Source organism: Bradyrhizobium sp. Mp19 (assembly GCF_029952935.1).
Taxonomy (GTDB): Bacteria; Pseudomonadota; Alphaproteobacteria; order Rhizobiales; family Xanthobacteraceae; genus Bradyrhizobium; species Bradyrhizobium elkanii.
Window position 1 is genome coordinate 513,561 of the sequence record NZ_JASAUT010000001.1, and the last position, 56,421, is coordinate 569,981.

Sequence of the window (56,421 nt, forward strand, 5' to 3'; positions counted from 1 at the left end):
CTGCTTTCCGATGCCAAGACAGCTGCGCTAGACGACGGCTCTCCAAACGGAGAGCTGGAAATCGGGACCCTCGAAACGACGGCGGCGTTGCGACTGCCAACGGTTCTCGCGAACTTTGCTCGTACCTATCCCTTGGTTAGATTGGTCGTCACCACAGGCACCACCTGCAGTCTCGTCTCGGACGTTCTCGATTGCCGTCTAGATTCCGCCTTTGTCGCAGGCCCGATTGGCCATCCCGACCTCTTGCATACCCCGGTGTTTCGGGAAGAGCTCGTGCTGGTCGCTCCTAGATCGCTCCGTTCCTTGGAAGATCTTGGCTTCCTGCAGAATTTGCAGACAATCGTGTTTCGAATTGGATGCTCCTATCGGCTGCGATTGGACACATTCCTGGCGAGTCGCGGTCTCCTTGTGACCCAACCGCTGGAGTTCGGCTCCGTCGACGCCATATTGGGATGCATTGCCGCTGGAGTGGGTATTTCCTTGTTGCCGAAAGGAGTGGTTGCTTCCGCCTGGCGTGATGGGCGCGTGTCGATACATGAACTGGCCCCCGAAGACGCGATCGTAGAGACGGAGTTGATCCGCAGAAGGGACACCTATGTGTCAAGCGCCATGTCAGCTTTTTTGAACTGTCTGACCTCCGAGAGATTCCCGACACTTCAGGCCGCGGAATAGTTGGTCCGTATGTCGACCTGGATGAGGCAACTTTGTTTTTGCCTCGTTGGTACGAGGACTCTGGTCGTGCCTACCAGAAAGGGACAAGTGCCGTCGAACTGACGGCAACGTCGCAGATGGCCAATGGAGGTCTATGACAAACCTGAAATGATCGTCGTTGCACCGGAATTTCTGATCTTGGCCGCACGACGCGCAAGACCGAAGAGTGCTTCCTGTAAGGCCGCTCTCGCAGAAGGAGGGACGCCGATGACGGCGTCCCCCCAGTCCTACTCATCAGCTCATGGTCGGCATGACGAATTCGGCGCCAGCGCGGATTCCAGTCGGCCACCGCGTCGTGATCGTCTTCAGCTTGGTGTAGAATCGCACGCCCTCAGGACCATGCATATGATGGTCGCCGAAAAGGGACGCTTTCCAGCCGCCGAAGGAATGGAAGGCCATCGGAACTGGAATCGGGACGTTGATTCCGACCATTCCAACCTGAATCTGGTGCGCAAATTCTCTCGCTGCGTCACCGTCTCTGGTGAAGATCGCGGTGCCGTTGGCGAGTTCATGGCTGTTGATCAGGCCCGCAGCATCGTCATAGGATGCCGCGCGACTGACAGCGAGCACCGGACCGAAGATCTCTTCGCGATAGATCTTCATGTCCTTCGTCACATTGTCGAATAGCGTGCCGCCGACAAAGTAACCCTTCTCGTATCCCTGACGCCTGAAGTCGCGGCCGTCCACCACCAGCTTGGCACCCTCGGCGACGCCTGCATCGATATAGCTGCGCACCTTTTCAAGGTGCTGCTTGGTCACCAGCGGGCCCATTTCCGCCTCCGGATCGGTGCCCGGACCGATGTTCAGCGCGCGCACCTTCGGAGCCAGCTTCTCGATCAGCCTCTCGGCCGTTGTCTTGCCGACCGGCACGGCAACCGATATGGCCATGCAGCGCTCGCCAGCGGAGCCATAGGCTGCGCCCATCAGCGCGTCTACGGCTTGATCCATATCGGCATCCGGCATGACGATCATGTGGTTCTTCGCGCCGCCGAGTGCCTGGCAGCGCTTGCCGTGCGAAGTGGCGGTCTCGTAGATGTAGCGAGCGATCGGCGTCGAACCGACGAAGCTCACAGCAACCACGTCGGGGTTCGTGATGAGCGCGTCCACGACCTCCTTGTCACCTTGAACGACGTTGAAAACCCCATCCGGAAGGCCCGCTTCCTTCAGCCATTCGGCCATGATGAGCGAGGCGGATGGATCTCGCTCCGACGGCTTGAGCACAAAGGTGTTGCCGCAGGCAAGCGCGACCGGGAACATCCACATCGGAACCATGGCCGGAAAATTGAATGGTGTAATGCCGGTGACCACCCCAAGGGGCTGCCGGACCGAGTGGCTGTCCACTCGCGTGCCTACGTCTTCCGTCATCTCACCCTTGAGAAGCTGCGGCGCGCCGGTCGCGAACTCAACGACTTCCATGCCGCGCTGAATTTCGCCCCTGGCATCCGAGAGCACCTTTCCGTGCTCCGCGGTAATGACCTCGGCGAGTTGGTCTATTCTATCTTCGAGGATGCGGAGGAAACGGTTAAGGATGCGCGCGCGCCGGAGCGGTGTGGTGTTTGCCCAACCTGGAAAAGCCTTGCGGGCCGCTGACACGGCCGCATTGACGTCTTCGGCTGACGCCAGGCCAAGCGTTCCCGTCTGCTCACCCGTCGCAGGATTGAACACCGGCGAGGTTCGCTTGCTTCGGGATGGCGCCAACTTGCCGTCGATAAAATTTACGATAGTCGCGGACATGGATCTTCTCCCTACGGTGCTTGATCGGCTCAATGTGTTTCTTCTAAAATTGCGCATCAATCACAGAATGTGCGGCTTCGTTGTGCAGAAAGTGTAGTCGATGGATTGGGAGCGGATTCGGATTTTTCTCGAAGTGGCGCGAGCAGGGCAGATCCTGAAGGCGTCGAAGCACCTGAAACTGAATCACGCAACCGTCGCCCGTCAGCTCACTGCATTGGAGAAGAGTCTCAATGCCAGGCTGCTCGAGCGGCACACGTCCGGTTGTACGCTGACGCCAGCAGGGGAGGCTTTGGTCGGAGCCGCGGAACGCGCGGAAAGTGAATTTCTCAAGGTCGGCTCAACGATCGGGGCGGGCACGGAAGCGATAACCGGTACCGTCCGAGTGGGTGCCCCGGATGGCCTCGGCAATTACTTTCTCGCAGAGCAGTTGGGCGCGCTGGCGGCCCGACATCACGGGTTAGTCATCCAATTGGTGCCGCTTCCACGCACTTTCTCGTTGTCTCGCCGGGAGGCCGACATCGCCATCACCCTCGATCGACCAAAACAAGGTCGCCTCATCCTGTCGAAACTGACGGACTACACACTGAGCGTCTACGCTGCTCAGAGCTATGTCTCGCGCGAAGGTCCGATCGTCACTCAAGCCGACCTGGCTGGCCGCTTATTTGTTACCCATGTCGAGGACTTCGCTTACAGCCGTGCCCTGGACTACGCATCGTCGCTCGGACGTCTTATGTCGCGCCGCTACGAATGCGGAAGTGTTGTTGCGCAAATGGAGGCCGTTCGTAACGGTCACGGCGTGGGCATCCTGCACGACTACGCCGCCGTTCGCTTTCCCGAATTGACTCGCCTGCTTCCCGCCATTCGCTTTGTTCGAAGTTATTGGATCACATCGCATCCCGACACGCATGAGACGCAGCGCGTTCGGGAAGTTCACCGCTTTATCGCCGGCGCAGTTAAGGTGGCGAAAGCATCTTTCCAAGTCGGCTGACAATCACCGTCGTTGGCGCGCGCCTTCGCGAAATGGCCTTTTTCACGCCCTCGCGCTTGAGCTGCCCGGGCCGCGGAACGAAGTCCAAGCGCCATCAATGAAAATGATAGGTATATCTCCATAAATCGCTTTAAGCGGCGGCCAACTACCTTAATGCTGCGGCGGATTTAGAACCTCTGAGAGGTGGCCGGGGCGGAAACCGCAGGCATTCTGGCGTCAAGCCAAGTCATTGAAGCGTCGTTTCCGTGTTGCAGCCATTGGGATTTCAAGGATCAACCCCGCGCGGCCGAGGCAATACCGCGCCCGAGCACGCAATCATCAGGATGAAGATCAAATGACCAACCAAACTCCCGAAACGACAATCGGCGTCGATCATGTTGGGCTCACGGTGCGCGAGTTCGAAACGACGCGGCGCTTCTTCTGCGATTGTCTCGGGTGGAAAGTCGTCGGTGGAAATCCGAGCTATCCAGCTGTCTTCGTATCGGACGGTCACGCAAGGGTTACGCTTTGGCAAGTGCAGCAGCCCGACACTTGTGTGTCGTTCGACCGCAAGCGGAACCTTGGTCTGCATCATCTCGCGCTTAAGGTCGGCTCTCTGACTGGGCTTCAGAGTCTCTACGAACGCGTTGCGGCCTGCCCGGCAGTCATTGTCGAATTTGCGCCCGAGTTGCTAGGAAATGGTCCGAAGACGCATTTCATGATTCAGGAGCCTGGCGGCGTGCGTCTGGAGTTCGCTTGCGATCCAGCCAATCGCTAGGCCAAACTTGCGCCTTCGCTTGTGAAAGCCGGGCAGGTGCGCCGGTGTCACGAAGGTCGATAGGGCTAGCCCGGAAGTCGGCCGGCGCAGAGCCCGCCTACGCCCCCGCTGGATCGATCGGCCAGCAAGCCTGCGGCCCGATATCTGAAAGGCAGATAGGCACGATCACTTCTAATCGTTTTCCTGCGGCTATCAGGGTTCGACCAACGCGATGGAGTTTGCGCTATCCGTATCCGATGCCTGGCAGGGACGGGGGATAGGACAGGCCCTGGTGCGATGGTTAGAGGGTCGAGCCAGGGAGCGCGGCGCAGTCTGCCTCTACGGCGACACGTTCCGATCAAATGGCGCGGCGCTCGCTCTAGCGCGCAAGCTGGAGTTTCTCACGCTGAACCATCACGCCGACTGGCAACTTGTGAGATGCGAAAAGATGATCGGGAAGGCAGAGCCTTACGACCTTGGCGCGATCATTGTCGACTGTGACGATAAATAGTGATTTGTCCGATCGCAATCACAGATCACATTGATGCCCAGGAACACAGATTGACACCGCACTGCGCGGTATCAGCATAAAATCATGGCATGACGCGCAGAAACTGATGGGGAGCGATCATTACGCTAGATGGCCCTCTCACTTCATTTCGTTTGTTGCGAGGGGGGCGACGGACACAATCTTTCAACAATGATCATGGTTCTGTTGGGAGAATTGAAATGCTAAAGGTGGATGCGTGCAGTCCTTCACAAATGGCCGTCGACGGCAATGGCCTCCGGTTTTGGCTGTGTGGTGCCGTTATCATTATCTATTTCGCTTGCTTCATCTCGCTGCTGTCCGCTTCACGATCCGCCGCGGCATCCGTCCAGGCTACGGGCATCTCTACCCCTTCGATCCTCTTGATCATCGGCTGCATGCTGGCGTCCATCGCGACAACTGCAATCTTTGTGTTCGTCCGCCGGGCCAATTGATATGTCTAAGGTTATATCGCCTTTCTCTTGCGTCTCGATTGGCCTGATAGCGATATTGACGGGCGCCAACGAAGCGCAAGCCGCCGGCTCAGCCGTGGTGGGCTCACAGGCAACAACATTCGCGTTTTTTGGAATCTTCCTGGCGATCACCCTGGCCGTGTGTGCTTGGGCTGCTCGTCAAACGAGTTCGACCGATGAATACCTCGCCGCATCGAATTCAGTGACTGCGACGCAAAACGGTTTTGCCATCGCCGGCGACTATATGTCCGCCGGCGCGTTCTTGGGGCTGACGGGCGCGATCTACGCTTCAGGCCTCGACGGGTTCTTCTTGGCCGCGACATATCTCGCAAGCTGGCCGGTCGTGCTGTTTCTTGTTGCTGAACCGCTACGCAGACTAGGGCGCTATTCGCTGGCCGATGTCTTGGCGCACAAGCTGAACGAACGGCCGATTCGGGTTCTCTCTGCGGCCTGCTCTCTGACAATCATCTGCTTCTATCTGGTGGCGCAACTGGTCGGAGCGGGAGAGCTCCTGGGGTTGTTGGTAGGCATATCCTATCGCGCCGCCGTCCTCGGCGGTGGCGCTCTGATGATCGTACTCGCGATCTTTGGCGGCATGCGAGGAGCGACCTGGGTGCAGATCATCAAAGCCGTCTTGATGCTGATCAGCGGTGCCGTCATCGCCACACTGTGCCTGTCGAGATTTGGACTTGATCTGGGCGAGCTGCTGCACCGAGCGTCGGGCGCGCACCCATCTGGTCAGCAGATTCTCAATATCCGCGGATTCGCTCGCGACGGGATTGCGACGACCTCTCTTGCAATCGGTGTTCTGTTCGGCACGGCAGGGTTGCCCCATATCCTGATGCGCTTCCTTACGGTGCGTGACGAGCGGGCGGCAAGACTCTCGGTCTTCTACGCGACATGCCTGATCGGGTTGTTCTTCATCATGCTTCTCCCAATCGGCTTCGGCAGCATTTCGCTTCTGCGCGACGCCTCTAGGCACCTGGCGCCCGACGGCAGCGTGTTGGGGGGAACGAACATGGTGGCGATCCATCTTGCAGAAATCGTCGGTGGCTCAGCGTTGATGGGCTTTGTTACAGCAGTTGCCTTCGCCACAATCCTTGCCGTTGTATGCGGGCTGCTCATTGCCGGCGCTTCCGCTGCCACCAACGATCTCATTGCAGGGCTGAGAGGACGGCCGCTCGACGAACGGTCGAAGTTGATCACCGTGCGTTTCACCGCGGCGATACTGGGCGTCATCGCCGTTGTTCTGGCAATCGCGTTCGAAGGACAGAACGTCGCCTATCTCATCGCAATGGCGACGTCGATAGCCGCCAGCGCGAACTTCCCGCTCTTGATCCTGGCAATATATTGGCCAAGGCTCTCGACCGCGGGAGCTCTTGCGGGAGGTGCGTTTGGCCTGCTCTCCTCGGTGACGCTGACCGTCATGGGGCCGACTGTTTGGACGAAGGTGTTGGGCCTCGGTTTGGCTCCGTTTCCCTACGACTCCCCGGCAATTCTGACCGTGCCAGCGGCCTTCCTCGTCTGTTTCGTCGTCTCAATCCTCAAGCGACCGGTGATGGATTTGGCTTCCGTCGACCTGGTGAACTGAGCACCAATAAAGCCAACACGGGGAAACACCATGCTTACCAAGAATGCGACCGCAACTCCGACCGTTGACGCGATCGCCGCGTTCGCTTCACGCGCATCCAAGAAGTCGTTGAAGGCCGATACGCGAAAGGTCTTCAAACGCAACATCCTGGATAGCCTCGGCTGCGCTATCTCGGCGCTTCCGGGAGCCCCCTTCACGGCACTTCGTGACCAGTTCGCCGAATATCGTTCCGGCGGCAGCTGCACCCTGATAGGCGGCGGGAGGACGGCGCCGGACCAAGCGGCACTCTACAACTCCGGTCTCGTTCGCTATGTCGATCTGCTCGACAGCTACATGTCGCCGGGTGGTCTCTGCCACCCTAGCGATAACTTCGGCGCGATCCTTGCCGCTGCGGAGCATGTGAAGGCCTCAGGCGAGGATTTCATGCTGGCGCTTGCCGTGGCTTACGAGATCCAGTGCCGCATCACGGCGGTCGTTCCCGTGATGGCAAAGGGTTTCAACCATGCCATCCAGCTAGCCATGTCGTCGGCTGCCGGAGCTGGAAAGCTGTTCGGTCTTACCGACCATCAGATCGCCAATGCCATCTCGATCGCAACGGTGGATAACATCTCGCTCACTTGTGTTCACGTCGAACCCGTGTCGCAGTGGAAGGGCTTCTCTCCTGGCATGACCGGAATGCGAGCCGTCTATGCCGCATCGTTGGCGAAGCGCGGCTTTACGGGACCATCCGGACTGTTCGAAGGGCCGAATGGCCTGCTTCGCATGTTCGACCAGAACATCGACATCGATTGGTCCGACGACTCGCTCGATGTCGTAAAGCTGACGGTCATGAAGAAGTTCTGTTCGCTTATTCATGGGCAGCCGGTCCTCGAGGCTGTTCTCAAGCTCAAGCGCGACAACGGATTGGGCGCCAAGGACGTCAAGCACGTTCGCTGCGACATCTTCCAGACCGGGTATGACATTGCCGGAGGCGGCGCGTTCGGTCCAAAGGATGATCCGCAAACGAAGGAGCAGGCGGATTACAATCTGAAGTACCTGATCGCCGCGGCCTTTCTCGACGACAAGGTCGGACCTGATCAGCTCGAGGCCGAGCGGGTCCGAGCCGCCGACGCGCATGAGTTGTTGCGGCGCGTAGAAGTGAGGCCCGACGACGTATTCACGTCGCGCTATCCGCACGAACTCAACGCGCGCCTTACGGTCGAGACGGTCGACGGACGAACTCTGGTACGCGAGCAACTCGGATATGAGGGAGGTCTTGCGAAGCCGCTGTCCTGGGGGCGGACCGTGGAGAAGTTCCATTGGCTCAGCGAACCCTTCGCCGATTCCGAGCTGCGCAACAATATCATCGAAGCCGTCGCGAACATCGATCAAAATTCCATCGAGTACTTGATGGGATTGCTGGGGCGAGCAAGCCCAAAGGCTGTCTTCAGAGCCAGCCATCCGGGCATCCAGTAACGAGCAATTACCAAGGGAGAGAAATAATGTCGATGATCTCGTGCGACATGCGCTTCGGTCGAAGCGATGAGCAGAAGAGAGCGCTATCCGCCGTGTTGCTTCGAGTGGTCAGCGAGGCCACCGGGGAGCGCCCCGACGATATCTTCTTTGTGATTCGCGAGGGGCGCGGAATCAATTTCGTCGAACACGGACAACACCTGCCCGAATTCGTCGAGGGCGCAGCCAACGACAAAGAGCTGATCGCGAAGCTCAAGTAAACGACGGAGGATAGAGAAGTGCCATTCATCCAGTGCCACATTCCGAGCGGCCTGACGAAAGCCAGGAAAACACAGCTGATCCGGGATATCGTCAAGGTGACCAACCAGTCCATCGGTTCAGACCCCAAGATCATCAACGTGCTTCTGACCGAGCACGCCCCCGAAAACATGAGCATATCCGGGCGTATTCACGGTGAGGAAGCCGGCAAGGCGGAGCCTGTCGGCACTTAGGGCGTCAGGCCGCATCAGTTTGATTGCTCATATCTCGACCGAACCAGTCAACGAGCGACATCGCGGTGTACCCGTGTCGCTCGTTGTCGTATTCTTCCGGGGATCGCTCCTGGTTCAGGGAGCTAGCCGTGAGCAAGCAATCGCGTAGTAGACGATAGGTGGTACACGGCGGTGGTCACAATATCCGGCCGAGCTTTTCGAGAATCCTTGTTTTCGGCGGGTTTCGGCGCAATCGCGGCGCAGGGGAAGAGCGTCCCACTCTCTCCGCCCCACTGCTTCTACTCTGCATTCAACCGTTCGAAGTGCAGCAAGGGTAAGCGTCCCTTCATTTCCAACTCTTCTTAGCGTTATGACTTGTGGCTTTGCTGCAGGTTGGCAGTGCAGGGAACGGGCTAGTAGCGGGCTTTCCTAGCGCGGTCGTCTAACATAGAAAACGGCGGCACCGCCGCTCGACCGGTTCTGCACCGAAAACTATTCGCAGTGAGCCTCAACCAATCGTCCATGAGATGGACGTTCCCACGCACGTGCTGTCAGGCCTTGCCGCGCGGGAGTTCGACATTACGCCGGTACACCCGAGGCCATGCATCGATGCTGGCGAGACCCGAAGTCCCGCGGAGCATAAATCCTAACAAACTCTCGTTTTCGGCCAAGGCGGCCTTTATGCGGGCGAGGGGGCGGCTTCTCCAAAATTGCTCTGGATTTGCCGCGACGTGCTGGTAAATCATGTGATTTATATGCATAGTATTGGCCCGCTTGCATCGCTGGGAACGTAACGTGACGTCCGAAAACAACGCCTTGAAGATTGGACCGCGCCTCCGGTGTGCCCGGTTGTCCAAGGGGCTGCGCATGAGAGACCTGGCGCAGGTCGTCGGATGTGACGAGAGCATGATTTCCAAGATCGAGGCCGGCAAGGTCATGCCGTCGCTGCCCATGCTCGACAAGATGGTCCACGCGCTCGACCGAGACATGGCCTCGTTTTTTGGCCTAAAGATCGATGACTACAAGCTGGTGCAGAAGCCCGAGGACCGGCTCAAGGTGCCGGTAGACGCACTGCGCGGCGGCACCGGTGTGACCTATGAGCGATTGGTGCCGATCGCCGCGGGCAATTTGCTCGAGGGCAACATTCATGTGGTCGCCCCGGGCGGCGGGAAGGTCGACCTCATCACCCATCAGGGCGAAGCCGTCGGCTACCTCGTGTCAGGAACCATCGAACTCACCGTCGACGACACCACATATCTGATGACGGCCGGCGACTCCTTCTTCTTCAAGGCTTATCTGACCAACAATTATCGCAATGTCGGGCAGGACGAAGCGCGGATCGTCTGGGTCAACACGCCGCAGGTCCACTGAGGTGATCGCGCCAGTGCATGAATTGGATGCATGTGGCGAAAACTGAAGCAGCGATGGCTCAACGTCGCTTCTTTTTTAGCGCGAGCGCGACGGCGTTGCATCCCAAAAAATCTCCAATTCGAGAACTTGCCAGCTCGATCACCGGAATGACCGAGCTGGCATAGCGCTTGCTTAACCTTTTGCATGACTGTGATGCATGTCGATTGCCCCCGGCTGCATCTGACATCGATGGGGCCCGATCACGTTGATGCGCTCCGGCAGCGATGCCGTCGCTTCGGTGAGTAACGGCAGGCGAACCGCTGATGGCTTTCGTTTGGAAACGTTTGCTGGGCACCATCCCGAGCCTGATCGGAGTTGTCGTTCTCACGTTCTTCATCTCGCACGCGCTGCCCGGCGACCCCGCGGCGTTCTTCGCTGGGCCCGCCGCGAACGCCGCATCGATCGAAAACATCCGCGCCACGCTTGGACTCGACCGTCCGTTGCCAGTGCAGTTCCTGCACTATGTGATTGACCTCGCGCACGGCAATCTCGGCCGTTCGCTCACTACCGGCCAACCGGTGCTGACCGATCTGGTCGAACGATTGCCAGCGTCGCTTGAGTTGTCATCCTTTGCGCTGCTGTTTGCGATCGGCATCGCCATCCCAATGGGCGTGTGGGCCGCGACCCGGATCAACGGCGGGGTCGATCACGCCTGCCGCGGGCTGGTCACCGTGAGTGCTGCGTTCCCGACCTTCTTCGTTGGCCTGCTGTTCGTCTACATCTTCTATTTCTTGCTCGGCTGGGCGCCGCAGCCGCTCGGCCGCCTCAACGAAATCGCCTTCTCGCCGCCGCCACGCGTCACCGGCGCCTACACCATCGACGCCCTCATTGCGGGTGACTGGCCGGTGCTGCGCGCGGCCTTGTCCCAGCTGATTCTGCCCGCGATATCACTAGGCCTGTTCGCGCTGGCGCCGATCGCGCGCATCACGCGCGCTGCGATGCTGGAGGCGCTGGGCAGCGACTTCATCCGCACCGCGCGCGCCAGCGGACTGCCGGTCCGTAAGATCCTGATGACCTACGCATTCCGCAACGTGCTGCTGCCCGTGAGCAGCGTGCTTGGCATGGTGTTCTCGTTCCTGCTGGGCTCGAACGTCCTGATCGAACAGGTGTTCGGCTGGCAGGGCGTCGGTGCCTATGCGGTGTCGGCCGTGATCGCCTCCGATTACGCCGCGGTGCAGGGCTTCGTCCTGATGATGGCGGTGCTCTACGTTCTGCTCAATCTCGCTGTCGACATCTTCGCGACGCTGGTCGACCCCCGCGTCCGCTACGAGGGCTGAGCGATGAGTCTCGTTACGCTCGCCCGCAACACCGGTTATGCCTTCGGCGAAAATCGCCTGACAGTGGTCGCCGTGATCATTCTGGCGCTGCTCGCGCTGTTCGCGATCTTTGGCCCCTATATCGCGCCCTATGATCCGCTGCTGACCTCCGCCACCACCAAGCTGGCGCGACCCAGCGCGCTGCATCCGTTCGGCACCGATGCGCTCGGCCGAGACATCCTCAGCCGCGTCATCGTGGCGACACGCCTCGACCTCGGCATGGCGGTTTCGGCGGTAGCGCTGTCGTTCGTAGTGGGCCTCGCGCTGGGCTCTATGGCCGGCTATTTCGGCGGCTGGACCGACCGCATCATTGGCCGCGCCATGGACACCATTATGGCGTTCCCCCTGTTCGTGCTGGCGATGGGCATCGTGGTGGCGCTCGGCAACAGCGTCGCCAACATCATCATCGCCACGATGATCATCAACCTGCCGTTCTACTGCCGCTTCGCGCGCGCCGAGGTCAACGTGCGGCGCGAGCTCGGCTATGTCGAGGCGGCGCGCATGGGCGGCAACGGACCGCTGCGCGTCCTCGTCAACCACATCGTGCCGAACATTCTGCCGCCGATGATGGTGCAGGCCTCGCTCAACATGGGCTGGGCGATCCTCAACGCCGCCGGCCTGTCCTTCATCGGGCTCGGGGTGCGGCCGCCGACGCCGGAGTGGGGCATCATGGTGTCGGAAGGCGCCAGCTACATCATCTCCGGCGAGTGGTGGGCCTTCATGTTTCCCGGCGCCGCGCTCGTGCTTGCGGTGTTCTCGTTCAATATGCTTGGCGACGGACTGCGTGACCTGCTCGATCCGAGGAAGCGCGTCTGATGGCACAGCTCGAGATCGACGACCTCTGCCTGGAATTCCGCACCCGTCACGGAGTGGTGCGGGCACTCGACAGCGTGAGCCTGTCCGTGACGCGCGGCGAGATCGTCGGCGTGGTCGGTGAGAGCGGATCCGGAAAGTCGGTTACCGCCTACACCGTCATGGGCCTCAACGATGAAGCCGCGCGAATCACCAAGGGCAGCATCACGATGGGCGGAATCGATCTTCTGGCTGCGCGGCCAGAGGCCATGCGCGAGATTCGCGGGCGCGAGATGGCGATGATTTTTCAGAGCCCCCGTACGGCGCTCAATCCGATCCGCAAGATCGGCAAGCAGATTGAGGATGTGCTGCAAGAACATGCCGGCTTGCCGAGCCGCGATCTCAGGAAGGCGGCCATAGCGGCCCTGGCGCGTGTCCGCATTCCCGATCCGGAACGTCGGGCAGAGGCCTATCCGTTCGAGCTCTCGGGCGGGATGTGCCAGCGCGTGATGATCGCGATGGCGCTGGCCTGCACGCCATCCGTGCTGATCGCTGATGAGCCCACGACGGGGCTCGATGTGACGACGCAAGCCGTGATCATGGATCTCATCAGGGAGATGAGCCGGTCGACGCGGATGTCGACGCTGCTGATTACGCACGATCTCGGCCTTGCCGGCGAATATTGCGACCGGATCGCGGTCATGCATGCCGGGCACATCGTCGAGATCGGGACGACTGAGGCGCTCCTGCAGCATCCGGCACATCCCTATACACGCCAGTTGCTGGCCGCCACGCCCGTTCCGGAGTCGCGTCTCGACGACCTCAACGCCATTCCCGGTCATCTGCCCGATCTGCGCGGCGCGTTGCCGCCGTGCCGCTTCAGCGGTCGCTGTGAGCGGCGGCAGCCGATCTGTGACGAGGCGGAGTTGTCATGGACCGAATTGTCTCCCGCGCACCTCGTGCGCTGCCGGTTTCCGCTGTCATGACGCCGCTGCTCGAAGTCAAATCACTGTCCAAGTTTTACCCGATCAAGCGGGGAGGGCGCGGCGCGCGGCTGCGTGCGGTCGACGATGTGGATCTAACAATCGGTGCCGGCGAAAGCGTCGGCCTGGTCGGCGAGTCCGGCTGCGGCAAATCCACCATGGTTCGCCTGCTTGGCCGGCTGATCGATCCGACGGTCGGCCGGGTCCTGATCGGTGGTGAGGATCTCACCGCCGTGACGCAAGCGCAGTTTGCGGCCTCGCCGAGGCGGCGGCGGATTCAAGTCGTGTTCCAGGACGCGACAGAAAGCCTCAATCCCTCATTCCGCGCTTTTCAGGCGATCGCTGATCCGTTGAAGCGGCTACTCGGCATGACCAACGGCACTGAGCTGGACGAGCGCGTGCGCGCCACGGCCGCGCTGGTCGGATTGCCGGAAGAGCTGCTGCAGCGTTACCCGCATCAGTTGTCGGGCGGCCAGCGCGCGCGCGTCGGCATCGCGCGTGCCGTCGCAGTCGAACCCTCGCTGTTAATCCTCGATGAGCCGACCTCTGCGCTCGACGTGTCGGTCCAGGCCGTGATCCTGCGGTTGCTCGCCGACCTGCGCGCGCGGCTGTCGATGAGCTATTTGTTCGTGTCGCACGATCTCAACGTGGTGCGGCTTCTCTGCTCGCGCGTGGTCGTGATGTATCTCGGCAAGATCGTCGAAATCGCGCCGGCCGAGACGCTCTTCACTGCGCCGCGTCACCCCTACACGCAGGCACTGGTTGCCGCGATCCCGGATCCGGCGAGGCGCGGCGAAGCGCGGGTCAGGCTCGACGGAAGTCCAAGCAGCCCAATCGACCCGGATCCCAACGTCTGTCGCTTCTACGGCCGCTGTCCGAAGGGGGCCGATATTTGCAGCAGGGCCATGCCGACACTTCGCGCGGTTGGCCCGGACCATTTCGCCGCCTGCCATTTTGCTCCTTCACCGGCTGGAGAAACCGATGAGCGCTGACAACGAGATCTGCCGTATGGACGCCATGACCGTCGCGGCGAAAGTCAGGGACAAGACGCTTTCCGCCGCTGAGGTCACTGAAGCCGTTCTGCGCCGGATGGAGGAGGTCGAACCGCACATCCATGCCTTCTGCACGCCGACGCCCGATGTAGCGCGCGCCGCCGCAGCTGCAGTCGATGCCAAGATCGCAGCCGGCAAGGATCCGGGCCTGCTGGCGGGCGTGCCGATCGGAATCAAGGATCTCGTCGCCACCAAGGACATCCTGACCGTGATGGGCTCGCCCCTCTATCGGGACTTCGTGCCTGATGAGGACGACATCGTGGTCGAGCGGCTGAAGGACGCTGGCGCCGTGATCATCGGCAAGACCAACGTGCCTGAGTTCGGTTACAGCGGCGTCGGTCACAACCCGGTTTTCCCGGCGACGCGCAATCCCTGGAATCTCGACATGACATCCGGCGGATCGAGCGCCGGCTCGGGTGCTTCGGTTGCGGCGGGCGTCGCGCCGTTTGCGATCGGTTCGGATGGCGGCGGATCGATCCGGATTCCGTCGGCGCTTTGCGGGCTGTACGGGATCAAGGCCTCGATGGGCCGGGTGCCGCTCTACCCGGGTTGCCGCGATGAGCGCTATCCCGGTGTGTCGAGCTGGGAATCGCTCGAACACGTCGGCCCGATGAGCCGGACCGTGGCCGACTCGGCGCTGATGCTCAAGGTGATCACCGGACCCGACCCGCGCGATCGCTATTCGATTCCGGCCGCCGACTTCGACTATGTCGCCGCCACCAAGGAAAGCATCAAGGGCCTTCGCATCGCCTATAGCGAAGACTGGGGCTATGCGCCGGTCGACCCGGAGGTGCGCCGCGTCGTCTCCGAGGCGGTGCGCGTGTTCGAGACCGACCTCGGCTGCACAGTCGAGCGCGCCAGTCCCGGATGGGACGATCCGTTCCCGCAATTCTGGACCATCGTTGCCGGCGACACTGATCTCACCGGCATGCGCCGCATGATGAAAGGGCGCGAAAAAGAAATGTCGCCGCACCTCGTCGCCCTGCTGGAGCGGCAGTGGACGGCGGAAGAATTCACCGACGCCAAGATGATGCGGCAGATGGTCTGCAACCGCATGTGGCGGTTCATGGCCAACTACGACCTCCTGATCACGCCGACGCTCGCAGTGCCGGCGTTCCCGCTCTACATGCAGGGCCCCGAGATCATCGAAGAGAAGATGGTCACGACCGGCGACTGGCTCTGCTTCACGTTCATCTGCAACCTGACCGGTCAGCCGGCAGCGACCATTCCCGCTGGCTTCACCAAAACCGGCTTGCCGGTTGGCATGCAGATCATCGGCCGCCATCTGGCGGACCGCACCGTGCTCGCAGCGTCTGGAGCGTTCGAACAAGCGCGTCCGTGGGCTCACCAATGGCCGAAGCTGCTGGGTGACCTCGGTCTCTGATGCTGCCGTCACGTTCCCACTCACATATCCAGGAGGATGCACGACATGAAGCTCGATCGTAGACTTCTCACAGCGGCGCTGCTCACAGCGTCCGCTGCATTGCCCGGCGCTCCCGCGCTCGCGGCTGAAATCGCCAAGGACACAATGGTCATCGTGTCCGAGATGGGCCCGAACGGCCTCGACACGATGGTGCCGACGGCCAACGATCACAGCCGCATGGTGGTATGGCAGGCCTACGACCGGCTCGTCAGCCATGGCGAGAAGAAGCTGGCGGATGGCACTGTGTCCTACGATGCCAAGGTCATGACCCCCGAGCTGGCCGAAAGCTGGGAAGCCGCCGAGGACGGCAAGACCTACATCTTCCATCTGCGCAAGGATGCCACGTTCCACGACGGCAGCCCAGTCACGGCCAAGGACGTCAAATGGTCGTTCGACCGCGCTATCGCCGCCGGCGGCTTTCCGGCGGTGCAAATGGCGGCGGGATCGCTGGTCAAGCCTGAACAGTTCACGGTGATCGACGATCACACCTTCAAAGCGACCTTCGACCAGTTCAACAAACTGACGATGCCCGACCTCGTCGTTCCCGTGCCCGTCATCATCAATTCAGAGCTCGCCAAGAAGCATGCAACGCCACAGGACCCTTGGGCATTCGAGTGGGTATCACGCAATGATTGCGGCGGTGGTGCTTACAAGGTCGAGTCTTGGTCACCCGGTCAGCAGACCGTCTTCACCCGGTTCGACGCCTGGAAGTCCGGCCCGTTACCCCAGCTCAAGCGCGTGATCTATCGGCAGATCGCTTCGGCCGGTACGCGCCGTGCGTTGCTGGAAAAGGGCGACGTCGACATGTCGGTCGGCTTGCCCCCGAAGGACTATGCGGAGCTGGCAGAGCAGGGGAAGGTCGCGATCATCGGCGTGCCCGTGCAGAACGACCTCGTGTTCGTCGACATGAACGTCAAGATCGCGCCGTTTGACAATCCCAAGGTGCGCGAGGCGATCTCCTACGCCATCCCCTACAAGGAGATCGTGAGTTCCGCGCTCTATAACCGCGCCAAGCCGATGTTCGGCGGCGACCCGGATAAACCCTATCCGGATGCAACGTGGCCGGTTCCGATCAAGCATGGCCAGGATCTGGCCAAGGCCAAGCAGTTGCTGACCGAGGCCGGCTTCCCTAACGGCTTCAAGACCACGCTGTCGATCGATCTGTCGGAATCGACCGTGCGTGAGCCGACTGCCATCCTGATCCAGGAGGCGCTGAAGACGATTGGCGTCGAACTCACGATCGAGAAGGTGCCTGGCTCGAACTGGTTCGCCCAGATGGCGAGCAAGACGATGCCGATGGTCATCGCAGAATTCTACGGCTGGCTCGACTACCCCGACTACTTTTTCTTCTGGACTTTCCATGGCGGCAACAACTCGGTGTTCAACACCGCCAACTACGTCAATCCGAGCCTCGACAAGGTGATCGACGAAGCGCGCTTCACCCGGGATCCCGAGATCTACAAGACCAGCCTGACCAAGATGGTGGACATCGTCATGACCGATCTGCCGCGCATTCCGCTCTACACCCGCTTTGCGGACTATGCGGTGCAGAAGAACGTCAAGGGCTTTGAATACTGGTTCCACACGCATCCCGACTTCCGCAAGCTCTACAAGGAATGAGGCGACGGCAAGCGCGCTCGATGGGGCGCGCTTGCCTTTCATTCGGAGAAACACCGTGCAAGACATGCTCGGCGCCTTTGTTCCAGGTCCCATCCTCCAGCGCGCTCCGCACCGATCAGGCCCGTTGTCGGGTCTGACCTTTGCAGTCAAGGATCTGTTCGACGTCGCGGGCACCGTGACCGGCTGCGGCAATCCGGACTGGGCCGCCACGCATGAGGTGGCTAAGGCTGACGCCTGCGCGGTCGACTGTCTGCTGGGCGCGGGCGCCGCGTTGACTGGCAAGACCATCACCGATGAAATCTCGCTCGGATTGCTCGGCATCAACAGATTCTATGGCACGCCACTTAACCCGCGTGCGCCGGACCGCGTCCCAGGCGGCTCGTCGAGCGGCTCCGCCTCAGCTGTTGCCGGCGGTCTAGTGGATATTGCGTTAGGGACTGATTCCGGCGGCTCGGTGCGCGTGCCGTCCAGTTTCTGCGGGCTCTACGGGCTGCGGCCGACGCACGGTCGGATCTCCGTTACTGGCATGATGATCCAGGCGCCGTCATTCGACACCGTCGGCTATTTCACCCGCGACGCGATGACATTCGCGCGGGTCGGCGCGGTGCTGCTCGCAGAGCAAGCGCCCGACGCCTTGCCAACGGAAATTGTGATTGCGTCCGACTGCTTTGCCATCGCCGACGCGCAAGTGCAGGGCGCCCTGCAGTCGATCGTTGATCGGTTACGTCTTGCGACTGCGACCACTTTGTCACCCTTGACCCGAGGAGAGCTTCGCGATTGGGCGCGGCATCAGCGTATCCTGCAGAGATGCGAATTTCAGGCGACTTTTCGCGATTGGGTCGACCGGGTGAATCCGCGGTTCTCCTCGGAAGTCGCTGGCGCTTTTGCCGACGACGGCCGCACGCCACCGGCCGATCTCGCGGCCGCCAAGGCTTTTCGCGCGAGCGCGTCGAAGCGGCTCGACGATCTGCTCGATGGCCGGCGCATGCTGTGCCTGCCGACCTCCCCCATTCTGCCGATCAGTCGCGATGCACGCCTGTCGGAGATCCGTGCAGCAGTGCAGGGGATCGTGGATCTGACAGGTATCGCCGGCTTGACCGGCTTGCCCCAGGTCAACCTGCCCGTCGCAACGTCAGGCTCTATTCCGGTCGGGCTGTCTCTTATCGGCTGGCGTGGCGGTGATGCACCGCTTATTGCTGCGGCACGCACCCTGGCCCGGGAATTCTCGGTAGGACTGTTCGAGGAGCCCCGATGACTGACGTCAGGGACACAAGGACGCTCACGCTCGATGGTGCGCTCAAGGTGCTCCACGCGGCCATCACGGAGGCTAACCGTATCGGGCAACCGATGTGTATCGCGGTGGTCGATACCGGCGGCAATCTCTTGGCGTTCGGACGCATGGACGGCTCGAAAGGACTGAGCGTTACGTCATCCATCAACAAAGCGCGAACGTCGGCGCTGTCCGGCGTGCCGACCGGCGGCGCTCACGCAGATGTGGAGATTCAGGTCACCTTGGCGCACGAAAGTCGTTGGACCAATCTGATCGGTGGTTTGCCCATCCGCGTCGATGGATTCATTCTTGGCGCAGTGGCGGGCTCCGGGTCGGGCATGCAGGATCTCGCCGTGGCTCGAGCCGGTGCCGCTGCGTTCCCGCGCGCAGACATGTGCCCCGATTTCAAGCCGATGGGAGCGGAGGATACCGGGATCATCAGGGGATGACGCCTCAGCCGAGGATCTGAATCATTCGTGTAGTTTACAGGCGCAGCACGACTTTCGTCCGCTCTCGGCGCGGCTGAAGACAGCTAAGGGCCCACAAGCGGAACCAAATCCGCTCCGTTAATCGCTCATTGTACGACTTCGTCGGCGCTAGCCATGAACGTTGGCGGCCCCTCGAGCCCGATCGCTTCGGCGGTCTTGAGATTGATCGCTAGTTGGAACTTGGCCGGCAACTCGATCGGCTAGTCACCGGGATGTTCACCTCGAGGACCCGGTCTACATGTCGCGCCGCTTGACGAAGCAGCTCAACATGGTCGTTGCCGTAACCAATGAGCTCGCCAGATTAAACAAATTAGCGGTTGAAGTAGACGGCTGGCACCATGTAACGCGCCGGGGTGCTCGCGGTGTAGTCGCATCGCAATTGCAGTGGAAAGCTACGGTTCAGATGGCGCGGAGGGGACCGTTGCGAACACCGTAGCAATTTGTTCGAGGCGAAAGAAAGGCCGAGTTACTTCAACGGGGTTGGCCAGACACCCGTTCCGCCGAAAAAGGGGCCCTCCAATCGAGAGCCAAGATCTTTAGTCAGGGTTCGCGGTCCTCAGCCGAAAACTTGAAGGTAGCCCACCCCAACTGGTCGCATTCCGGTCGCGGCATGGCCGCGACGGCAGCTGCGGGCATCGAACGGCCGGAGCGGCGCGCTCCCGATCTCTGACGGTATTTGAACATACGCCCAACCAAGGCCGTAATGGCAGTCTTGACCACGCTGGCAGAGTTGATCAGTCGGTTGACTCCGATAGATGCCGAATTCGCCAAGAGCGCGAATGGCTCAAATTTTTTTGTGAATTCAAGACCACAAAATTGCGGCGGGTATACCGTCGGCATTTGTCCGTCAGACTTGGAGAATTGTGCTGGCAAATCAACGACGATACGCTGTCCCAATGATTGAGTGGGTAGCATTTCTGAAAGGTACTTTTGGCCTCGAAATGTACCCTATGGTCCACAAAGCGAGGCAAATCATTGAAATCGCAGCAAATGGGACCGCCCTCCGAGCGCGCAAAACTGAGTTACGTCGTCGCCATGGGCTTCACACTGGCCGAGCATCCGGCTCGAGAATTGGCGAGGAGATCCCGCGAAGTCATTTACTGACACAACGCCCGAGATACGGGCTATGGCTCGTTGCTAAACGAACTAGTCCGGGATCGAAGGCACGTGGCACTAACGTCATACCCAGCTGGCGCTATCGGCCATCGGCCGACTTCTTCCATAACGTCTCATTCGGCGAATTCAAGCGATGGGACATTGCTATGGTCACCATTGTCAATTTGGGATTGGAGGACGTTTGATTAATGCTCGACCAAATGCGCCGATCATTGCTGCGGCCTCATGATCCCCACGATCACCGAGAATGCGATGAAGCGTCCTGGCACTTTCTTGGAATACGGGCAAAAGCGATGGGTCACGTTCGCACAAGACACCTGCGATACACAGCGCAAGGGCCTCCATACCCATCTTCGCTTGAGCTAACGGATCTGCTGCCATCTTTTCCTGCCTCCATCGACAGTTTAATCGTACACGCCCCGATCCCCGAGGCTCAGTTTGTGTGACGACGCTCGCTCCTGGAGGCGATCAAGCCCTTTAATTCCTCGACAAGACGCCGCCTGATGAAGTTGCGTTCTGCGTCAGTCAGTTGAGTGTCCAACAGCCGTCGGTACCGCCGTACATTTGCTTCGCGAGTCCACCGAGCATCCGCGTGGGATACTCTCAACGGCCGATGCCGCTTCGTCGCAGCATGTCGTTCGGAATCGCAAACGGCGCGCACCGGCTTGCTCACTCGAGGCAGCTGCATCGCCATTCCACCGCGCGGCGGCGGATCCTCCTCGTCGTCCAGCCGCTTCAGCGCCGCCAGGATATCGGCAAGGCGCAACCGATGCGGAATGCCGGGCACCTCCCGAAGAGCCGGCTGGGATTCGACGACGTACATATCCGATGCCCAGGACGACAGGATGACGCGCTTCTCGTCTGTCGAGAGCCAAGCGTCATTCAATACATCGCCAGGTGAATTGTAGTGAGATACTGGATGGAAAATCGGCTCATTGAGGTTGGCATTACGATTGGCTTGGCTCATGGCGTGTCTCCTGTTTCTCCTTTCGTCCAGAGACGCGTTGCTGAAGGCTTGAATATAGAGGTCGGCGACGGTCATACGCCGCCGACCTCTGACGTTAGTTGCTGTTGATCGCGATACGCTTGACGTTCGACCTTGACTGCTCGGACCTCGGCAGCGTCACGGTGAGGACGCCGTTCTTGAAGTCGGCCTTCGCCTTATCTTCCTCGACGCCATCAAGCGGAATCTGGCGCTCGAAAGAGCCGTAGTATCGCTCGCTGACGAACTTGGAATCGTCGCTGCGTTCGGCTTTCCTTTCACCCCGGATTGACAGGATGCCATTGGCGATTTCAACCTGGACATCCTTTTCGCTGAGGCCTGGAAGCTCGGCGGAAACCCTAACCTCCTTATCGGTCTCATTCAGTTCCAGGCGTGGCCAGCTAAACTGGCCCTCCATCAACGGACCGTTGATGCGACCGAATGAGCCGAAGCCGCGAAAGGCGTCATCGAACAGACGGTTCATCTCGCGGTGAAGCGTGAGAAACGGATCGAATGCCTCTCGTCCGGTTGAGAGTTCTTGCCCTTTGCCCCAGGGAACGAGATCCCGAATACCCATGATATCCTCCTTAACTTGACATGCAGCTGGTCAGCGCACGGACGGTTACCGTCCGTGCGTGTTTTGGCCCAATAGGAAGCGGGCTCAGGCCGCCTTCTGCGTGATCTGTCCGCCAGGAGCGCCACTTCCGATGGCAATACGCCGAGGCTTCATGGCCTCGGGGATTTCGCGCACGAGCTCGATCCGCAGCAGACCGTTCTCGACCATTGCCGACTTGACCTGCACGTAGTCGGCGAGGTTGAACTGTCGCTTGAACGGACGCGCCGAGATACCCTGATAGAGGTATTCGTGCTGGTCCTTGTCGCCCTTGCGGCCTTCCACGGTCAGCACGTTCTGCTCAGCCGTCACCGAAATCTCGTCCTGGTTGAAGCCGGCCAGTGCGACCGAGATCTGGTAACGGTCCTCTCCGAGCCGCTCGATATTGTAGGGCGGGTAGTTGTCTTCGGATCGGTGCTGGGTTTCGTCGAGAAGGTCGAAGAGGCGGTCGAATCCAATACTCGAACGCCACAGGGGAGTGAAATCATATGTCCTCATAGCCAAGTCCTCCAGAGAGCAAGATGGATACGAAGGAGCGCAAGACGTTCGGTGCAAGACATCTGTCCGGCGCCCTGGTTGCTTTGCCGAGCCCAGCCTGGCGCCCGGCACCGCCCGTAAGCGGCAAAAATCCAATTAGAAAAACGGCGATCAGTTTCAAGAGCGTTCGCAAAAATTTTTTGGGCTTGGTTTTAGTCGGGTTATTCCGGCCCGCGCACCGGAACCGAGTTCGGGCAGTTGGCTCGCGAGGGCACACCGGCCATCTCAGCCGGGTCGGGAGACCACTCAATACGGGGACATCGCGGGGGCCGGAGAAGTTTGCACTGTGGCCGCGGGGACCTGGATTTCTTGATCCGGATCAAGACAACGAGAGAACGGCGCCGTCCACGGTAAATCACTCGTCGTGGGAGGCCGTCTGATGGCGTGCCGGCCCCATTGCGGTATTTCCATTTGCTCTGGAGTCGGCTGCCGTGCAAACGGGCTTATCACGAAGGCACGCGCCATGCGAGATCGGTTGCGAAGCCGGCGCGCAACCCTTGCTTGCAGCTAGCCTCTAACGTTTCAAGTCCCGCCGATCTCTTGCGAACGCCGGATGCGCCACCCCATCTATTTGCGATACTTGCGGAAGTCATGCGCTGAGCGATTGCATCGCAAGCGATCACCGGAACGAGGACACCCCTACAACGCTGACGGTGCACCAAATGAAAGCGGCTTCAGCGCCTACGGCAGGCTCAGGAGGTTGAAATGAGAATGCACAGGTGGCTCCATTGTTCGAGAGCGTGCCGCCGCGGCTCTAAGGCTGGACGGAGCTTGGGTTTCGGCGGAACGGGCTTGGACCGCGCTCTGATCAGCTCGACGGCACGCGCTTCGATCTGACGGATCCGCTCGCGCGAAACGCCGCGCTCCTGCGCAGGTTCGTCCAAGGTCTTCGGTTCATCGGAGAGCAGGCGCGCCTCGACTCCGCGATGCTTCCGCTCGCTCACCATTGGCGGGTCGGACCGCCGGCAGATCGCAAATTTTTTCTGAGCGGCTCTTGACGCCGTCACTCCGCCGCATAATTTTTGCCGCGCCAGCCCGCTTTGGGGCGGTGTCGGGGCGCCCATTAGGGCCCCAGACGAGACGGGCGCCGGTTGTGTCCCGGTGCCGTTCATATCCATCTTGCTCTCTGGAGGATTTGGCTATGCGCACATGCGACCTCTCCCCTCTTTTCCGCTCCACTATCGGCTTCGATCGTCTTTTCGATCTTGCCGAAATGGCCAACCGGGCCGGTGGCGACGACAACTATCCTCCCTACAATATTGAGCAGCTGGCCGAGGACCGCTATCAGATTGCGCTTGCGGTCGCAGGCTTCGCACCTGACGCGATTTCGGTGACGGCCGAGCAGAACGTCCTCACGATCGAAGGCGACAAGCTCGAAAAGGCCGAGCGCGAATACCTATACCAGGGGATCTCGACCCGGAGGTTCAAGCGGCAGTTCAGCCTGGCCGACTACGTTCAGGTAAAGGGTGCTGCATTCGACAACGGGCTTCTCAAGATCGAGCTTGCGCGCGAGATTCCCGAGGCCATGAAGCCGCGGCGGATCGCGATCAATGCAGCGTCGACGAAGGCGCCCCGACAGCTCGAATCTGTTGCCTAACCGGCCTAGCCGTGTGTCGGCAATCCGGCACGCAGCCTTCACATCGATATCGTCTACAGAACGGAGGCAACCATGCGGCCGGCGACCGCGTATACGAATCTGGACGCTTTGAAGTCATTGATCCCAAACGAGCGACGGTTCGAACGTCCCCGGGATGTATTCTCGGATCCCCCACTGATCATGGCTGAGGGGCGAGCCATTCTGGCGTACCGAGCTTCCGAGGTCGCCGCCATTCCATCCAATCTTACCTTGTGCTCGTCGAAGGGACTGTTAGCGCCCCTTCGCGTCGACGCGATCCCGGCTGCACGTCGCAGTCTGGACGGCGATCTACGCCCACTGCCGGAAGGCAAGTCAGCCCGTCTGCGCTCGACGGCGCGTCCTGTTGCCGCATAGGAGGTTGCCATGACCGACATCACGCTGCCCAAGCAAGTCGTCGACAGGATTGAAGCCCGCTGGTCCTCAAGATACGGCCCGATGGAGAAGCGACACTCCAGATTGATCGATCAGCGGCTCGAGCAACTTCGAGCGCACCGTAACAACATCTGGCGTTATCGGCGGCTACTGAAAACCCGGCTCACCGAGTTGGAGCGTCAATTCATCGAAAGACGCCTCGCAGAGGAGCTCGAAGCCGTGCAACGCGTGGCGTCTGATGTACCCCCCATCGGTACATGCCTGATGTCAATCCCGGCCGCCAGAACATCAGGAGAAAGCCAGCCATGATCGACCTTCAAAAGAAACTTATTCGCGGCAGCGAGAAGATCATCGGCCACTACCAGTATCTGCTGGCTACCGCGACCTCGGAACGGGAGCGCGAGCGCTTTCGCCAACGCATCAACGAAGAGCAGTTGCTGCTGGACAAGCGTCGGCAGCCTGAGCAACCCGCTCGCGCAGCGTGACAGAAAGGATGACATGGCCGCATGGGTGAATTGAAGAGCTTGCCCCTGGACGAAGCCATCCGACTTCGCTGGATCTTGCGGGACATCAGAGCCAGGCGCTTTATCGTCAGCCCGCTCGATCCGGCCGATGTCCAGAAGCTCACTCAAATGGGCTACATCGAAATCCGTGACACGCTCCCCGTTCTGACAGCTGCGGGTATGGATGAGATTTGAATAATTTGACTCAGTGTTAGCCGATCCGCTGAGTCAAAGGGTCGCTGGAGGCTTAACAACCGTCCGCATGTTGGCGAACCAAAAAGGGACTGAGCAGGATCGGTGCGACAATGACTGCGAAGATCGTCATTTTCTGCGACCACGAGGATTCCCATGGCGCAGTGACTTTGACAACCTACATGGGCTCGGAGGATAAATGTCTATCTACCTGCATACGCAAATCCGGCAGATGAAGCCGACCGAGATCAGCCGCATCGTGACAGCCTACGAGCAAACTCTACGTGCTCTCTGCGTCAAGGATCGCGATGACCCACTCACGGAAATGATCGTGAAGACAATCATCAAGGTCGCACAGACCGATATCACTGATCCAGCAGAGATTTCGGCTCACGCGATCAAGCAATTGGAAATCCGCTAGCGGATGAGATGTCCAACCAAAGGATGCCCCACATGGTTCTTACCGGCGCTGGGGTCTCGACGAACAAGCGCTCCTTCATCTTTCTGGAAATTGTCGATGAAGATGCTCTTGAGGTGGAACGGCGCGCTCATTTCCAGCAACGCTCAGCGTTCGATATCCTTTGCAGAGCCGCAGCTGCGCCTTACAGGCAATATCCGGACTGCCTTTGGAAGACGGACGATCGCTTCAGCCTTCTCCTTCGCGATGCGAGGCGGAAAGCGATAGCTCCAGGCGGCCTTGATGAGCATGCGCCGAGCCTCGCTGTTGCCGGCTTTGGTGATGCCACCACACCGGATCCGCTGCTCCGAAGGCACCAGGCCGAGATACACAATCAAATGGCGAGCGCTCTCGACGCGAGCCAGATCGCCGATCGCGGCGACAAATGTTGCGGCTGAGATCAGATCAAGCCCATTACGAGGCGCCGGGCGCGACGACGGGCGGTTGAGCTGGCTGCGCTCAGGAGGCGCGACCATGCTTTGGCATGATGATCTTCTGCGAAGATGGCGAGATCAGGCAGCATGACAAATGCATAGCGAAAGCGTCATTAGGAGGGGAATGAGTATCTTTAATCGTTTGAGTATTTTCCAATGAAAACAATTATTTACGGGATAACGTGGGATATAGAAAGTCGCCGCTGCCCCTCGTATTTATTCCTCATCACCGCACAGCCCTGGGTATCTATCGGTGATGAGATCGCCGTCACCGCGCTCCCGCCTTCTTGCAACGGAAAGGAGTGCGCTATGGTCATCAAGCGTCGCCATCGAACGAAACATACCAAGACATTCGAAGAGAGATTGGCTGAGGAGGCTGCTCGCTTCAGGGAAGCTGCCTCGCAACTCCCGCCGTGCGCACAGCGCGAGCTCTATCTTCGTCGAGCCCGTCAGGCTGAAACGGCGGCCCATATCAACGATTGGCTGACGTCGCCCGGCCTGCAGCCGCCTACGATCGAAAAATTGCACGTCGTCCGGAAGCTGAAGCCGAATCGAGAAGGCGATCTAAATGGCCAAGGTTAAAGATCCCATGAACCTCTCGGAAAGGGCGAAGTCTCGCGCGATCAGGCGAACGATTGGCAGCAGAGGACTCGGTACGCAACAGCGAGGGTGGCGCAGGGTGCGACAAACCGAAGGACAAAAGCAGGCCGGACGAGTAGGTCCACTCGCCCTCCAGTCGCACATGCGATATTGATCTGAAAATCAGCTTGAGTGAATAGATGGGCCCGCCCGGCACTGCCGCGGCGGGTTCTGCTTTTGAAAAACAATCAAACGAAATTAAACGATGCCCGCGGCGAAAAGCGAGAAAGGCGCGGGTCGCAGGGCTGGCGTCCCGAACACAAACACCCAAGAGCTGCAGCAGAAGGTTGAGGCCTCTGGCCTTACGCCGCTGGAGTACATGCCCAGCGTCATGCGGGACGAAGTGTTGGACCGCGACACCCGGCTTGATGCTTCCAAATCGGCGGCGCTTTACGTTCACGCGCGATTGGCTGCTTTTGAGCACTCCGGCGCTCAACCAATCCGCCGCCATGCCTGACCCGGCGGTGCTCGGCCTGATCGCGCCCTTCGGGGTAGGGTCCCTTCTGCCTTGAGTGGAAAGCAACCGCGGAAGCGGCGCCATCCGTGGCCGCGACGGTATCGGCCTCTCTTCGGCTGGCTTAGTTTCAATTCGACTTTGCTGCGATCTGGCAATCAGGCCAGCTAGGACCAGGATGGAACCTGTAGCCATCATCACGCCGATGAGGGGCTTGGGGTGCCGATTGACAGCCGGCTCCTCTAACCGCTCGGATGCGGCCCCCGAGCGGCGGCTTTCCGTTGTAGTGCGAAAGAGAAGCCAACCACCGATTGACCACCGAAGCCCCGTGCACAACCTGCGAAGGTGGTCAGTCAGGATCCAGCTTCAATGTTTTCGTTGATTTTTTCGGTCGCTGATTGACGCAGGGCGCAGCGGGGTTTGCTCACAAGCAGTCATGATGCAGCTAATCTTCCTTCGGCTTCATCTCCCGGATTTGCGTGTGCAAGTAGATCGACATTTTTTCACCTCCCGAACCCAGACGGACCAAATTCACTATCTTATGGAAACCTTCTCGGTCGCCGAATAACGATACTCCGACGTCATCGCGGCATCCATCTAACGTTTCTCAGCGCCTTTGTTCTTGACGTGTGGCGGTTAGTATCCTCGCCTGCTTAGCTTTTCATCGCGGCGGTGCCCTGATCGCTGAGGTCATCTTTCGGATTTCAAATCTCACCCATGCCCGCCGCCGTCAGAACGGGGAGCATGTTATGTTTTCGACGTAGCCCATCTGGGTGAGATTCTGAACGTCAGCCGGACCGAGCGGGTTGACGATAAAGCGCCTGGCTCTGATGTCCCGCAAGACCCAGCGAAGTCGGATGGCTTCGTCCAGGGGCAAGCTCTTCAATTCACCCATGCGGCCATGTCATCCGTTCTGTCACGTTGCGCGAGCGGGTTGCTCAGGCTGCCGACGCTTGTCCAGCAGCAGTTGCTCTTCGTTGATGCGTTGGTGAAAGCGCTCGCGCTCCCGTTCCGAGGTCGCGGTAGCCAGGAGATACTGGTATTGGTCGATGATCTTCTCGCTGCCGCGAATAAGTGTCATTTGAAGGTCGATCATGGATGGCCTTTTCCCGATGTTCTGGCCGTCGGGATAGACGTCAGACACGTACCGATGGGGGGTACGTCAGACGCCACGCGTTGCACGGCTTCGAGCTCCGCGCCGATGCGCCTTTCGATGAACTGACGCTCCAAGTCGGAAAGCTGCGTTTTCAGGAGCCACCGATAATGCCGGATGTTGGTGCGGTGCGCTCGGAGTTGCTCGAGCCGCCGGTCGATCAATCTGGAGTATGGCTTCTCCATCGGGCCATACCTTCAGACTGCCGGGCTTCAGCCAGGTTATCGAGGAACATCGCGGTCCCCCCAATTGTTATCTAAGCATCATCGGCAACTATCAATTGGGCGCCGGTGGCTGAGAGTGTCGTGCTCCCGATCATCCGCCGGCGAAGCAGGCATTTCACCGCCGGCGCTACGCTCATTTCCTCCAATGCGGGAAGAACGCCGATGACTTCAAACATCGCGACTAGCCTGATCACAAAGTTAACTGCCTCCAACCGGCTCGACAGCGATGATATTCAGGCACTTCAGCAGCTTCCGATCCAGGAACGCCAAGTCCCGGCTCAGCACATTATTGTCGCCGATGGCAGCCGACCAAAGGAGTCTTGCCTGCTTGCCGAAGGATTTGCGTACCGTGCAAAAATCACGCAGGACGGCAAGCGGCAAGTCCTCTCGTTGCACATTCCCGGCGAAATACCGGATCTGCAGAGCCTCTACCTCAACGTCATGGATCACGATTTCACGACGCTGACACCCTGCACGCTTGGCTTCATCCCTCATGAAGCGATCAAGGCCTTGTGCAAGCAGCGCCCGAATGTGACAGGTGCGCTTTGGCGCGAAACGCTCATTGACGCGGCGATTTTTAGGGAATGGATCGTCAATGTCGGCCGCAGGTCCGCGGACGAGCGTATGGCCCACCTTTTCGCCGAAATTCATCGTCGATTGAGGGCTGTCGGTCGAACGAGCGACGGTGATTTCAACTTCCCTATTACGCAATCCGATCTTGGAGATTGTCTCGGACTTTCGACGGTCCACGTCAACCGCACGCTGCAGGAACTGCGGCAAGAAGGTATCATGCAAGTCGAGCGGCCACACTACCGCATTCTGGACCACGATAAATTGGAGGAATTGGCCGGATTCGATCCGGCCTATCTTCACTTGGAGCCGACTGGCTAGCTCGAAGGGGAGACGATGCGCTTGGCGGTGACGTCGATCTGAAAGATTGCGTTTTCCTCTCGCTTGACCACGATCGACCGACGATTGGATTTGTCGGGATCCAGATTGGACTCGGCATCGCGAACCGTCATCACGGCCTTCTGCCAGGCCACCTCGTCGTTCAGCAGCTCCTCGCCATCGGGATCATCAAACGGACGGTCATTCGAAATGTAGAAGGAGCGTAGCCGGCAACTCGTCGTCGAACTAGAGGGGTCTATCTCACTTTCATATTTAGCCGAGTGTGCTCTAGGTTTTGTACAAGCCACACGGCCGGTCCGAGCGGGCCGCAGCCGCCGCATAGTACCGGGGAAAATAGCAACCGATAGAACGATTCGGTTACCTGATCCGGGGAGCCAAATGCGCTCCGCTAGTGTTACTACAAGGCGCGCCCTGTCATGCCCCAGCGCTGAGCAATTGTCGCGGAAACCGTAGGCGTCCGGTCTCGACTATCGTCGCCACCGATCTAAGCTAGCTCAGCCTCGTGATGTGATCTCGCGGTCGACTAAGAGGACGGAGCCGCCAAGCCCGACCGTACCCGGATTGGCGGTTCTCTTTTGCACCGAATGCAACATTAACAGGCAGGTCGCGGCGGTGAGCCTGAGCCTTTGTCGCAATTTATCTGCCGAACGCGCGACCTAGCAGCCTCGGTTTAACGCAAAAGCCCGGCCGTCAACTAGGACGGCCTGGCGAAAGTGATACGAGCTCGATGAACGCTGCGGATATGCTGCGGCGCGGTAGGGCGGTGGGTACCTTGATTGGAGGGTGTTTAGCCGCCGGACTGAGGCACGAAAGCATTCACGTATGCCGCTATTCGCGCCGCCGGTGACGGTCGTATTGTCAAAGGTTACCGAGCTGACGGAATGGAGGCGGCCAAGCCGGCACCAGCGGTACAATCGCAATTGCAGCGAGATGATCGGTGCTCATGGCGATGTCCTTGCATCGCCCCCATCAATTGGTCTTCGAGCGCGAGCTATTCCCTATAGGCGCCAGGCCTACCCGCCACTTTGCAAGATCAATGCGTCGGATATGGGCGTACTAGGTTCCTCATTCCATTCGTGATGAAAATTGGGGAACGAAGACGCCCCGCCAGAAAGCAGCAGGCCCCATAAGCGCGTTTCACATGTGCTAATGACGCGGTGCCCGCATGATAGAAAACTCGTCTTCGAGCGTGGCGCTCATATGGCGTGGGCTACCGCTCGACCCAGCGTAAATCGATCGCAGCTTCAGATTACATTTAGGATAGTTGCGTACCCATGAACGAGTTTTTTGACTGCAGCAAACGCGCTTTAAACATCCTCTCCGAACTTCATGCTTCCGAAAAAGAGTTGGTGGGCAAGGGGGTCGTCTTGTCCGATGGGAAAGCCGGCACAATTGAGCACGTATTTGTAGATGACGTCCATGGGCTCCGCATTGCAATTGCGGGACATGAAGGTCGATGGCCAATAGCGATGGTCAAGCAATTGGAAGGGGATCTCTCAAGAAAGCCAATCGCCAAAACCAAATTACGGCGCGAGATTCACGAAGGTTAATGACTCCGCTGCTGCACACTGCGACGATCGGCTTCCTACGAGCGGGCTTAAAACCATGGAACGCATGAATGGAGTGGAGCGGACATTTGCGTCTGTTACTGCGCTGAGTGTCTTGGTTCTCGTCGCTAGCCTGACCGCATATGCGTTTAGCTAGTGGAGCCAGAAAAGTAGCGGCATCCGAACAATAGGGCAGATAACTTTCATTTCGTATTGTTTCAGCCTTGGAAACAGGCTCGCTGCTTCTCGGCGGACAGCGGTCCTCGATCTGGCCTGGCCCCAGCATGATCCGGATGCTGGGGCCATCTTTTTTGTGCTGCCTAACAGGACGCGCCCCCAGCACAGGCCGATTGCGCCCAAAGCCTTCTGGCCGTCCTTTTCATAGGAGCGGGCCTGACGAAGTTGGGTTACTCTCAAGCCAGGCGCTGATCCCGCCCCACAACGTCTGACGCCGCAGTATGTAAGCAAAGCGCGGCCTCAGCGATTCCTACCGCGCTGAGGCCGTTTTACTTTCAGGAACAAGTGGCAATTTGTGGAGTTGCAAGGGAGGTTGCTCTCAGGAGGTGGGACGGGCATCGGGCTCAGTGCTCTCCCGGGGCATTGGGCAGTTCGCTTTCGTGAAGGCAAGCTATGACAGAAGAGCGCCGAGACTGGACTCTGATCGTCGGATTTCTCAGTATTGCGGCTCAGCGCCATGCTTGATTAGCCGGACCCAGGTTGAACGGCTCCGAAATGCCTGTGTCGTCTTTCGCGGCCGGCTCAAACGAGAACTGCGGTTCTGGACGTCAATGTTACTCGGATTTTCGCCGCTCTGGATCGTTGGCGGGGCTGCTGATTTTCTTTAGGTGGTAACTGTCCCGCGAGATGCAGCAAATTGCCTAGATCACGGATGCAAAAGAGAAAGCAGACATTGTCGACGCTGTTCGCGGTCAAGTTGAGCTTTTCGCATCATCTCGAACTGAGCTTGAGCCTTGATGGTGCTTTCGTTTGACCGCTTCAACTCGATCAGCAACGCCTCCTGCTCCGCGAGCCGTTTTTCTCCCTCCACAACATCACGTTCAATCTGCCGCAACTCGTCCATGATCGAGTCTTTGTACATCTTAGTCCATCGCACCTGTGCAGTTGCAGCCGTGTGAGCTTAATCATTTCCAAGAGCTAGCCGTTCCTTGAATTCGACCTTGCGCTGCAGGATTTTTCGGCAGGCCATGGCGGGAATAAGTTGCAATAGGAACGGCAGGATGAAGCGGCGGTTTTACTCTGCCGGCGTCGAACGCTACCGTCGCCGGCGACGACCAAAGCGGAGACTTGGCTTCAGCGCCTTCGGCTGAAGCCATTTTTTTTGGAATAGATGGCAATTCCCGAGACAGGGGGCTCGCGTAATTGTCGACAAGGGTGGCTCTGCGACAGGCCGGTTCCGTTGTTCGACAAGGCTCAGTTCGAATTTCGCTGATCCAAGGGCCGCGCTCGCTCTCGAGTATTGCCTGCGCTCGTTCAAAATGATCCCAGCGCGACGAAGCGGCGGCTCATCTGGCCGAGTGGCTGATGTCCCCAAGCTCTGCGGGCGCCAATATAGGCCGCCCATGATCAACCAGCCTCACTTCGACCCCTATTCGAAGGCAGCGCGCATCTTTCGACACACGCCCTCGTAGCCGAGCTTGCAGGCATCGGTGAACATCTTCGGGCCGTCGACCCCTTTGCGGAAAGACATTCCATGCAATCGGAATGAGCCGGGAAACCCCAGACTAGCCTTTGACCGCCGACCAGTCTGCAACTGGCCCTGGCTGTGTGAAAACATAGTGCCGCTGTTATGATTCTCCCGTGATTCTGAGGGGGAATCGATGAGGCGCTTCGTTGAGGGGGCGGATCGTGGGCAACGGACGCTGCTGCCTGAATGCCTCGATGATTTCATTGACGAGAACAACCCTGTTCGCGCGATCGACGAGTTTGTCGATGCGCTTGATCTGGCCGAGATGTGCTTCGGTGGAGTTACGCCGGCAGCGACTGGCCGGCCGTCGTATCACCCCTCGGTTCTCCTGAAGCTTTACATCTACGGCTATCTGAACCGGGTGCAGTCAAGCCGGCGGCTGGAACGAGAGGCCGGACGCAACATCGAGGTGATGTGGCTGCTGGGTCGGCTTGCTCCCGATCACAAGACGATAGCGGACTTCCGCAAGGACAACAGCCTGGGGCTGGGTAAGGTCTGTGCGCGCTTTGTCGAGCTCTGCCGCGGGATGGGTCTTCTCATGGCGGCGAGCGTCGCCATCGATGGGAGCAAGTTCAAGGCCGTGAACAACCGGGACAGGAACTTCACGCGCGCGAAGGTGGAGCGGCGACGTGCTCAGTTGGAGGAGAGCGTCGCGCGCTATCTGAGCCAACTTGACACGGCCGATCGACAGGAGCCGAGCGAGGCGCTGGCGGCGAAGGTGACGAGGCTTACCGAGAAGCTGACGAAGCTGAAGGGGGAGATGGGCAAGCTTGCTGCCTACGAGAAGCAGATGCTTGCTTCGCCGGATCAGCAAATCTCCCTGACAGATCCGGATAGCCGTTCGATGGCAACTAGTGGCCGCGGATCCGGCGTTGTCGGCTACAATGTCCAAGTCGCAGTCGACACCGACCATCACCTGATCATCGCGCATGAGGTGACGAACAGCGGCTCAGATCGGGCACAACTTGCCAATATGGCCAGGCAGGCGAAGGCTGTTCTGAAGACTGAGACGCTCGAGGCCGTTGCCGATCGCGGCTACTTCAGCAGCCCGGAGATCCTCGCCTGCCACGAGGCCGGCATCACGGTAACTCTGCCCAAGCCGATGACTTCGGGCGCCAAGTCGGACGGACGCTTCGGTAAGCAGGACTTTGTCTATTTACCGGAGGAAGACGCCTATCGTTGTCCGGCCGGGGAGCGATTGCCGTATCGCTATACAAACGAAGAAGCCGACAAGACGCTGCGGCGCTACTGGACCAACGCCTGCAAGAATTGTTTGATCAAACCCCAGTGCACGCCCGGGTCAGAGCGACGGATCACGCGATGGGAGCACGAGGATCTGCTCGACGCTGTGCAGCAGCGGCTCGATGCGAACCCGCTTGCTATGCGCCTTCGTCGCGAGACTGTCGAGCATCCGTTCGGCACGATGAAGGCACGCATGGGAGCGACGCACTTCCTGACCAAAACTCTCCCAAAGGTAGCCGCCGAGATGGCCCTCTCGGTCCTGGCCTATAATCTGACCCGAGCAATGAATATCCTCGGGATCAGGCCGCTGATCGCCGCGATCGCGGCCTGACGCTGGCCCAGTTTTGGCTTCAAGATTGACTGCCCTGCAAGGCCGTTTTTACACGGCCAAGGCCCATAGCTGAAGTCTGAATGACCTTCGAGAAGGTCGGCTCTCCGAAGTGAACCGGAAGCCCCTGGGTTCGGTCGCGATCGAAGGCCTGACCCAAAGCGGAAATAAGATGCGTTGCCTATACGGGGTAACGCCATTTCAACGCGCGGCGCAGGAAAAGCAAAGCCACAATGATGGCGAGGGCGGCCCACCACAGAGAAGCCGGAACTGGCGATTGTTGATTGTGAGTGTGGGCAATGTAGAGCACCAAGCCCAACAGGACGGCGACGAGCGCGTTCGAGACCCAATACAAAGGCGAGCGTAGAATTCCCGTTGCTGCGAGTTCGGCAGTCCGTTCGCGTGCTCGTGCTACGCGCCAATAACAAAAGCCGACGAAAGCCAGGGTAGCGATCCATTCCATTCCCAAGCTAGTCGCACGCGATTCTCTAAATAGTCTTAGTCAAACGCCTCAAATTGGCTTCGCCTTTTGGCCCTTAGCCGACATGACCAAGTGCGCCTCGCGTGTCCGCACCCGAGGCTGATGCGGACATTCGCCGGCAGGCGGATTGATGGCCACACGCCCCGGATCGAGGTGCGTGCCGATACCCACTTTGCAAACAACAAAAAAGCCGGCGTTGCCGCCGGCTTTCGTGTCTATTGGCTCACTGCTGCGCGATCAGTGCGCGGCTTCGAGAGCGGCGGCTTCCTGCCGGGCGATCGTGCCCTTGACGGCCGACTGCACCTTCTCGAACGCGCGGACCTCGATCTGCCGCACGCGCTCGCGCGACACGCCGAACTCGGCGGCGAGGTCTTCCAGCGTCATCGGCTCGTCCGCCAGACGCCGCGCCTCGAAGATGCGGCGTTCGCGCGGGTTGAGCACGCCGATCGCACCGTTCAAAGCCTGGCGGCGATGATCGAACTCCTCGCTCTCGGCCATCAGGGCTTCGGCGTTGGGCGAGTTGTCGACCAGCCAGTCCTGCCATTCGCCGGCTTCGCCGTCGTCGCGGATCGGGGCGTTGAGCGACGCGTCACCGCCGAGGCGGCGGTTCATGTCGATCACGTCCTGATCGGTCACGCCGAGGCGCTTGGCAATCAGCTTGACCTGGTCGGGGTGGAGATCACCCTCTTCCAGGGCGGAGATCTTGCTCTTCGCCTTGCGCAGATTGAAGAAGAGCTTCTTCTGGTTCGCGGTGGTGCCCATCTTCACGAGCGACCAGGAACGCAGAATGTACTCTTGTATTGACGCCTTGATCCACCACATGGCGTAAGTGGCGAGACGGAAGCCCTTCTCGGGCTCGAATCGCTTCACCGCCTGCATCAGGCCGACATTGCCTTCCGAGACGACCTCGGAGATCGGCAAGCCGTAGCCGCGATAGCCCATGGCGATCTTGGCCACGAGCCTGAGATGGCTGGTGACGAGCTTATGCGCCGCGTCGCGATCGTCATGCTCGCGCCAACGCTTGGCGAGCATGTACTCCTGCTGGGGTTCCAGCATCGGGAACTTGCGGATCTCGGCGAGGTATCGAGAGAGGCCGGATTCTCCATTGAGGACCGGCAACGTAGCTGTACGGGCCATTTGAGCGCCCTCCAGTGGTTCAGGCCCCCGATAGCGGCGGGCCCGGCAGGTGGCCGCTGGGTTAAAGCCGGCCATGCTGCGATGTTCCGCGCTGGATATTCAGCGCAGGTGCAACATACACCAAACTGTCCGTGATAGGGAAGGATTGCTGACGTCACGTCCCCGTGTGGCAGGTATAACCTGTTGTCATAACGCGGCTTTTCCGGGAGGGGTGCGTCATACCGCCGCTTCCAGCGCCCGTTGCAGAAGAAGCAAATCCTCCGGCAAAGGCGCCTCCCAGTGCAAAAGTTCTCCGGTCCGGGGGTGCTCCAATGCCAGCAGATAGGCGTGCAGGGCCTGCCGGCCGAGCGCGGTGAGTGTGTCCTTACCTTCCGCGCCGAGCTGCCCGGCCTTGGTCTTGAAGTGGGCGCCGTAGACGCTGTCGCCGAGCAGGGGATGGCCGAGATGGGCGAGGTGCACCCGTATCTGATGGGTCCGCCCGGTCTCGAGCCGGCACGCCAGCAGCGAGGCGACCGGCTTGCCGTCGCGGCCGGCAAAGCTCGAGAGCACCTCGAAATGGGTGATCGCCTCGCGGCCGCCCTGGCGCACCGCCATCTTCTCGCGGGCGTGCGGGTGGCGGTCGATCGGCGCGTCGATCGTGCCGTGGGGCCGGTTCGGCACGCCCCAGACGAATGCCATGTAGCCGCGCTCCATCGGGCCGGTGCGCCCATGGTCGGCGAACTGCGCGGTCAGCGACTGGTGAGCCTGGTCGTTCTTGGCGACCACCATCAGCCCCGTGGTGTCCTTGTCGAGGCGGTGCACGATGCCCGGCCGCTTGACCCCGCCGATGCCGGACAGGCTCGAGCCGCAATGCGCGATCAGCGCGTTGACCAGCGTTCCGCTGGCGTGGCCGGCGGCGGGATGCACGACGAGGCCCCTCGGCTTGTCGATGACGATGATGTCGTCGTCCTCGAACACGATATCGAGCGCGATGTCTTCGCCTTGGGGTTCGGCGGGCGCGGCCTCCGGCACGTCGATTATGATCGTATCGCCCTTGGCGACATGATAAGCGGGGTCGCGGACGACGGCGTCCTTGACGGTCACGGAACCGGCGAGGATCAGCGCCTTCAGCCGGGACCGCGACAGCGCGGGACTGCGCTGCGCGAGCACGCGGTCAAGCCGGGCCGAACCCTCGTCGCCGGCGACGACGACCTCCAGCTTCCGACCGCCATTCGAAGAGACTTGTTGCGAAGACACTTGCAAAGATAGAGCCTTGTGATGACCGACACCGCTGTGACCGAACCGACCCCCGACCAGGCCGCGCTGATCGCGCGGGTGCGGCGCATGATGCTGATCGCGGGCCTGACCTCGGCACTGGCCGTGGCCGTCGTATTGATTGCCATCGGCTACCGCCTTTATCGCAGCGAGGGAAGCCCCGTTTCCGTTTCCGACGTCACTGCTGCGCTGCCGAAAGGCGCGCGCATCGTCGCCACCGGTGTCGCCGGCGAGCGATTGATCCTCACGCTTGATGTGGGCGGTGCAACAGAGATCCGCACATTTGATGCAAAGACGTTGAAACCTGTCGGCAGGCTGAGCTTCGTCAACGAACCCTGATCGCAGCAATCGCGAAGCTGCGCCGTCGATCAACCGAAAGCTGCAGCGTATTTTTTGCGCATGCGTTCGTGCATCGAGAAGGTGTGCCGCCATCTTTTCGGCCGAGTTGCACGTTCAGCTTGCGCCATGTCGCGATCCAACCCGAGCGCTTCCATCGAACAGTCTGGTGAGTCCGATGCGTCGGGCTCGTGCGCCGACCCGACGCGCCGCGCGGTGTTGACCGCGCTCGCGAGCTGCGCCTGCCTCGCCGCGATCGAGCCTGCGGCCGCCGACGATGACGAACAGCCCGGCGCCAATGAGCGGCCGCAAAAAGCCGATCGGCTCGTGCGCGCCGAAGGCGACAAGGCGGGCCAGGTCATCAAGTCGGAAGATCTGACCCTAGGCGGCCCGCCCATTCGCGCCTGGCCGCAGGACCCGAACACCTCGGTCGTCCGCAAGGGCTCGCGGCTGAACGAGGTCGTGCTGGTCAAGCTCGATCCGAGCGAGCTCGACGATGCCACGCGCGCCCGCGCCCCCGACGGCATCGTCTGCTACTCGGTCGTGTGCACGCATGCCGGATGTCCGATCACCGCCTGGTTGAAGGAAGAGCAGGGCGACAAGAACGTTCTGAAATGTCTCTGTCACAACTCCGAATACGATCCGCGGCAGAATGCGCAGGTCGTGTTCGGGCCGGCGCCACGTCGCCTCGCGGCATTGCCGCTGACGGTTGCCGACGGCGCGATCACGGTCGCAGCGCCATTCGTCGGAAAGGTGGGTGCTCAGCAGGGAGGATGAGGCCACATCGGGATTTCTGCATGACCTAAACTGAAAAAATCAAAACAGAGCAGGGAGGTAGCATCTCATGACAAGCAAGCAGTGGTTACTGTCGAGTTGTGTCGCATTCACGTGCCTCATTTCGACCTATGCCGTCGCGGGGCCGATCGAAAACTACAGTTCGGTGACCTCGGCGCGTCTCGAAAATCCCGAACCCGGCAACTGGATGCTGTATCGCCGGACCTATGACGGACAGGGGTATAGTCCGCTCAACCAGATCAACACCTCGAACGTCAAGGACCTCAAGCCGGTCTGGACCTTCTCGACCGGCGTCATCGAGGGCCATGAGGCGCCGCCGATCGTCAACAATGGCGTGATGTTCGCCGCGACCCCGATGGGGCAGGTGATCGCGCTCAACGCCAAGACCGGCGAGGAGTACTGGCGCTACAAGCGGCAGCTTCCCGACGATCTGTTCCAGCTGCACCCGACCAGCCGTGGCGTCGGCCTGTGGCAGGACAAGGTCTACTTCGCCACCACCGACGACCATGTCGTCGCGCTCGACGCCAAGACCGGCAAGGTGGTCTGGGACACCAAGGTCCAGGACTACAAGAAGGGCCAGTATCTGACGCTGATGCCGCTGGTGATCGACGGCAAGGTGATCGTCGGCGGCTCCGGCGGCGAGTTCGGCGTGCGCGGCTATGTCGTCGCCTACGATGCCGAGAGCGGCAAGGAGCTCTGGCGCACCTTCACCATCCCCGGCGAAGGCGAGCCCGGGCACGAGACCTGGAGCGGCGACGACTGGAAGTCGGGCGGCGGGTCGGCCTGGATGACCGGCACCTACGACAAGGACAACAAGACGATCCTCTGGGGCGTCGGCAACGCTGCGCCGTGGCCGGGCTCGGCTCACGCCGGCGACAACCTCTACACCAGCTCGGTGATCGGCCTCGATCCCGAGACGGGCAAGATCAAGAAGCACTTCCAGTATCACCAGAACGATTCCTGGGACTGGGACGAGGTCGACGCGCCGATGCTGGTCGACCTGCAGCGTGACGGACGTACGTTCAAGAGTCTGATCCACCCGGGACGCGACGCGATCTTCTGGGTGCTCGAGAACAAGCCCGACAAGATCAATTACGTGTCCGGCTGGCCGTTCGTGAAGACCAATGTCTGGAAGGGCATCGAGGCCGAGACCGGCCGGCCGATCGTCGATCCCGAGCACAAGCCGGTGATCGGCAAGCGGGTCGAGTTCTGCCCGTCGCTGTGGGGCGGCAAGGATTGGCCGTCGGCGGCGTACAGCCAGAGCACCAAGCTCGTCTACGTTCCCGCCAACGAGAATTTCTGCGGCGGCTTCACGGGCGAGAAGCAGCCGCTGGTGCCCGGCCAGCTCTGGCTCGGCACCAAGCCGGAGGACATCGGACTGACGCCGGCACCGAACGCCGATCATTTCGGCGAGTTGCAGGCGTGGGATCCGGCCACCGGCAAGAAGGTCTGGCAGCACGACTTCAAGACCTCGCAGCTGTTCGGATCGGTGACGGCGACCGCGGGCGACCTGGTTCTCGCCGGCGGCACCAATGACCGGATGTTCCGCATCTTCAACGCCAAGACCGGCGAGCTGTTGTGGGAGCAGAAGACCAACTCCGGCATCATGGCGATGCCGATGTCCTATGAGGTCGACGGAACGCAATACATCGCGGTCCAGTCGGGCTGGGGCGTCGACGCGCAACGCATCCAGGATGCCCTGGCCGGCAAGGTCAAGGGCTTCGAGAACAACGTCCCGCAAGGCGGCGTGATCTGGGTGTTCGCGCTCGACAAGAAGTAAGCGCGCAATCAGGAGCGTGATCCGATTGAATCGGATCATGCTCCCAAGCTTTTGTCGGACTCAGCGACAGGGGGCGATGCGATCGGGAAGCGGCGGCTGGGGAGACCGCCGCTTCCCGGTCTGCGCTTGCTTTATTTGCCCTTGGTGTCGACCTTCCGCTTCTCGTCGTCGTTCATCTGCCTGATCGTGGGGTCGCGGCTGGCTTCGCCGGTGGTCTGACCGGTGGTCGACGGCGGGCCGCTGCTCGGAACTGACGTCTGGTCGGGCAGCACCTTGGCCGGGCGCGTCGCGGTCGCTTTCGGCGGCGAGTCCGACTGTGCGAGCGCAGCCTGTGTCGCAAAAAGAAAGACGCCCGCGGACAAGGCTGCCGCGAGCGTCCCGAATGTCTGAGGCGGGGTTCTCATCGATCTGCTCTCTCTAAAGCGCGATCGATGAGAACGGCCCGTCTCGCCTAACGTTCCAGCCTCACGTCTCCAGCTGCTTGCCGATCGGAAGGGCGCGGATGCGCTTTCCGGTCGCGGCAAAGATCGCGTTGATCAAGGCCGGCGCAAACGGCGGCACGCCGGGCTCGCCGACGCCGCTCGGCGGGGTGTCCGCGCCGGGCGGCACGATGTAGACGTTGGTGATTATCGGTGACTCGTCCATCCGGATCACCGGGAAGTCGTCGAAATTGCCCTGCTGCACCTTGCCGTCCTTGAAGCTGATCTCGCCGTATTTGGCCAGACTCAGCCCCATGATCGCAGCGCCCTCGATCTGCGAGTGGATCCGCTCCGGATTGACGTAAGTACCGCAATCGATAGCGGTATCGACCCGCGGCACCGAGAACTTGCCCTTGTCGTCGACCGCCACCTCGACGATGGTCGCGATGTAGCTGACGAACGAGCGATGCACCGCGATGCCGAGGCCGTGGCCCTTCGGCACCTTGCGGCCCCACTCGCCCTTTTCGGCGACCAGCTCGACCACCTTGCGTAAGCGCGCGGTGTCGATCGGGTAGCTGTCATAGGGCTCGCCGTAGTTCCAGGGATCCTTCACCGAGGACAGGTTGACGATCCGCGGACTTCCGATCAGCTCCAGCAGCATCTCCTTCTGGTCGCGGCCCGTCGCATGGGCGATTTCCCCGACCATGGATTGCACCGCGAAGGCGCGGGGGATGTTGGAGACCGAACGGAACCAGCCGATCCGCGTGAACGCGGCCGCTTCCGGATTCTCGCATTGCAGGTTGGCGATCTCGAACGGGTTGTCGATCAGGCCCATGCCGAGCTCGAACGGCGCCTCGTGATTGGCGCCGGCGGCGAAGGTCGAGGCGATGGTCGGCGCCACGCTGCGGTGCCGCCACGCAATCACCTTGCCGCTCTTGTCGAGACCGGCCTCGATCCGTTCCACCGATACCGTGTGCAGGAAGTCGTGATGGACGTCGTCCTCACGGGTCCACTGCACCTTGACCGGCGCGCCGAGCTCCTTCGACAGCAATGCCGCCTCGAGCGCGAAGTCGCATTTCGACTTGCGGCCGAAGCCGCCGCCGAGCAGCGTCACGTTGACGGTGACATTGTCCTCGGGGATGCCGAGCGTCTTGGCGACATCCTCGCGGGTGCCGCCGGGGCTCTGCACCGGCGCCCAGATCGTGGCCTTGTCGCCCTTGACGTCGGCAACCGCGACCGGCGGCTCCATGCTGACATGGGCGAGATGCGGCAGGTAATACTCGCCGGTTATCACCTTGTCGGCGCTCTTCAGGGCCGCATCGGCGTCGCCTTCCTTGCGCACCACGAGGCCGGGCTTGCGCGCGGCCTCTTCCAGCGAGGCACGATAGGTGACGGAGTCGTATTTGGCGTTGGCGCCGTCGTCCCAGACGATCTTCAGCGCGTCGCGGCCCTTGATCGCGGCTCCGGTGTTGCGCGCGATCACGGCCACGCCGCCGAGCGGCTGGAACTTGGACGGCCACGGCCAGCCCTTGACCTCCATCACCTTCTCGACGCCCGGCACCTTCTTGGCCGCGCTGTCGTCGAACGATTTGAGCTTGCCGCCGGTGACCGGCGGACGCGCGATCACGGCGTATTTCAGGCCGGGTAGCCGGACATCGGCGCCGTAATGCGCCTTGCCGGTGGTGATGTCGTGCAGGTCGACGATCGAGACCTGGCCCTTGCCGAGATAGCGGAAGTCCTTGGGGTCCTTCAGCTTGAGGCCCTCGACGCTCGGTACCGATTCTTTCGCGGCGTCGGCCGCGAGTTCGCCGAAGCCAGCCTTGCGGCCGCTCGCGCTGTGCACCACCTCGTGGTTCTGCGCCTTCACCTCGGTCACCGGCACGCCCCATTTCTTGGCGGCGGCGGCTTCCAGCATCGAGCGCGCCGAGGCGCCGATCTGGCGCATCGGGATCAGATAATGCCGCGTGCTGCGCGAGCCGTCGGTGTCCTGGTTGCCGAACTTGACCTCGTCGCCATGCGCCTGCTGGACATGGACGCGCGACCAGTCGGCCTCCATTTCCTCGGCGACGATCAAGGGCAGGCTGGTGCGCACGCCGGTGCCCATCTCGGAGCGGTGCGCCAGGATGGTGACGATGCCGTCGGGGGCGATCGCGACGAACACGCGCGGATCGACCACGACGCCGTGCGGCATCTTGCCGGCGCCGGTCTCATAGGCGAACGCCTGGCGCGTCATCACAGGCGCGGCGAGCACGAAAGAGCCGGCGATGCCGAGCCCCTTGAGGATGCTGCGGCGCGAAACGTTCTCGACCTTCACGTGCTTCTCGAAGCCGCGAAGCTTGCTGGGATTGGTGCGGATATTCATGTCACACCCCCGTCGATGCGAGATGGACGGCATTCTCGATCCGCTGGTAGCAGCCGCAGCGGCAGATATTGCCCGCCATGGCTTCGCGGATCTGGTCGTGGCTGGGCTTCGGGTTCTGGTCCAGCAGCGCCGCGGCCTGCATGATCTGGCCGGCCTGGCAGTAGCCGCACTGCGGCACGTTGACTTGGCGCCAGGCTTTCTGCACCGGATGGTCGCCGGTCGGATGCAGCCCCTCGATGGTGGTGACCTCGCGGCCGACGACGTCGGACACCGAGGTGATGCAGGCGCGGACCGCCTCCTTGTCGACGATCACGGTGCAGGCGCCGCACAGCGCCTGGCCGCAGCCGAACTTGGTACCCGTGAGGCCTGCTTCGTCACGGAGATACCAGAGCAGCGAAAGATCCGGGTCGCCGTCCCAATTCTGTTCCTGGCCGTTGATTTTTAGTTTGATCATGGTCTGTCCTCGCTCTGCTTAAGCTATTGACCGGTGCGGCGCGAGGTGCGGAACGTCTTCCATCGCCTGCGACCGCGCTGATGTTTGTTGTGCCAAGATATTCGTGAGCCAAATTTGCCGTGCGCCAAGGCCGTCAAGCGCTTGCGCTTTGTTCCAAGCACTCCTCTCGCTTGTCCGGCGCCGTGCGGGGCGCAGCATGGTGAAGGGCTGCGATGTTAGCAGAGACGGACGCCGGGTGACTTCACAGCCAAGTGTTTTGCATTGCCATTTGGCGAAAGCAGGGCCGTGCACGATCAAGACATGACATCTCAGGGTGGCCATCATGCAATCGCGAGGGCGGTGCCACTGTAGCGTGCAGGTGCGATGCGCTCGGGCAAGCAAGCGCGGCATCTCGCCCGGCACCGTCTCGTCTGACACCGTCATTCCCCTGTGCGCAATTGCGCACCTGGGGGCATCGCGCAGCGATGAACCCGGAATCCGAAGGTATGGCGCCGGATGCCCCGGGGGCGTTCGTAAAGCATGGCCGACAAAATCCCCGCCGCAGCGCACAAGGCATCTTGCGGCCGCCGGATTTCGAGGCTATTGCCTTCCCTCTCAACGCTCCCTTCGTCTAGCGGTTAGGACGCGGCCCTCTCAAGGCTGAAACAGGGGTTCGATTCCCCTAGGGAGCGCCAATCATTTCAATGCCTTAGAGCTTTCATCGAAAACTCGTCGAATATCCGTTGAATAAGCGCCGACGAACGTTGGCGAACTCCGCCACACTAATTCAGTGATGCGATCGCCTAGCTCTCTGCCATAGTTGGTACCAACGTGACGCACAAAGCGGATCGCGGTCAGCGCCAGCCAGAGTTGGCGCTGCGACTATTCGTTGCTCGCGGTGAACATGTCCGAATTCAATCCATCGCCTAACGATGCGCCGATCAAGCAACCCGCCGAAGACAGGTTCGGTATCGATCCTTTTGCGCAGGCGCTTGCATCATCCATTCGCAAGATCAAAGCGCCGGAAGGCACGGTGATCGCGCTTAATGGTCCTTGGGGATCGGGCAAAAGCAGTGCCGTAAATCTTATCCTGCATCATTTGAAAGACGCCGTTGCCGCGGACGAAATCGCCATCGTGAACTTCGCCTGCTGGTGGTTTCGTGGCGAGGAGGCCTTGGCGCTGGCTTTCTTTCGCGAGCTTTACGCGGGCCTCGGCCCATCGCTCGGCGACCGCTTCAAGAAAGCTCTGCCAAAGATCGGGGCTCAGTTGCTGCGAACCGGCGCCCTTGTCGGTGCTGCTGCTGATCTTGCGGGATACAAGGGAGCCGGCAAGGCCGCCGAAGCGGGCCTTGCGTGGCTCGCCGATCTGATTCATACCGAGGACACGGTTGAAAAACTTCATGCCGAGTTGACTGCCGCGCTGGGGGCCCAGAAGAAGCGCTTCCTCATCGTAATCGACGACATCGACCGCCTGTCACCGGACGAGGCTCTTCTGATCTTTCGTCTCGTGAAGTCAGTGGGCCGTTTACCAAACGTCATCTACCTGCTTGTCTTCGATCGCGAGCTTGCCGAGGGGATCGTTTCGGAGCGGTTTCCTTCAGAGGGGCCGCATTATCTCGAAAAGATCATTCAGGCGGGCTTTGATCTACCGCTGCCTCAAGCCGCCGATCTCAATCAGGAACTGCTGCGCCAGATTGGCACCCTATGCGGCTCTCCCCCTGAGGAGCAGCTCAAGCGCTTTATGAATGTGTTCTACGAAGTCATCGCGCCGGAAATCCGCACGCCGCGCGATCTCATTCGTCTGATGAATGCGCTGGCCGTCACTTGGGCTGCCGTCGGCAGCGAGGTCGATCTTGCGGACTTTGTCGCCCTCGAAACGCTGCGGCTTCTTCGGGGCGAAGTCTACCGTGTCATTCGCGCAAACAAAGGCGAACTCTGCGGTTTGGCGCCGCGAGGCACGGGAGACGGACGGGGTAGAGCAAGTGAGATCGATAGCCTGCTGCTCGGCTCGGTAAAGGAGATCGACCGCCCGCGCTTGCGACGAGTGCTGATGCGGCTTTTTCCGCGTCTCGAAAGCGTGTGGAATAACCTTCACTACGGTGAGGGTTCGGACAGCGAATGGGTGCGCGAGCGCCGCGTATGCACGAAGGAGCATTTCGGTTCTTATTTCCGCTTCTCCGTGGGAGACGACGTTCTTCCTCGGGAGGAGATAAAAAGTATCATCGCCAGGGCATCCGATGCTGCTTTCGTGCAAGCTACCCTTCGAGCGGCTTTGTCCGTCGCGCGCAAAGATGGGACCACGAAGGCCCAGCTCCTGCTGGACGAAATGACTATCCATGCTGGCGATGTCGCCGACAAGGATGTCGGTCCACTTTTAACGGCGGTGTTCGAGCTTGGGGACGAAGTCGATGTTCCGGGAGACCGGGCGAAGGCCTTTTCGGTCGCCGACAATGTGCTCCGCATTCACTGGCTGCTGCGTCGGTTGACCTTGGAGCGCTTCGATCTAGCAACGCGTTCCGCCATTTTTGTCGAGGCTTGTTCTAAAGCCGGGTTGGCTTGGCTCGCCGATTTTTCCAGCTCCGCCTATCGCGATTACTATCCGGTCAACGGCAGGGCGCCCGAACCTGAATCAAATTGTCTCACGACGGAGGCAGACGCCGTTGCGCTGGAAGCCTTGACGCTCAACCGCATACGGGCTGCAAGCCAATCCGGCGAATTGCTGAAGGCCAGGCGATTGGCGCGGTTGCTATTCGACTGGCGCGACCTGGCAAAGGATGACGGCGCAGAGGTCAAAGCATGGACCGCGGAGCAATTCAAAAATGATGCTGCAATCGTCACCTTCGCGCGGGCGTTCACGACCTATTCGTGGAGCCAGGGTATGGGCATGTCCGGTCTTGGTGACATTGTAGCCAAGCGTCATACGCGGGCGGGTGTCGATTCCCTCGATAAAGTTCTTGATCTGGCGGCTTTCAGATCCCGCGTTGAGGAGCTGGATGCGCGCAACGCAACGGACGATGACGGCGCAGCGATCCACGAGTTTCTTGAAGCCTGGCGCCGTCGAGACAAGAATCCGCGCGACTAAGCCAATCGTCGCGCAAGCTCAGATGCTTCTCTATTCCGGGGGCGACGGTCCACTGCGATCTGTCCCCGTGCCGCCAGCTCTCAAAGAGTTACGGTCGGCCCTGTTTGAGGCCATCGGTTATATGTTCGGGAATTTCGATCTCGAACAGTGCCGTGGCTGGCGTTACGAAGGCGATATCAGTCGCGCCATCATAGCTGCAAGACGCAACGCCAAATACATTTCCAGCCGCGTTGAATAAGGCGCTAACAGTGGATCGCTATGCGCAGGTCTCACGCCAGCCGCTCCACTGGGGCGGGCGGTCGCTGCTCTGACCTGTCCGCGTATAGATGACAGCCCGGTCGTTCACGACAGGCCATAAGAGTTCGATGCGCTTTTCGTAGGAGCCGTTGTTGAAGATCAATCCGCGCGGTCGATGCAATCCCCACGCGGTCGGATTGTCGGGCCGTCCCAGCAAAAGGTTAAAGTGGACGCCCGCGACGCGAAGCTTGATGCCCTTGATTTCGCCTGTCGGGGCGTTTAGCGCCTCATAGTAGAACTCCGTTGCGAGCGTCAGAGGGGCGGCCGGAAAGGGGACGTACAGTCCCCATCCTTCGGGCCACCGCTCGCCAGTCAACAGACGCAGCAATGTGTCCGGAATAGCCGTGTCGCTGCTTTTGGCGGCCGCGAGGCCGCAGTAGAGCTTCAAAAACCATCGTTCGATCAGATTGCCGTCGACCTGTGTCAGAGGATGTGTGGCTTCCGGACGCTTATCTACGCCGTCGATCGCGCGAAACAATCTGCCGGCCGCCTTGTCCAGTTGGCTCAGTCCGGCGTTGTGCTTTTCGCACAAGACCTTTGCGACAAGCGCGTTGATCCCGATGCTCTGAAACGTATCCGGCGGCTGCCACAGAAGTCCTCCAACATGAACGGCACCGCCGCCGCCGATCGCGTCAAGAACGGTGCGCGAGATATAGTGCTCGCTGGAAATCTTGCCTTCGCAAGCGCCATGGCCGTGCAGGAAGCATCGTTTCATGGTTCGCCCGCCGTCTACGCCGCCAATCGTCTCCAGTCCTCTGCCGGAAACATCGCCGCGTAGTTTCGAAGCATGAACCACGCATAGGGCGGATCGTATCTTCGCCGGACGGTTTCGCCAGGTGTCCGTCCAAGCGCCTCGCAGCAAAGATCGATTCCTTTTCGGGCCGAGTTCTCGATCGCAACCCATTCCGTGGCGTCGCGGTCGGGGATGCAGTCAAGGAACGACAGATCGCGGGTTTCGAGCAGGTAGCCACCTAAAAGAACATGCACGCGATTATGATGTTTGGGACAAAGCCACTGATAATCATGGATGGCATCGTCGACGCCGCATTCGAACTGAAGCGCGAGCGGAAACGAATGATGCGCGTGAGTAACTTCCGGATCCGCATATCACACATGGCTGCGGCCGTTCGCGTATGAAGTCCCGGAATTCAGCTCGGGCCGTCTGAAGCCAGGCCTTTCGTCGGGCATTGAATTAGGCCCGCCCTTCAGGACTGCCGGCGGGCATCAAGGTTTCGACAACCGCGTTGCGCTCCGCGGAGTTGGGCTCACCGCACCGCTGGTAGTTGGCCTTGACATAGTGCGGCATCGGGTCTTCGCGCCGCAGCGGCACCAGCCAAGGCTTGACCCCGAGCGTCCGACAGGCGGCATAGCGAGCCCGCCCGTCCCAAATCATCCCTTCATAAAGAACGATTGGAAGCCGCTGGCCACGCGCGCTCATGTCTTGTCTCAGGACGCCATAGAGAGCGCCGCTCATTGTGGGCAAAGAACGCACGATCGGATGTACTTGGAGTGTTGGCATGAGTGCGGCTCCGAGCAACGATGCCCCTCCGAATCAAGAGGGGGTATGAATTATAGCACAATCTCGTCGTGTCCGTTGGCCGCAATCGGCGCGCGCGTCGTAAGAAAGATCTAGCCCACGAACTGGCGCTTGATCGACGAACGTCCCGCCGCACCGGTGATGCCGCTACGAGCGCGGCTTCGGCGGGATTGAGAACATAGGAAAGAAGCTTCTCTGGGTTTTGATACGAATAACATCGCTGGCGATGATCGTATTCGCCTTTCGGCGCTCGCCGCCGGCCTCGGTGATGACTTCGAGGTCCGGGTTATCGATGATTGCCGAATGGATGTCGTCGGTATGGGCAGGCGTGGCGTTGTAGATGCTCTCATAAAACGTGCCGACCTCTATCGCGTCGCCGAATTCCGATACAAGACGCGGAATGTCTGCCGTGAGCTGATCTTTGGCGGAGGCTCGTCCAGACATATCGAAAAGGTAGAGAGCACCGCTGTCGTGAGTGGGATCGTAAGAAAGCATATCCAGGCCTGACCGTCCGTAATGCGCCTGAAAGCTGCTATTTGCATGGAGTATGTCATTGTACCATTGCCGTGCCCTGTACGAGTTCGCGAAATGGATCAGCCAATATCGCCAGCCATCCGGGTTGTTGATCGAGAACGGGCTGACGAAGGGGGCACAGCTCCAGAATGCGCCGAAGACCAACTTCTCGGCAACGCCAAGCCAGGTCTTCTTGTTCATGCCGCCTTCGAGGTTCTTTAAGTCGGCTTCGCTCAGGTCGATGGCGGCGAGTTGCGACGCCAGTGCCGTCGGCTCTTTTGCCCGCAAAAACGCGAGCAGAGACTCGATTGCAAAAGTGTAAAAGATTTCGGCCGACGGATAGGAGCGCATGATGTCAATCAGCGTCGAGCGATTGACGCGACTGTGTCCGCATTGGTCGAGATTGAATACGACGTTGCGAAATCGGCCCTGTTGCAGCGACTGCTTGATGCCGGGATAAGCCGTCTCGAATTCGTCGCTTCTGTATTCGACGCTGATGTGCAGCTTGGGATGATGTTGCCTCACTTCGGCAAGAAGCGGGGCGACATGGGTCTTCAGAATCTCGATCGCTTGCAGACTGGCGTCGTTGAGAATGAGCAAGCACTCGATTTCAAGGGGTTTCAGACCGTTGGCGGATCTGTAGATGTTGAACCGCTCCACCGCGGCCTTCAGCTCCTCGAGGAAGATCAACGGCGAGCCGGGGGCGCCGCAGCTATATTTTCCGGCGCCGGCGAATCCTTCGACGATGGCCAGCCGGAATTTCTCCTGTTGAGGCAGTTGGCAGCGAACGGTCAGGTAGCGAGAGAAATATTCTCTAAGTATTTTGTGTTTGCGCTTTGAATGCTCTTCAAGCTTTGCACCGTCAGGCCACTGATAAGGCTTTTCAACCATTCTCCCCCACTAGCCGGCGCCCATGGCGTGTTCTGGCATCTGATCCCAAAATTGACCGCGATATTCGCGTCCATTCGCCTTTTTTGAGCGGCGCTTGTTGTCTTTGCCCCATGTTCCCCACTGCTTGAAGAAGAAGGCCGTTCGTTGCCGCACGCACTGCGCATAGATTTCGTCGATCCACTCTTCCCTGATCGGCCTTGCCGCACTGCCGCTTTCTCCGCCGACGATGGCCCAATCGATGTCCTTTAAATCAATCGGGCCGACCGGTCCGATCAGGGGTTCGAATGAAATGAAGCGGATTGCGGCCGGTACGGCGCGAAGATCGTCGGCACGATCGCGCACTTCCGCGTTCTCAATACTGGTCCCAAGCCAGACGTTCGGGAGAATCGTGTCCACCCGATCGGCGACAAGTTGAGCCATGCGCCGCGGGCGCTTGGTGAGAATCTGATAGTTGTGCTGCGGGGTCGCCCGCATAACCTTCCAAACATCCAAAATGAACTGATCCGTGACCTGCTCGTGGAACAGATCGCTCATTGAGTTGACGAATATCTTCTTCGGCTTCTTCCACCCGTAAGGTATGTCGAGCGCCGCTCGATCCTCCCTGACCACGCCGTTCCAGACGGTCCGCTTGCCGCTGCGCCGCGTTAGACCCTCGTACTTCTCGACGCCCATGGCTTCGAGACGCTTGGCCATCTGCATTGCATAGCAATTCGTGCAACCGGCCGTGACGATGGAGCAGCCCGCGACGGGATTCCACGTTGCATCGGTCCATTCAATATGCGTCTCGGCCATGCGACTACTCGAAGTTACTAGAGTGAGAAGTATATCAAACTAAAGAGAAGTCCTCACCAACTCAATAATGCCTTCAGCAGGATCGAAAAAACAAAGCAATTCTTATCAGTAGCTCGCTTCGTGTGAACCTCTCGCTGCCTACAATGCGCTGAGATCGTCCGGTACGTCGCCGAACTTCCTGATGATCTTTGCATCGCCGAAGTCGCCGGTGGCGGGATCACCTGTACGGCTGAAGTCGACAGCTCCGACATGTCCCGGTTTGCGCGACAAAGCTTCCGCGCGCATGACGACCGCCGTCGAGTTGAAGCATTCGGTTGGCTCGCCGGCCACGATGCCGTCGTCGGCAGCGACGAAGGGCAATGCCACGAAGTAGGTCACTTGCGTCATGGTATGCTCCTAGCCGGAATATGTGCGAAATCGCCCGCGGATGAAGGCGTGCGAGACCGCCTTGTTCAATGCCTCGTTCTCGGATTCCAAATAGCTGTTCGCAACGATGAGCGCGCGAATGGTCGCGCGCAGATCGCTGCCGCATGTGTCGATCGCCTCGTCGACGGCAGCCTCGAGATCATCCGCGCCTTGTGCGTTCGGCTGAGATTCCGAGGACATGGCGCCGTCCCTGATTGACCGGGCTGGCCCTATGTTCTTATTTTGTTCTCATGAAGTCAAGCTGCCGTTTCACCCCGCCCTGGAGCCTGATCCGGGAAAATTCCGAGTATTATGTTATCCGGACGAAGGCCTTGTCCGACGTTTCGGCGCTCTTGTTCGACCGCCGCGGTGTTGCGCGCAGCGTCAAGCGCGCCGATGCGACGGGTGAGGGCCTTGATCTCGGCTGCGTCGTTGAATTTCAGCCGCGGCCAACCGTCAATTGCTTTTGCCAGGCGTCGCAGCCGGTGAGGGCGGTGAAATCCGAGCCCGGGAATTCGATAATGCGCAAAATACTTCGCGCCGGCAGCGGCTCTATGGCGCAGTCGGTGTGCAGAACAGGTTCACTCGTCTGCAAACCGTTCCAGATCAGGAATTGCCGCGCCACTTTCATGTCCAAAAATGACGGCCCTCGGAGACTTGAGATCGGCACCTCGGCCTCAACCAGGCAAGGCGTGCCGATGCCGGCAAGGAGCGGGCCACGAACGGCATGCGTATCGTGCGAATTATAAAGAGACTCGCCACCCCAGTAACTCAGAAGATCCGAAAGCCCGGTCTCGCTGTCCAGGTTCGGCGGGAAGAAGCAGAACCAGATGCGGCCGGCCCGGTTCTTCTCGGCGGCCTCATTGTCGGCTATCAGCTCGGCCGCGTTCGCGGCATCCAGCAGGCCGCCGTCGCGCAAACTCTCGATGCGTTGGTGAAGCATCGCCTCGTTCGGCAACTGCATGCCTGACGATCGTATCCGTGCGATTTCTGGTCGGATCAGCCGGGTGCAATGATAGCCGTGGAGGGTGTAGTTGTTGAGGACCTTGCGCAGCTCGCCCAGCGCGCGATCATAGTCGGGGCCGGACACCGACTCGCCGCCTTGCGCACCGATCTTTTGAAGCTCCCAGGCGCGAAAAACGGCCTGATGCCGCCGGAGATGATCGAGCAGCTCGTCAGGCCAAGTGTCTTGTTTGTTCATGTCCATGGCTGAAGATCGCAGCCTGCGCTGACTTTCGCAAGGCGATTGCGCGCGCATCGGCTGATGCTGTCGTTCTCGCTTGGGACCGAGTCGCTCGCTATATTTGAAACTGGCCGAAGCTCGGAGGCGTTTGGCGGTGGATATCGACGAGTTCAGAAATTCCCAGATGCGGCTGTACGGGCTCACTAAGGCCGATGAGAGCTATACGTTCTATCACGACGAGACCAACAATATCATCAAGCTGCATGTCGGCGTCCAAGGCTTGAACGTCGCCGAACTGAAGGTCTTCGTTCTGGGCGGTGTCGTGCACGAAGGGGCGCCTCGTGCCATCGACATCGAGCCCTTGCGTGCGGCCATGCGCGTTCAAAAGTCGGCGCCCGAAATCAAGCTTAAGCACGTTGCGAAGGGCGACTTTCTTGCGGTGTTGCGCTCTGCCAAGCTGACGACGGTTTTGCGCTGGATTGCCGACAACGGTTTGATGATCCACTATCATGACCTCGACCCGCTCTATTGGTCGATCGTCGATATCATCGATTCTATTTTGTCCGAACTCCGCGATCCTGTGCTGATCCAATATCATGCGCTGCTGAAGAGCGACCTGGCCGCGGTCCTGAGAAGCTATCTCGCGGCAACGATCAATCTGTTCTATCGCTATAATTATCCCGACCTGGTCCCGGAACATCGCAAGCCGTTCCTGAATGAACTCGTCGATCTGCTGAACCATAGCGTTGACGTGCTGTCACCGGTCAATGCACGCATGTTAAAGAACGTGCTCAAGGCCGGCCGGAGCCTGGAGAGTCTTGATTTCATCGAAGGCTATCCGCCCCATCTGCTCATCGATGACTTCAGTACCTTCTACATGGGCAGGATTGCCATATTCAAAAATTCCGCACACGTCCTCGACATGGAGGAGTCGATCCGCGACCGTTTTGAACGCACGCCGCTCACCAGCGGTGGCAAGCCGGTCACTCACTATCGCTTCGCGGATTCCAAGGCCGAACCCGGCATCCAGCTCTCCGATATCGTCGTGGGCGTGCTAGGCAAGATGCACACCTATTTCACGGAAACGGCTGCGGAGGAGATTGCGGCGGATCGCGCCGGTCTAGCCGGCACCAGCTTGCAGAATGCCGAGCTGCTGCGCGATCTGATTTCTGCTTCGCACGTGGCCAACATAGCCTTTCTGAATCATGTCTCGAGCCTGCACGATCTCGACAAATTGGACCTATTCCTGCGCTTCTACGACGGGGCCCACGCCGCATGATAACCGTCAACGCGCAGCGGCGAGCAGTCGGGATAACGTGAAAAACATACCTGTCGAGAAGTAGCTGCGAAGGCGCCAGACTCTACCATCTAAGCGCGTCCGCGATCTCGCGGCTGGCTTGATGCGATGGTTGCCCGTTGTGCCGCTGTAGTGGTGAACGTGCGCGGCCAATCGTAATTCTTGCGGTGGACTGGAGTACGCGGAAACAGCGTATCAGTTGACCAGTAGCGCAATTTATGCATAAGTCGATATTGCCGGCGCGATATCGCAACAGGCCGGGGCGAGGTCCAAACTCGCTCCGGTCCGCGCTGGATTTTAGTAGGTGCCGGAGGCGAATGAGCCAAGATACGTTCTTGAAGGAAGACCTTGCCAACCTCCGTAAGGAGATGAGGCTTACGCAGCAACAGATGGCCGACGCCCTCGGCATGGCGCTGCGCGCTTATCAAAGCATCGAGTCGGGAGAGTCTGAGTATCGGTTTATTCATCGACTGGCGGCTGAGCGAGTCGCGCTCATGATCGCGGCGGACCGAAAGGAGCCCATGCTGGCACCGTCATCCGTTCGCGATGATGCGATTGAACTGGTTCGCGTCGGCCGCCTGACCGGTGCCCCGGTGTTCCAGAAAGCGCGCACTGACGACGGTAATGACAAGGCGGCGTCCGCTGAATATCAGGCCGCGGGATTCCGCGCAGCCTATGGCACCGTCGGCGAAGTGGTCTTGCTCGCAAGCGCGATCGACAGCCAGCTCAATCACGTACTTATACAACTGCTCCATCTTGTCGAGTCGCCCATGCTCGAGGCCGTGATCGCTACGCTGGATACGGTGCGCAAGATCGAGATGCTGAAGGAGCGGTCGACGTTTATCGCGCAAACACGCTGGCAAAAGCCGGTGCGGATGTATGTCGAGAAGGTCGAGCGCGTATACAAGTGGAGGAACATCGCCTGCCACACGCCGATGATTCCGGACGAGAAGCACGGCGCGGTGTTCGTGCCGACTGCGGCGGCCAAATTGCTGAAGGGCTTGCAGTTGAACGAGCCGGTCGCAAAGCGCGTGCCTTACTCGGAGCTGGAAGCCGCGATCAAGATCGGCGAGTCCGCTCTGGCGGAGGGCATGAGCCTCATAGAGAACTTTCAGAAGGTAAATATCGAGCGGAAAAAGCGCTTCGGTTGAATGGGGGAGCATGGCCGGGTTTGAGGAGTTCGAGCGTTGCATGGCGTGGCTGACGCAAACGGAACGAATGTCGGGTTGCTGACATGAACGAGACGCTTCGTAATCTATTCGTCAAGCGGCTGATCGAAAACATCGAGGTCATCGCGCCGGGGCCGCGCTTCGAGCGGTTCGGCAACGCTTATGTCGACTTCTATTTGGGGGTTCCCTTGGGCCATCGCGGGCTCAATGCGCTCGGCAATCCGGTCGGACACACGGTCGATACCGTATCCGATCAGGGGCATGTGGCTGCCGAATATACGATCGACAAGAAATACTTCGATGGCGATATGGACAAGGCGCGGAACGATTTCGAGCATGCGCGCAAAAAGCATCCGAACGCGAAGGACGTTTTCCTCTTATGCACCGAGACTGCGGGGCCAAAGCGATACAGCGAAATGGTCGAAGAGGCCGCCAAGTACAGGGCGAAACATGGCGTAAGCATTCACCTTCATGATGGAAGGCGCATTGCAGAGACGATCGTCGACCGGCTGCTGGGAAACGACGCTGTCGTCGAGCGGCTCGGCGAATATTTGCCCGCGTTGGGGCAGATTCGCGACGAATACGAAGCCAGCAACCTCGTGCCCGATCCGGGTAACGGCTATCTGGCGCGTCCCGCGGTGGAGAAAGCTGTCGCGGATGCGCTTGCCGCCTCGTCTTGCGTCAAGGTCGCTGGGATGGGTGGCAGCGGTAAATCGCAATGTGCAGCCGCGGTCGCGGCGGCTCAACGGCAGCAATACGATCTGATCATTTGGTGCGACGCAAGCCAGCTCAGGCATTTGGAGCAACTCGCAAGCCTACCTGTGGCGCGGTCGGGTGTCAGCCGGAACGTCGTCGCCTTGCTCCGAACGATGCGATGCCTGCTCGTTCTCGACGATGCTCGGGTCGTGTTCGACCGGGCGCGCGTCGTCGGCATGTGCGGAACTGGTTCGAAGGTCCTCATTACAACGCGGCAGGCGGATGCCGATGCCTATTTGATCCCGCCGCTCGAACCGGAAGACGCGCGCGAAATGCTGGGCAGTGGCATTGATGGCGGCTGTCCCGCAGAGGTATTCGACGCGGTATGGTCGACGATCGGCGGTCATCCACTGACCTTGCGGTTGATGAATGCCGCAGTCTCAGATCGAACCGCGAGCTGGCAGGAACTGGTTGCCGACTGCCAGGCCGTGGCGGAATTTGTTGACGACCGCCAGGAGCGCATCGCCGATCGGATCCTTCGCCGGTTGATGCCGGCGCTCAATCGCGAACTTTCGCTATTTGCCTGGGCGGGACAGCCGACGTGCGATCGCGGATTTGCCAGGCATGCCATCCAGCCCGTTGGACTGCGCAAGCTGCAAACCTATTGCCTGACGACGCCCGACGCTGGCGCCAGCGTGCGGATACACGACATCGTCTATTCGTGCCTTGGCTCGACGCCGGAACTGCTCACTGACGCGCGCCAACGCGAGCTCGGCGACGCATTCGAGGCCTATATCCGCTCGGTCTACAGTCTCGACTTGGAGCTTGTGGCTGTCTGCTACGGAATGAAAGCCGTACTCGAACGCCTCGTTCGCGCGGGCGATCGCCGTCCTGCTTTTCTTTATTGCCTGCTAATGGGCTGGGACCCTGCCGAGGTGGACCCTGCCTTGATGGGCGACATCCATGCCTATGCGAAAAGCCTGGGCGGCGTGCAATCGCCCGAGCCTATCGCTATTAGCGTCGCGCTTGAAGCTATCGAGGCTCGTTACCGCCACGAGCGGCCGTCGTCGTATGATACCGCCAAAGCCAATTTGCTTTCCGCTCTGCCGATTTTCGACGAACTGGCCGCATTGACCGGATTGACGGATCGTTCGCAGGCCGAAATTCAGCATCACCGCGGCAAGGCGCTGAAACTCGTTGGCGAGACCACCGAAGCGATAAAGGTGTTCGAGGCCGTATTGGCCGGACCGGTTCCGCTTCAGGCCGCGCGTCTGCAACTGGTCCGCATGTATGCGAGAGAGCGAAAGCACGCGGATCGTGCGCAGCAGCTCGTGTCGGAGATATTGAAGACCGCGCAACAGAAGCCGCAGGAGGTTGCGAGTTCGATCGTGCTCGGCAGCATTGAGTCGCTGTCCGGCGCAGTGCCGCCCGATCGCCAAAGGCTAATTTACGCCGACCATGGCGACATGATCGAGGAGCGGATA

General features: G+C 60.1%; 56 protein-coding genes and 1 tRNA gene (2 of these 57 running past the window's edge). 37 read left to right on the top strand and 20 right to left on the bottom strand.

What is annotated here, in order from left to right:
- Positions 1-672 carry the 3' portion of a LysR family transcriptional regulator gene (locus QJT82_RS02330; RefSeq protein ID WP_035634220.1) on the top strand. Its footprint begins 219 nt before the window's first position, so 672 of the gene's 891 nt are visible here — the last part of the coding sequence; its start codon lies beyond the left edge, outside the window; it ends in the stop codon at positions 670-672.
- Between the two features lie 273 nt (positions 673-945).
- Here the strand turns inward: QJT82_RS02330 and QJT82_RS02335 are convergent, their stop codons facing one another.
- Positions 946-2,445, bottom strand: a complete 1,500-nt coding sequence (locus tag QJT82_RS02335) for a CoA-acylating methylmalonate-semialdehyde dehydrogenase (RefSeq protein ID WP_028344985.1) — start codon at positions 2,443-2,445, stop codon at positions 946-948.
- A 100-nt stretch (positions 2,446-2,545) separates the two neighbouring features.
- Here QJT82_RS02335 and QJT82_RS02340 point away from each other — a divergent pair, with 100 nt between their 5' ends.
- From QJT82_RS02340 to QJT82_RS02420, 17 genes are all read left to right on the top strand, one after another.
- Positions 2,546-3,433, top strand: coding sequence for a LysR family transcriptional regulator (locus tag QJT82_RS02340; protein ID WP_028344984.1), 888 nt, complete (start codon positions 2,546-2,548; stop codon positions 3,431-3,433).
- Positions 3,434-3,767: 334 nt separating this feature from the next.
- Positions 3,768-4,190 (top strand): VOC family protein, encoded by a 423-nt coding sequence (locus QJT82_RS02345; protein ID WP_028344983.1) that lies wholly within the window; start codon positions 3,768-3,770, stop codon positions 4,188-4,190.
- Between the two features lie 708 nt (positions 4,191-4,898).
- Positions 4,899-5,150, top strand: a complete 252-nt coding sequence (locus tag QJT82_RS02350) for a hypothetical protein (protein ID WP_155258862.1) — start codon at positions 4,899-4,901, stop codon at positions 5,148-5,150.
- 55 nt (positions 5,151-5,205) lie between these two features.
- Complete coding sequence (locus QJT82_RS02355; RefSeq protein WP_196238265.1) at positions 5,206-6,759, top strand: sodium/solute symporter; 1,554 nt, start codon at positions 5,206-5,208, stop codon at positions 6,757-6,759.
- Positions 6,760-6,789: 30 nt separating this feature from the next.
- Positions 6,790-8,214: an MmgE/PrpD family protein gene (locus tag QJT82_RS02360; RefSeq protein ID WP_035634215.1), complete on the top strand. Its 1,425-nt coding sequence runs from the start codon at positions 6,790-6,792 to the stop codon at positions 8,212-8,214.
- A 26-nt stretch (positions 8,215-8,240) separates the two neighbouring features.
- Positions 8,241-8,471 (top strand): tautomerase family protein, encoded by a 231-nt coding sequence (locus tag QJT82_RS02365; RefSeq protein WP_028344981.1) that lies wholly within the window; start codon positions 8,241-8,243, stop codon positions 8,469-8,471.
- Positions 8,472-8,489: 18 nt separating this feature from the next.
- Positions 8,490-8,702 carry a tautomerase family protein gene (locus tag QJT82_RS02370; RefSeq protein WP_028344980.1) on the top strand — a complete coding sequence of 71 codons (213 nt, stop codon included), beginning with the start codon at positions 8,490-8,492 and terminating at the stop codon, positions 8,700-8,702.
- Between the two features lie 774 nt (positions 8,703-9,476).
- Positions 9,477-10,052 carry a cupin domain-containing protein gene (locus QJT82_RS02375; RefSeq protein WP_225159470.1) on the top strand — a complete coding sequence of 192 codons (576 nt, stop codon included), beginning with the start codon at positions 9,477-9,479 and terminating at the stop codon, positions 10,050-10,052.
- A gap of 17 nt (positions 10,053-10,069) precedes the next feature.
- Positions 10,070-10,216, top strand: a complete 147-nt coding sequence (locus QJT82_RS02380) for a hypothetical protein (RefSeq protein ID WP_155258861.1) — start codon at positions 10,070-10,072, stop codon at positions 10,214-10,216.
- A 135-nt stretch (positions 10,217-10,351) separates the two neighbouring features.
- Positions 10,352-11,368, top strand: a complete 1,017-nt coding sequence (locus QJT82_RS02385) for an ABC transporter permease (protein WP_028344978.1) — start codon at positions 10,352-10,354, stop codon at positions 11,366-11,368.
- 3 nt (positions 11,369-11,371) lie between these two features.
- The gene (locus QJT82_RS02390; RefSeq protein WP_069277456.1) at positions 11,372-12,223 is read left to right on the top strand and encodes an ABC transporter permease; all 852 of its coding nucleotides are present in this window, start codon (positions 11,372-11,374) and stop codon (positions 12,221-12,223) included.
- Positions 12,223-13,185, top strand: a complete 963-nt coding sequence (locus tag QJT82_RS02395; protein ID WP_028344976.1) for an ABC transporter ATP-binding protein — start codon at positions 12,223-12,225, stop codon at positions 13,183-13,185. The genes QJT82_RS02390 and QJT82_RS02395 overlap by 1 nt, the downstream gene beginning before the upstream one ends.
- Positions 13,131-14,174 (top strand): ABC transporter ATP-binding protein, encoded by a 1,044-nt coding sequence (locus tag QJT82_RS02400; protein WP_245288949.1) that lies wholly within the window; start codon positions 13,131-13,133, stop codon positions 14,172-14,174. Before QJT82_RS02395 ends, QJT82_RS02400 begins: the two co-directional genes overlap by 55 nt.
- Positions 14,164-15,618: an amidase gene (locus QJT82_RS02405; protein ID WP_028344974.1), complete on the top strand. Its 1,455-nt coding sequence runs from the start codon at positions 14,164-14,166 to the stop codon at positions 15,616-15,618. The genes QJT82_RS02400 and QJT82_RS02405 overlap by 11 nt, the downstream gene beginning before the upstream one ends.
- Before the next feature lie 45 nt (positions 15,619-15,663).
- Positions 15,664-17,277 (top strand): ABC transporter substrate-binding protein, encoded by a 1,614-nt coding sequence (locus QJT82_RS02410; protein ID WP_028344973.1) that lies wholly within the window; start codon positions 15,664-15,666, stop codon positions 17,275-17,277.
- A 64-nt stretch (positions 17,278-17,341) separates the two neighbouring features.
- Positions 17,342-18,532: an amidase gene (locus QJT82_RS02415; RefSeq protein ID WP_035634209.1), complete on the top strand. Its 1,191-nt coding sequence runs from the start codon at positions 17,342-17,344 to the stop codon at positions 18,530-18,532.
- A complete protein-coding gene (locus QJT82_RS02420; RefSeq protein WP_259244219.1) occupies positions 18,529-18,996 on the top strand; it encodes a heme-binding protein in 468 nt (155 codons plus the stop codon). Before QJT82_RS02415 ends, QJT82_RS02420 begins: the two co-directional genes overlap by 4 nt.
- Before the next feature lie 1,314 nt (positions 18,997-20,310).
- Here the strand turns inward: QJT82_RS02420 and QJT82_RS02425 are convergent.
- The 4 genes from QJT82_RS02425 to QJT82_RS02440 form a co-directional block, all read right to left on the bottom strand.
- Entirely contained in the window at positions 20,311-20,532 is a 222-nt protein-coding gene (locus tag QJT82_RS02425; protein WP_176731326.1) for a hypothetical protein, read from the bottom strand.
- 52 nt (positions 20,533-20,584) lie between these two features.
- Positions 20,585-21,193, bottom strand: coding sequence for a hypothetical protein (locus QJT82_RS02430; protein WP_259244218.1), 609 nt, complete (start codon positions 21,191-21,193; stop codon positions 20,585-20,587).
- 19 nt (positions 21,194-21,212) lie between these two features.
- Entirely contained in the window at positions 21,213-21,710 is a 498-nt protein-coding gene (locus QJT82_RS02435) for an Hsp20/alpha crystallin family protein (RefSeq protein ID WP_259244217.1), read from the bottom strand.
- A gap of 84 nt (positions 21,711-21,794) precedes the next feature.
- On the bottom strand, positions 21,795-22,244 hold the full coding sequence (locus tag QJT82_RS02440) for an Hsp20 family protein (RefSeq protein ID WP_028344367.1): 450 nt from the start codon (positions 22,242-22,244) through the stop codon (positions 21,795-21,797).
- Between the two features lie 1,180 nt (positions 22,245-23,424).
- Here QJT82_RS02440 and QJT82_RS02445 point away from each other — a divergent pair.
- From QJT82_RS02445 to QJT82_RS02480, 8 genes are all read left to right on the top strand, one after another.
- A complete protein-coding gene (locus QJT82_RS02445) occupies positions 23,425-23,880 on the top strand; it encodes an Hsp20 family protein (RefSeq protein WP_028344369.1) in 456 nt (151 codons plus the stop codon).
- A gap of 402 nt (positions 23,881-24,282) precedes the next feature.
- Positions 24,283-24,600, top strand: coding sequence for a hypothetical protein (locus QJT82_RS02450; RefSeq protein ID WP_035633536.1), 318 nt, complete (start codon positions 24,283-24,285; stop codon positions 24,598-24,600).
- Positions 24,597-24,776 (top strand): hypothetical protein, encoded by a 180-nt coding sequence (locus QJT82_RS02455; RefSeq protein ID WP_028344371.1) that lies wholly within the window; start codon positions 24,597-24,599, stop codon positions 24,774-24,776. The genes QJT82_RS02450 and QJT82_RS02455 overlap by 4 nt, the downstream gene beginning before the upstream one ends.
- Before the next feature lie 21 nt (positions 24,777-24,797).
- Complete coding sequence (locus tag QJT82_RS02460; protein ID WP_028344372.1) at positions 24,798-24,989, top strand: hypothetical protein; 192 nt, start codon at positions 24,798-24,800, stop codon at positions 24,987-24,989.
- 196 nt (positions 24,990-25,185) lie between these two features.
- Complete coding sequence (locus tag QJT82_RS02465; protein WP_028344373.1) at positions 25,186-25,407, top strand: hypothetical protein; 222 nt, start codon at positions 25,186-25,188, stop codon at positions 25,405-25,407.
- 32 nt (positions 25,408-25,439) lie between these two features.
- On the top strand, positions 25,440-25,841 hold the full coding sequence (locus QJT82_RS02470) for a hypothetical protein (protein WP_245288916.1): 402 nt from the start codon (positions 25,440-25,442) through the stop codon (positions 25,839-25,841).
- A 192-nt stretch (positions 25,842-26,033) separates the two neighbouring features.
- Positions 26,034-26,459 carry a hypothetical protein gene (locus tag QJT82_RS45585; protein ID WP_035633542.1) on the top strand — a complete coding sequence of 142 codons (426 nt, stop codon included), beginning with the start codon at positions 26,034-26,036 and terminating at the stop codon, positions 26,457-26,459.
- A gap of 262 nt (positions 26,460-26,721) precedes the next feature.
- Entirely contained in the window at positions 26,722-26,973 is a 252-nt protein-coding gene (locus tag QJT82_RS02480) for a hypothetical protein (RefSeq protein WP_028344374.1), read from the top strand.
- Between the two features lie 913 nt (positions 26,974-27,886).
- Here QJT82_RS02480 and QJT82_RS02485 read toward each other — a convergent pair.
- Positions 27,887-28,066: a hypothetical protein gene (locus QJT82_RS02485; RefSeq protein WP_028344375.1), complete on the bottom strand. Its 180-nt coding sequence runs from the start codon at positions 28,064-28,066 to the stop codon at positions 27,887-27,889.
- A gap of 443 nt (positions 28,067-28,509) precedes the next feature.
- Here QJT82_RS02485 and QJT82_RS02490 point away from each other — a divergent pair, with 443 nt between their 5' ends.
- On the top strand, positions 28,510-29,238 hold the full coding sequence (locus QJT82_RS02490; RefSeq protein WP_016844137.1) for a Crp/Fnr family transcriptional regulator: 729 nt from the start codon (positions 28,510-28,512) through the stop codon (positions 29,236-29,238).
- Here the strand turns inward: QJT82_RS02490 and QJT82_RS02495 are convergent.
- Positions 29,235-29,543, bottom strand: coding sequence for a hypothetical protein (locus QJT82_RS02495; RefSeq protein ID WP_155258799.1), 309 nt, complete (start codon positions 29,541-29,543; stop codon positions 29,235-29,237). The genes QJT82_RS02490 and QJT82_RS02495 overlap by 4 nt on opposite strands.
- Positions 29,544-30,530: 987 nt before the next feature.
- On the opposite strand from QJT82_RS02495, the gene QJT82_RS02500 reads away from it, so the two are divergent.
- Positions 30,531-30,806, top strand: a complete 276-nt coding sequence (locus tag QJT82_RS02500) for a photosystem reaction center subunit H (protein WP_075969240.1) — start codon at positions 30,531-30,533, stop codon at positions 30,804-30,806.
- Positions 30,807-31,686: 880 nt separating this feature from the next.
- On the opposite strand, the gene QJT82_RS02505 is transcribed toward QJT82_RS02500, so the two are convergent.
- Entirely contained in the window at positions 31,687-31,902 is a 216-nt protein-coding gene (locus QJT82_RS02505) for a hypothetical protein (RefSeq protein ID WP_018271007.1), read from the bottom strand.
- Between the two features lie 739 nt (positions 31,903-32,641).
- Here QJT82_RS02505 and QJT82_RS02510 point away from each other — a divergent pair.
- Complete coding sequence (locus tag QJT82_RS02510) at positions 32,642-34,081, top strand: IS1182 family transposase (protein ID WP_259242495.1); 1,440 nt, start codon at positions 32,642-32,644, stop codon at positions 34,079-34,081.
- A gap of 715 nt (positions 34,082-34,796) precedes the next feature.
- Here the strand turns inward: QJT82_RS02510 and rpoH are convergent.
- Positions 34,797-35,696, bottom strand: coding sequence for an RNA polymerase sigma factor RpoH (gene rpoH / locus QJT82_RS02515; protein ID WP_028343435.1), 900 nt, complete (start codon positions 35,694-35,696; stop codon positions 34,797-34,799).
- Positions 35,697-35,912: 216 nt separating this feature from the next.
- Positions 35,913-36,932 carry an RluA family pseudouridine synthase gene (locus QJT82_RS02520; RefSeq protein ID WP_245288852.1) on the bottom strand — a complete coding sequence of 340 codons (1,020 nt, stop codon included), beginning with the start codon at positions 36,930-36,932 and terminating at the stop codon, positions 35,913-35,915.
- Positions 36,933-36,953: 21 nt separating this feature from the next.
- Here QJT82_RS02520 and QJT82_RS02525 point away from each other — a divergent pair, with 21 nt between their 5' ends.
- The 3 genes from QJT82_RS02525 to QJT82_RS02535 all read left to right on the top strand — a co-directional run bounded on the left by QJT82_RS02525 (position 36,954) and on the right by QJT82_RS02535 (position 39,861).
- A complete protein-coding gene (locus tag QJT82_RS02525; RefSeq protein WP_018269854.1) occupies positions 36,954-37,289 on the top strand; it encodes a hypothetical protein in 336 nt (111 codons plus the stop codon).
- A 126-nt stretch (positions 37,290-37,415) separates the two neighbouring features.
- Positions 37,416-38,063, top strand: a complete 648-nt coding sequence (locus QJT82_RS02530) for a Rieske 2Fe-2S domain-containing protein (protein ID WP_028343437.1) — start codon at positions 37,416-37,418, stop codon at positions 38,061-38,063.
- A 67-nt stretch (positions 38,064-38,130) separates the two neighbouring features.
- A complete protein-coding gene (locus tag QJT82_RS02535; RefSeq protein WP_028343438.1) occupies positions 38,131-39,861 on the top strand; it encodes a methanol/ethanol family PQQ-dependent dehydrogenase in 1,731 nt (576 codons plus the stop codon).
- A 131-nt stretch (positions 39,862-39,992) separates the two neighbouring features.
- Here the strand turns inward: QJT82_RS02535 and QJT82_RS02540 are convergent, their stop codons facing one another.
- The 3 genes from QJT82_RS02540 to QJT82_RS02550 all read right to left on the bottom strand — a co-directional run bounded on the left by QJT82_RS02540 (position 39,993) and on the right by QJT82_RS02550 (position 43,096).
- Complete coding sequence (locus QJT82_RS02540; protein ID WP_028343439.1) at positions 39,993-40,265, bottom strand: hypothetical protein; 273 nt, start codon at positions 40,263-40,265, stop codon at positions 39,993-39,995.
- A gap of 61 nt (positions 40,266-40,326) precedes the next feature.
- Complete coding sequence (locus tag QJT82_RS02545) at positions 40,327-42,642, bottom strand: molybdopterin cofactor-binding domain-containing protein (RefSeq protein WP_028343440.1); 2,316 nt, start codon at positions 42,640-42,642, stop codon at positions 40,327-40,329.
- A 1-nt stretch (position 42,643) separates the two neighbouring features.
- Positions 42,644-43,096 carry a (2Fe-2S)-binding protein gene (locus QJT82_RS02550; RefSeq protein WP_028333166.1) on the bottom strand — a complete coding sequence of 151 codons (453 nt, stop codon included), beginning with the start codon at positions 43,094-43,096 and terminating at the stop codon, positions 42,644-42,646.
- A 599-nt stretch (positions 43,097-43,695) separates the two neighbouring features.
- On the opposite strand from QJT82_RS02550, the gene QJT82_RS02555 reads away from it, so the two are divergent.
- Positions 43,696-43,770, top strand: a tRNA-Glu gene (locus QJT82_RS02555).
- Between the two features lie 209 nt (positions 43,771-43,979).
- A complete protein-coding gene (locus QJT82_RS02560) occupies positions 43,980-46,157 on the top strand; it encodes a P-loop NTPase fold protein (RefSeq protein WP_028343441.1) in 2,178 nt (725 codons plus the stop codon).
- A gap of 256 nt (positions 46,158-46,413) precedes the next feature.
- On the opposite strand, the gene QJT82_RS02565 is transcribed toward QJT82_RS02560, so the two are convergent.
- From QJT82_RS02565 to QJT82_RS02595, 7 genes are all read right to left on the bottom strand, one after another.
- The gene (locus QJT82_RS02565) at positions 46,414-47,169 is read right to left on the bottom strand and encodes a hypothetical protein (protein WP_016844874.1); all 756 of its coding nucleotides are present in this window, start codon (positions 47,167-47,169) and stop codon (positions 46,414-46,416) included.
- A 477-nt stretch (positions 47,170-47,646) separates the two neighbouring features.
- Entirely contained in the window at positions 47,647-47,892 is a 246-nt protein-coding gene (locus tag QJT82_RS02570; RefSeq protein WP_125459155.1) for a hypothetical protein, read from the bottom strand.
- 246 nt (positions 47,893-48,138) lie between these two features.
- Positions 48,139-49,395 (bottom strand): three-Cys-motif partner protein TcmP, encoded by a 1,257-nt coding sequence (locus QJT82_RS02575; RefSeq protein WP_028343442.1) that lies wholly within the window; start codon positions 49,393-49,395, stop codon positions 48,139-48,141.
- A 9-nt stretch (positions 49,396-49,404) separates the two neighbouring features.
- Entirely contained in the window at positions 49,405-50,187 is a 783-nt protein-coding gene (locus tag QJT82_RS02580; protein ID WP_028343443.1) for a DUF5131 family protein, read from the bottom strand.
- Between the two features lie 138 nt (positions 50,188-50,325).
- Positions 50,326-50,574 carry a hypothetical protein gene (locus QJT82_RS02585; protein WP_028343444.1) on the bottom strand — a complete coding sequence of 83 codons (249 nt, stop codon included), beginning with the start codon at positions 50,572-50,574 and terminating at the stop codon, positions 50,326-50,328.
- Between the two features lie 9 nt (positions 50,575-50,583).
- A complete protein-coding gene (locus QJT82_RS02590; RefSeq protein WP_016844880.1) occupies positions 50,584-50,793 on the bottom strand; it encodes a hypothetical protein in 210 nt (69 codons plus the stop codon).
- A 238-nt stretch (positions 50,794-51,031) separates the two neighbouring features.
- Complete coding sequence (locus QJT82_RS02595) at positions 51,032-51,799, bottom strand: hypothetical protein (RefSeq protein ID WP_016844881.1); 768 nt, start codon at positions 51,797-51,799, stop codon at positions 51,032-51,034.
- 130 nt (positions 51,800-51,929) lie between these two features.
- Here QJT82_RS02595 and QJT82_RS02600 point away from each other — a divergent pair, with 130 nt between their 5' ends.
- The 3 genes from QJT82_RS02600 to QJT82_RS02610 all read left to right on the top strand — a co-directional run.
- A complete protein-coding gene (locus QJT82_RS02600; protein WP_028343445.1) occupies positions 51,930-53,054 on the top strand; it encodes a DUF3800 domain-containing protein in 1,125 nt (374 codons plus the stop codon).
- A gap of 335 nt (positions 53,055-53,389) precedes the next feature.
- Positions 53,390-54,223, top strand: coding sequence for a helix-turn-helix transcriptional regulator (locus tag QJT82_RS02605; protein ID WP_016844883.1), 834 nt, complete (start codon positions 53,390-53,392; stop codon positions 54,221-54,223).
- An 83-nt stretch (positions 54,224-54,306) separates the two neighbouring features.
- Positions 54,307-56,421: the 5' portion of an NB-ARC domain-containing protein gene (locus tag QJT82_RS02610; protein WP_028343446.1), read on the top strand. It continues 639 nt past the right edge of the window; only the first 2,115 of its 2,754 coding nucleotides appear in the window; the start codon lies at positions 54,307-54,309; its stop codon lies off the right edge, out of view.

Excerpts from the sequence above, each read along its gene's own strand:
- QJT82_RS02425 (WP_176731326.1), bottom strand. The coding sequence starts at position 20,532 with ATGGCAGCAGATCCGTTAGCTCAAGCGAAGATGGGTATGGAGGCCCTT.
- QJT82_RS02550 (WP_028333166.1), bottom strand. The coding sequence starts at position 43,096 with ATGATCAAACTAAAAATCAACGGCCAGGAACAGAATTGGGACGGCGAC.
- QJT82_RS02395 (WP_028344976.1), top strand. The coding sequence starts at position 12,223 with ATGGCACAGCTCGAGATCGACGACCTCTGCCTGGAATTCCGCACCCGT.
- QJT82_RS02535 (WP_028343438.1), top strand. The coding sequence starts at position 38,131 with ATGACAAGCAAGCAGTGGTTACTGTCGAGTTGTGTCGCATTCACGTGC.
- QJT82_RS02410 (WP_028344973.1), top strand. The coding sequence starts at position 15,664 with ATGAAGCTCGATCGTAGACTTCTCACAGCGGCGCTGCTCACAGCGTCC.
- QJT82_RS02480 (WP_028344374.1), top strand. The coding sequence starts at position 26,722 with ATGCCCGCGGCGAAAAGCGAGAAAGGCGCGGGTCGCAGGGCTGGCGTC.
- QJT82_RS02530 (WP_028343437.1), top strand. The coding sequence starts at position 37,416 with ATGTCGCGATCCAACCCGAGCGCTTCCATCGAACAGTCTGGTGAGTCC.
- QJT82_RS02450 (WP_035633536.1), top strand. The coding sequence starts at position 24,283 with ATGACCGACATCACGCTGCCCAAGCAAGTCGTCGACAGGATTGAAGCC.
- QJT82_RS02505 (WP_018271007.1), bottom strand. The coding sequence starts at position 31,902 with ATGTACAAAGACTCGATCATGGACGAGTTGCGGCAGATTGAACGTGAT.
- QJT82_RS02560 (WP_028343441.1), top strand. The coding sequence starts at position 43,980 with ATGTCCGAATTCAATCCATCGCCTAACGATGCGCCGATCAAGCAACCC.
- QJT82_RS02415 (WP_035634209.1), top strand. The coding sequence starts at position 17,342 with ATGCTCGGCGCCTTTGTTCCAGGTCCCATCCTCCAGCGCGCTCCGCAC.
- QJT82_RS02460 (WP_028344372.1), top strand. The coding sequence starts at position 24,798 with ATGGGTGAATTGAAGAGCTTGCCCCTGGACGAAGCCATCCGACTTCGC.
- QJT82_RS02510 (WP_259242495.1), top strand. The coding sequence starts at position 32,642 with ATGAGGCGCTTCGTTGAGGGGGCGGATCGTGGGCAACGGACGCTGCTG.
- QJT82_RS02400 (WP_245288949.1), top strand. The coding sequence starts at position 13,131 with ATGGACCGAATTGTCTCCCGCGCACCTCGTGCGCTGCCGGTTTCCGCT.
- QJT82_RS02595 (WP_016844881.1), bottom strand. The coding sequence starts at position 51,799 with ATGGACATGAACAAACAAGACACTTGGCCTGACGAGCTGCTCGATCAT.
- QJT82_RS02540 (WP_028343439.1), bottom strand. The coding sequence starts at position 40,265 with ATGAGAACCCCGCCTCAGACATTCGGGACGCTCGCGGCAGCCTTGTCC.
- QJT82_RS02340 (WP_028344984.1), top strand. The coding sequence starts at position 2,546 with ATGGATTGGGAGCGGATTCGGATTTTTCTCGAAGTGGCGCGAGCAGGG.
- QJT82_RS02350 (WP_155258862.1), top strand. The coding sequence starts at position 4,899 with ATGCTAAAGGTGGATGCGTGCAGTCCTTCACAAATGGCCGTCGACGGC.
- QJT82_RS02380 (WP_155258861.1), top strand. The coding sequence starts at position 10,070 with ATGAATTGGATGCATGTGGCGAAAACTGAAGCAGCGATGGCTCAACGT.
- QJT82_RS02390 (WP_069277456.1), top strand. The coding sequence starts at position 11,372 with ATGAGTCTCGTTACGCTCGCCCGCAACACCGGTTATGCCTTCGGCGAA.
- QJT82_RS02590 (WP_016844880.1), bottom strand. The coding sequence starts at position 50,793 with ATGTCCTCGGAATCTCAGCCGAACGCACAAGGCGCGGATGATCTCGAG.
- QJT82_RS02565 (WP_016844874.1), bottom strand. The coding sequence starts at position 47,169 with ATGAAACGATGCTTCCTGCACGGCCATGGCGCTTGCGAAGGCAAGATT.
- QJT82_RS02345 (WP_028344983.1), top strand. The coding sequence starts at position 3,768 with ATGACCAACCAAACTCCCGAAACGACAATCGGCGTCGATCATGTTGGG.
- QJT82_RS02455 (WP_028344371.1), top strand. The coding sequence starts at position 24,597 with ATGATCGACCTTCAAAAGAAACTTATTCGCGGCAGCGAGAAGATCATC.
- QJT82_RS02605 (WP_016844883.1), top strand. The coding sequence starts at position 53,390 with ATGAGCCAAGATACGTTCTTGAAGGAAGACCTTGCCAACCTCCGTAAG.
- QJT82_RS02420 (WP_259244219.1), top strand. The coding sequence starts at position 18,529 with ATGACTGACGTCAGGGACACAAGGACGCTCACGCTCGATGGTGCGCTC.
- QJT82_RS45585 (WP_035633542.1), top strand. The coding sequence starts at position 26,034 with ATGAAAACAATTATTTACGGGATAACGTGGGATATAGAAAGTCGCCGC.
- QJT82_RS02545 (WP_028343440.1), bottom strand. The coding sequence starts at position 42,642 with ATGAATATCCGCACCAATCCCAGCAAGCTTCGCGGCTTCGAGAAGCAC.
- QJT82_RS02440 (WP_028344367.1), bottom strand. The coding sequence starts at position 22,244 with ATGAGGACATATGATTTCACTCCCCTGTGGCGTTCGAGTATTGGATTC.
- QJT82_RS02485 (WP_028344375.1), bottom strand. The coding sequence starts at position 28,066 with ATGATCGACCTTCAAATGACACTTATTCGCGGCAGCGAGAAGATCATC.
- QJT82_RS02335 (WP_028344985.1), bottom strand. The coding sequence starts at position 2,445 with ATGTCCGCGACTATCGTAAATTTTATCGACGGCAAGTTGGCGCCATCC.
- QJT82_RS02360 (WP_035634215.1), top strand. The coding sequence starts at position 6,790 with ATGCTTACCAAGAATGCGACCGCAACTCCGACCGTTGACGCGATCGCC.
- QJT82_RS02405 (WP_028344974.1), top strand. The coding sequence starts at position 14,164 with ATGAGCGCTGACAACGAGATCTGCCGTATGGACGCCATGACCGTCGCG.
- QJT82_RS02465 (WP_028344373.1), top strand. The coding sequence starts at position 25,186 with ATGTCTATCTACCTGCATACGCAAATCCGGCAGATGAAGCCGACCGAG.
- QJT82_RS02470 (WP_245288916.1), top strand. The coding sequence starts at position 25,440 with ATGGTTCTTACCGGCGCTGGGGTCTCGACGAACAAGCGCTCCTTCATC.
- QJT82_RS02490 (WP_016844137.1), top strand. The coding sequence starts at position 28,510 with ATGACTTCAAACATCGCGACTAGCCTGATCACAAAGTTAACTGCCTCC.
- QJT82_RS02585 (WP_028343444.1), bottom strand. The coding sequence starts at position 50,574 with ATGACGCAAGTGACCTACTTCGTGGCATTGCCCTTCGTCGCTGCCGAC.
- QJT82_RS02570 (WP_125459155.1), bottom strand. The coding sequence starts at position 47,892 with ATGAGCGCGCGTGGCCAGCGGCTTCCAATCGTTCTTTATGAAGGGATG.
- QJT82_RS02575 (WP_028343442.1), bottom strand. The coding sequence starts at position 49,395 with ATGGTTGAAAAGCCTTATCAGTGGCCTGACGGTGCAAAGCTTGAAGAG.
- QJT82_RS02445 (WP_028344369.1), top strand. The coding sequence starts at position 23,425 with ATGCGCACATGCGACCTCTCCCCTCTTTTCCGCTCCACTATCGGCTTC.
- QJT82_RS02435 (WP_259244217.1), bottom strand. The coding sequence starts at position 21,710 with ATGGGTATTCGGGATCTCGTTCCCTGGGGCAAAGGGCAAGAACTCTCA.
- QJT82_RS02525 (WP_018269854.1), top strand. The coding sequence starts at position 36,954 with ATGACCGACACCGCTGTGACCGAACCGACCCCCGACCAGGCCGCGCTG.
- QJT82_RS02580 (WP_028343443.1), bottom strand. The coding sequence starts at position 50,187 with ATGGCCGAGACGCATATTGAATGGACCGATGCAACGTGGAATCCCGTC.
- QJT82_RS02430 (WP_259244218.1), bottom strand. The coding sequence starts at position 21,193 with ATGACCGTCGCCGACCTCTATATTCAAGCCTTCAGCAACGCGTCTCTG.
- rpoH (WP_028343435.1), bottom strand. The coding sequence starts at position 35,696 with ATGGCCCGTACAGCTACGTTGCCGGTCCTCAATGGAGAATCCGGCCTC.
- QJT82_RS02365 (WP_028344981.1), top strand. The coding sequence starts at position 8,241 with ATGTCGATGATCTCGTGCGACATGCGCTTCGGTCGAAGCGATGAGCAG.
- QJT82_RS02500 (WP_075969240.1), top strand. The coding sequence starts at position 30,531 with ATGAACGAGTTTTTTGACTGCAGCAAACGCGCTTTAAACATCCTCTCC.